57 protein-coding genes and 1 pseudogene (1 of these 58 only partly in view) are annotated in these 56,765 nt (G+C 59.3%); 6 read left to right on the forward strand and 52 right to left on the reverse strand.

Annotation, left to right across the window (positions count from 1 at the left end):
- Window positions 1-60: 60 nt before the first annotated feature.
- Complete coding sequence (locus tag KW839_RS18820) at window positions 61-1,266, forward strand: MFS transporter (RefSeq protein ID WP_218425154.1); 1,206 nt, start codon at window positions 61-63, stop codon at window positions 1,264-1,266.
- 155 nt (window positions 1,267-1,421) lie between these two features.
- Here KW839_RS18820 and phnP read toward each other — a convergent pair whose 3' ends face one another.
- The 23 genes from phnP to ccmA form a co-directional block, all read right to left on the reverse strand.
- Window positions 1,422-2,171 (reverse strand): phosphonate metabolism protein PhnP, encoded by a 750-nt coding sequence (phnP, locus tag KW839_RS18825; RefSeq protein ID WP_218425155.1) that lies wholly within the window; start codon window positions 2,169-2,171, stop codon window positions 1,422-1,424.
- A complete protein-coding gene (phnN, locus tag KW839_RS18830; RefSeq protein WP_218425156.1) occupies window positions 2,162-2,731 on the reverse strand; it encodes a phosphonate metabolism protein/1,5-bisphosphokinase (PRPP-forming) PhnN in 570 nt (189 codons plus the stop codon). The genes phnP and phnN overlap by 10 nt, the downstream gene beginning before the upstream one ends.
- Window positions 2,731-3,876 carry an alpha-D-ribose 1-methylphosphonate 5-triphosphate diphosphatase gene (locus tag KW839_RS18835; protein WP_218425157.1) on the reverse strand — a complete coding sequence of 382 codons (1,146 nt, stop codon included), beginning with the start codon at window positions 3,874-3,876 and terminating at the stop codon, window positions 2,731-2,733. The genes phnN and KW839_RS18835 overlap by 1 nt, the downstream gene beginning before the upstream one ends.
- On the reverse strand, window positions 3,866-4,585 hold the full coding sequence (phnL, locus tag KW839_RS18840) for a phosphonate C-P lyase system protein PhnL (RefSeq protein WP_218425158.1): 720 nt from the start codon (window positions 4,583-4,585) through the stop codon (window positions 3,866-3,868). The genes KW839_RS18835 and phnL overlap by 11 nt, the downstream gene beginning before the upstream one ends.
- 28 nt (window positions 4,586-4,613) lie before the next feature.
- A complete protein-coding gene (gene phnK, locus KW839_RS18845; protein WP_060541453.1) occupies window positions 4,614-5,420 on the reverse strand; it encodes a phosphonate C-P lyase system protein PhnK in 807 nt (268 codons plus the stop codon).
- Complete coding sequence (locus KW839_RS18850; RefSeq protein WP_060541452.1) at window positions 5,417-6,289, reverse strand: alpha-D-ribose 1-methylphosphonate 5-phosphate C-P-lyase PhnJ; 873 nt, start codon at window positions 6,287-6,289, stop codon at window positions 5,417-5,419. The genes phnK and KW839_RS18850 overlap by 4 nt, the downstream gene beginning before the upstream one ends.
- Window positions 6,282-7,358, reverse strand: a complete 1,077-nt coding sequence (locus KW839_RS18855) for a carbon-phosphorus lyase complex subunit PhnI (protein ID WP_218425159.1) — start codon at window positions 7,356-7,358, stop codon at window positions 6,282-6,284. The genes KW839_RS18850 and KW839_RS18855 overlap by 8 nt, the downstream gene beginning before the upstream one ends.
- A complete protein-coding gene (gene phnH, locus KW839_RS18860) occupies window positions 7,358-7,948 on the reverse strand; it encodes a phosphonate C-P lyase system protein PhnH (RefSeq protein WP_218425160.1) in 591 nt (196 codons plus the stop codon). The genes KW839_RS18855 and phnH overlap by 1 nt, the downstream gene beginning before the upstream one ends.
- A complete protein-coding gene (gene phnG / locus KW839_RS18865) occupies window positions 7,948-8,397 on the reverse strand; it encodes a phosphonate C-P lyase system protein PhnG (protein WP_256352724.1) in 450 nt (149 codons plus the stop codon). Before phnG ends, phnH begins: the two co-directional genes overlap by 1 nt.
- 11 nt (window positions 8,398-8,408) lie before the next feature.
- Window positions 8,409-9,113: a phosphonate metabolism transcriptional regulator PhnF gene (gene phnF / locus KW839_RS18870; RefSeq protein WP_218425162.1), complete on the reverse strand. Its 705-nt coding sequence runs from the start codon at window positions 9,111-9,113 to the stop codon at window positions 8,409-8,411.
- A gap of 39 nt (window positions 9,114-9,152) precedes the next feature.
- Window positions 9,153-9,935, reverse strand: a complete 783-nt coding sequence (phnE, locus tag KW839_RS18875; RefSeq protein ID WP_060541447.1) for a phosphonate ABC transporter, permease protein PhnE — start codon at window positions 9,933-9,935, stop codon at window positions 9,153-9,155.
- A 149-nt stretch (window positions 9,936-10,084) separates the two neighbouring features.
- Window positions 10,085-11,098 carry a phosphonate ABC transporter substrate-binding protein gene (gene phnD, locus KW839_RS18880; protein ID WP_060541446.1) on the reverse strand — a complete coding sequence of 338 codons (1,014 nt, stop codon included), beginning with the start codon at window positions 11,096-11,098 and terminating at the stop codon, window positions 10,085-10,087.
- Between the two features lie 43 nt (window positions 11,099-11,141).
- Window positions 11,142-11,975 (reverse strand): phosphonate ABC transporter ATP-binding protein, encoded by an 834-nt coding sequence (gene phnC, locus KW839_RS18885; RefSeq protein WP_095061677.1) that lies wholly within the window; start codon window positions 11,973-11,975, stop codon window positions 11,142-11,144.
- Window positions 11,976-12,561: 586 nt separating this feature from the next.
- Window positions 12,562-12,969: a hypothetical protein gene (locus KW839_RS18890; protein WP_060541444.1), complete on the reverse strand. Its 408-nt coding sequence runs from the start codon at window positions 12,967-12,969 to the stop codon at window positions 12,562-12,564.
- A 14-nt stretch (window positions 12,970-12,983) separates the two neighbouring features.
- The gene (ccmI, locus tag KW839_RS18895) at window positions 12,984-14,186 is read right to left on the reverse strand and encodes a c-type cytochrome biogenesis protein CcmI (protein WP_218425163.1); all 1,203 of its coding nucleotides are present in this window, start codon (window positions 14,184-14,186) and stop codon (window positions 12,984-12,986) included.
- The gene (locus KW839_RS18900) at window positions 14,183-14,653 is read right to left on the reverse strand and encodes a cytochrome c-type biogenesis protein (protein ID WP_060541442.1); all 471 of its coding nucleotides are present in this window, start codon (window positions 14,651-14,653) and stop codon (window positions 14,183-14,185) included. The genes ccmI and KW839_RS18900 overlap by 4 nt, the downstream gene beginning before the upstream one ends.
- Entirely contained in the window at window positions 14,650-15,186 is a 537-nt protein-coding gene (locus KW839_RS18905; protein WP_060541441.1) for a DsbE family thiol:disulfide interchange protein, read from the reverse strand. The genes KW839_RS18900 and KW839_RS18905 overlap by 4 nt, the downstream gene beginning before the upstream one ends.
- Window positions 15,183-17,171 (reverse strand): heme lyase CcmF/NrfE family subunit, encoded by a 1,989-nt coding sequence (locus KW839_RS18910; RefSeq protein WP_060541440.1) that lies wholly within the window; start codon window positions 17,169-17,171, stop codon window positions 15,183-15,185. Before KW839_RS18910 ends, KW839_RS18905 begins: the two co-directional genes overlap by 4 nt.
- A gap of 3 nt (window positions 17,172-17,174) precedes the next feature.
- Complete coding sequence (gene ccmE / locus KW839_RS18915) at window positions 17,175-17,630, reverse strand: cytochrome c maturation protein CcmE (protein ID WP_060541439.1); 456 nt, start codon at window positions 17,628-17,630, stop codon at window positions 17,175-17,177.
- Window positions 17,627-17,803: a heme exporter protein CcmD gene (ccmD, locus tag KW839_RS18920; protein WP_218425164.1), complete on the reverse strand. Its 177-nt coding sequence runs from the start codon at window positions 17,801-17,803 to the stop codon at window positions 17,627-17,629. The genes ccmE and ccmD overlap by 4 nt, the downstream gene beginning before the upstream one ends.
- Window positions 17,800-18,555, reverse strand: a complete 756-nt coding sequence (locus KW839_RS18925; protein WP_060541437.1) for a heme ABC transporter permease — start codon at window positions 18,553-18,555, stop codon at window positions 17,800-17,802. The genes ccmD and KW839_RS18925 overlap by 4 nt, the downstream gene beginning before the upstream one ends.
- A 94-nt stretch (window positions 18,556-18,649) precedes the next feature.
- Window positions 18,650-19,318 carry a heme exporter protein CcmB gene (ccmB, locus tag KW839_RS18930; RefSeq protein ID WP_060541436.1) on the reverse strand — a complete coding sequence of 223 codons (669 nt, stop codon included), beginning with the start codon at window positions 19,316-19,318 and terminating at the stop codon, window positions 18,650-18,652.
- A complete protein-coding gene (gene ccmA / locus KW839_RS18935; RefSeq protein WP_060541435.1) occupies window positions 19,315-19,950 on the reverse strand; it encodes a cytochrome c biogenesis heme-transporting ATPase CcmA in 636 nt (211 codons plus the stop codon). Before ccmA ends, ccmB begins: the two co-directional genes overlap by 4 nt.
- A 199-nt stretch (window positions 19,951-20,149) precedes the next feature.
- Between ccmA and KW839_RS18940 the strand changes: the two genes are divergently transcribed.
- Together KW839_RS18940 and KW839_RS18945 are read left to right on the forward strand one after the other, a co-directional pair.
- Window positions 20,150-21,724: a flagellar hook-length control protein FliK gene (locus KW839_RS18940; protein ID WP_218425165.1), complete on the forward strand. Its 1,575-nt coding sequence runs from the start codon at window positions 20,150-20,152 to the stop codon at window positions 21,722-21,724.
- Window positions 21,721-22,050 carry an EscU/YscU/HrcU family type III secretion system export apparatus switch protein gene (locus tag KW839_RS18945; RefSeq protein ID WP_218425166.1) on the forward strand — a complete coding sequence of 110 codons (330 nt, stop codon included), beginning with the start codon at window positions 21,721-21,723 and terminating at the stop codon, window positions 22,048-22,050. The genes KW839_RS18940 and KW839_RS18945 overlap by 4 nt, the downstream gene beginning before the upstream one ends.
- A gap of 1,256 nt (window positions 22,051-23,306) precedes the next feature.
- Here the strand turns inward: KW839_RS18945 and KW839_RS18950 are convergent.
- From KW839_RS18950 to KW839_RS18980, 7 genes are all read right to left on the reverse strand, one after another.
- Window positions 23,307-24,371: a DUF6396 domain-containing protein gene (locus tag KW839_RS18950; RefSeq protein WP_218425167.1), complete on the reverse strand. Its 1,065-nt coding sequence runs from the start codon at window positions 24,369-24,371 to the stop codon at window positions 23,307-23,309.
- Window positions 24,372-24,452: 81 nt separating this feature from the next.
- Window positions 24,453-25,517 carry a DUF6396 domain-containing protein gene (locus KW839_RS18955; protein ID WP_218425168.1) on the reverse strand — a complete coding sequence of 355 codons (1,065 nt, stop codon included), beginning with the start codon at window positions 25,515-25,517 and terminating at the stop codon, window positions 24,453-24,455.
- An 81-nt stretch (window positions 25,518-25,598) separates the two neighbouring features.
- Window positions 25,599-26,561 (reverse strand): DUF6396 domain-containing protein, encoded by a 963-nt coding sequence (locus tag KW839_RS18960; RefSeq protein WP_218425169.1) that lies wholly within the window; start codon window positions 26,559-26,561, stop codon window positions 25,599-25,601.
- Window positions 26,562-26,633: 72 nt separating this feature from the next.
- Complete coding sequence (locus KW839_RS18965; RefSeq protein WP_218425170.1) at window positions 26,634-28,595, reverse strand: phosphatidylserine/phosphatidylglycerophosphate/cardiolipin synthase family protein; 1,962 nt, start codon at window positions 28,593-28,595, stop codon at window positions 26,634-26,636.
- Between the two features lie 2 nt (window positions 28,596-28,597).
- Window positions 28,598-31,474, reverse strand: coding sequence for a type VI secretion system Vgr family protein (locus tag KW839_RS18970; RefSeq protein WP_218425171.1), 2,877 nt, complete (start codon window positions 31,472-31,474; stop codon window positions 28,598-28,600).
- 35 nt (window positions 31,475-31,509) lie between these two features.
- On the reverse strand, window positions 31,510-32,589 hold the full coding sequence (locus tag KW839_RS18975) for a hypothetical protein (protein ID WP_218425172.1): 1,080 nt from the start codon (window positions 32,587-32,589) through the stop codon (window positions 31,510-31,512).
- A 9-nt stretch (window positions 32,590-32,598) separates the two neighbouring features.
- Window positions 32,599-32,853 (reverse strand): PAAR domain-containing protein, encoded by a 255-nt coding sequence (locus KW839_RS18980; protein WP_218425173.1) that lies wholly within the window; start codon window positions 32,851-32,853, stop codon window positions 32,599-32,601.
- 252 nt (window positions 32,854-33,105) lie between these two features.
- Here KW839_RS18980 and KW839_RS28165 point away from each other — a divergent pair.
- A pseudogene (locus tag KW839_RS28165) lies at window positions 33,106-33,225 on the forward strand (flagellar biosynthesis protein FlhB); the annotation flags it as partial.
- A gap of 385 nt (window positions 33,226-33,610) precedes the next feature.
- On the opposite strand, the gene KW839_RS18985 reads toward KW839_RS28165, so the two are convergent.
- The 14 genes from KW839_RS18985 to flhA all read right to left on the reverse strand — a co-directional run bounded on the left by KW839_RS18985 (window position 33,611) and on the right by flhA (window position 48,111).
- Complete coding sequence (locus tag KW839_RS18985) at window positions 33,611-34,003, reverse strand: DUF2802 domain-containing protein (protein WP_060541432.1); 393 nt, start codon at window positions 34,001-34,003, stop codon at window positions 33,611-33,613.
- Window positions 34,004-34,489 (reverse strand): chemotaxis protein CheW, encoded by a 486-nt coding sequence (locus tag KW839_RS18990; RefSeq protein WP_060541431.1) that lies wholly within the window; start codon window positions 34,487-34,489, stop codon window positions 34,004-34,006. It abuts the gene before it with no gap.
- A gap of 82 nt (window positions 34,490-34,571) precedes the next feature.
- Window positions 34,572-35,522 carry a CheW domain-containing protein gene (locus KW839_RS18995; RefSeq protein WP_218425174.1) on the reverse strand — a complete coding sequence of 317 codons (951 nt, stop codon included), beginning with the start codon at window positions 35,520-35,522 and terminating at the stop codon, window positions 34,572-34,574.
- A gap of 141 nt (window positions 35,523-35,663) precedes the next feature.
- Complete coding sequence (locus KW839_RS19000) at window positions 35,664-36,452, reverse strand: ParA family protein (protein ID WP_060541429.1); 789 nt, start codon at window positions 36,450-36,452, stop codon at window positions 35,664-35,666.
- 43 nt (window positions 36,453-36,495) lie between these two features.
- Entirely contained in the window at window positions 36,496-37,386 is an 891-nt protein-coding gene (gene motD / locus KW839_RS19005; RefSeq protein ID WP_060541428.1) for a flagellar motor protein MotD, read from the reverse strand.
- An 11-nt stretch (window positions 37,387-37,397) separates the two neighbouring features.
- Window positions 37,398-38,138 carry a flagellar motor protein gene (locus KW839_RS19010; RefSeq protein WP_060541427.1) on the reverse strand — a complete coding sequence of 247 codons (741 nt, stop codon included), beginning with the start codon at window positions 38,136-38,138 and terminating at the stop codon, window positions 37,398-37,400.
- Window positions 38,138-39,268, reverse strand: coding sequence for a chemotaxis response regulator protein-glutamate methylesterase (locus tag KW839_RS19015; RefSeq protein WP_218425175.1), 1,131 nt, complete (start codon window positions 39,266-39,268; stop codon window positions 38,138-38,140). The genes KW839_RS19010 and KW839_RS19015 overlap by 1 nt, the downstream gene beginning before the upstream one ends.
- A gap of 49 nt (window positions 39,269-39,317) precedes the next feature.
- Window positions 39,318-41,564, reverse strand: a complete 2,247-nt coding sequence (locus KW839_RS19020; protein WP_218425176.1) for a chemotaxis protein CheA — start codon at window positions 41,562-41,564, stop codon at window positions 39,318-39,320.
- Between the two features lie 47 nt (window positions 41,565-41,611).
- Complete coding sequence (locus KW839_RS19025; protein WP_218425177.1) at window positions 41,612-42,400, reverse strand: protein phosphatase CheZ; 789 nt, start codon at window positions 42,398-42,400, stop codon at window positions 41,612-41,614.
- 21 nt (window positions 42,401-42,421) lie between these two features.
- The gene (locus tag KW839_RS19030) at window positions 42,422-42,793 is read right to left on the reverse strand and encodes a chemotaxis response regulator CheY (RefSeq protein WP_003183998.1); all 372 of its coding nucleotides are present in this window, start codon (window positions 42,791-42,793) and stop codon (window positions 42,422-42,424) included.
- Window positions 42,794-42,960: 167 nt separating this feature from the next.
- Window positions 42,961-43,701: an RNA polymerase sigma factor FliA gene (fliA, locus tag KW839_RS19035; RefSeq protein ID WP_007894214.1), complete on the reverse strand. Its 741-nt coding sequence runs from the start codon at window positions 43,699-43,701 to the stop codon at window positions 42,961-42,963.
- Complete coding sequence (gene fleN, locus KW839_RS19040; protein ID WP_060541423.1) at window positions 43,698-44,528, reverse strand: flagellar synthesis regulator FleN; 831 nt, start codon at window positions 44,526-44,528, stop codon at window positions 43,698-43,700. The genes fliA and fleN overlap by 4 nt, the downstream gene beginning before the upstream one ends.
- 116 nt (window positions 44,529-44,644) lie before the next feature.
- A complete protein-coding gene (flhF, locus tag KW839_RS19045) occupies window positions 44,645-45,970 on the reverse strand; it encodes a flagellar biosynthesis protein FlhF (protein ID WP_060541422.1) in 1,326 nt (441 codons plus the stop codon).
- Window positions 45,971-45,981: 11 nt separating this feature from the next.
- The gene (gene flhA / locus KW839_RS19050) at window positions 45,982-48,111 is read right to left on the reverse strand and encodes a flagellar biosynthesis protein FlhA (RefSeq protein WP_060541421.1); all 2,130 of its coding nucleotides are present in this window, start codon (window positions 48,109-48,111) and stop codon (window positions 45,982-45,984) included.
- Window positions 48,112-48,334: 223 nt separating this feature from the next.
- Between flhA and KW839_RS19055 the strand changes: the two genes are divergently transcribed.
- Window positions 48,335-49,381 carry an RHS repeat-associated core domain-containing protein gene (locus KW839_RS19055; RefSeq protein WP_218425178.1) on the forward strand — a complete coding sequence of 349 codons (1,047 nt, stop codon included), beginning with the start codon at window positions 48,335-48,337 and terminating at the stop codon, window positions 49,379-49,381.
- A gap of 82 nt (window positions 49,382-49,463) precedes the next feature.
- On the opposite strand, the gene KW839_RS19060 is transcribed toward KW839_RS19055, so the two are convergent.
- A complete protein-coding gene (locus KW839_RS19060) occupies window positions 49,464-50,534 on the reverse strand; it encodes an RHS repeat-associated core domain-containing protein (RefSeq protein WP_218425179.1) in 1,071 nt (356 codons plus the stop codon).
- A gap of 274 nt (window positions 50,535-50,808) precedes the next feature.
- Between KW839_RS19060 and KW839_RS19065 the strand changes: the two genes are divergently transcribed.
- Window positions 50,809-51,849 carry an RHS repeat-associated core domain-containing protein gene (locus KW839_RS19065; protein ID WP_218425180.1) on the forward strand — a complete coding sequence of 347 codons (1,041 nt, stop codon included), beginning with the start codon at window positions 50,809-50,811 and terminating at the stop codon, window positions 51,847-51,849.
- A gap of 192 nt (window positions 51,850-52,041) precedes the next feature.
- Here the strand turns inward: KW839_RS19065 and flhB are convergent, their stop codons facing one another.
- The 7 genes from flhB to fliM form a co-directional block, all read right to left on the reverse strand.
- Window positions 52,042-53,181 carry a flagellar biosynthesis protein FlhB gene (gene flhB, locus KW839_RS19070; RefSeq protein ID WP_060541419.1) on the reverse strand — a complete coding sequence of 380 codons (1,140 nt, stop codon included), beginning with the start codon at window positions 53,179-53,181 and terminating at the stop codon, window positions 52,042-52,044.
- A gap of 3 nt (window positions 53,182-53,184) precedes the next feature.
- A complete protein-coding gene (gene fliR / locus KW839_RS19075; protein ID WP_060541418.1) occupies window positions 53,185-53,967 on the reverse strand; it encodes a flagellar biosynthetic protein FliR in 783 nt (260 codons plus the stop codon).
- 3 nt (window positions 53,968-53,970) lie between these two features.
- Window positions 53,971-54,240: a flagellar biosynthesis protein FliQ gene (fliQ, locus tag KW839_RS19080; RefSeq protein ID WP_060541417.1), complete on the reverse strand. Its 270-nt coding sequence runs from the start codon at window positions 54,238-54,240 to the stop codon at window positions 53,971-53,973.
- On the reverse strand, window positions 54,237-54,995 hold the full coding sequence (gene fliP / locus KW839_RS19085; protein ID WP_060541416.1) for a flagellar type III secretion system pore protein FliP: 759 nt from the start codon (window positions 54,993-54,995) through the stop codon (window positions 54,237-54,239). The genes fliQ and fliP overlap by 4 nt, the downstream gene beginning before the upstream one ends.
- Window positions 54,995-55,444: a flagellar biosynthetic protein FliO gene (fliO, locus tag KW839_RS19090; RefSeq protein WP_060541415.1), complete on the reverse strand. Its 450-nt coding sequence runs from the start codon at window positions 55,442-55,444 to the stop codon at window positions 54,995-54,997. The genes fliP and fliO overlap by 1 nt, the downstream gene beginning before the upstream one ends.
- Complete coding sequence (gene fliN / locus KW839_RS19095; RefSeq protein ID WP_060541414.1) at window positions 55,445-55,900, reverse strand: flagellar motor switch protein FliN; 456 nt, start codon at window positions 55,898-55,900, stop codon at window positions 55,445-55,447.
- Window positions 55,901-55,966: 66 nt separating this feature from the next.
- A protein-coding gene (gene fliM / locus KW839_RS19100) for a flagellar motor switch protein FliM (RefSeq protein WP_060541413.1) crosses the window boundary here: on the reverse strand, window positions 55,967-56,765 show its 3' portion. The gene runs 170 nt beyond the window's last position; the window shows 799 of its 969 coding nt (coding positions 171-969); its start codon lies beyond the right edge, outside the window — the gene reads right to left on this strand; its stop codon occupies window positions 55,967-55,969.

Here is a 56,765-nt window from a genome sequence, read left to right on the forward strand (position 1 = left end):
TTCCGCCCTCTGCGTCTGCCGCTTAACCTGCGCACATTCCAATGTTCAGCGAGACACGTCATGACCCCTGCGACCCAGGCGCCCCACAGTGCCGCAACGATGACCCGAGGCATGGTGCTGCTGTTCGCCTTTTGCTGCGGCGCGATCGTCGCCAACATCTACTACGCCCAGCCGATAATCGGTCTTATCGCGCCCGACATCGGCCTGACCAACAGCATGGCCAGCCTGATCGTTTCGCTGACCCAGATCGGTTATGCACTGGGTCTGTTCTTTCTCGTGCCGCTGGGAGACCTGCTGGAAAATCGCCGGTTGATGATCATCACCACGCTGGTAGCGATTGCCAGCCTGCTGGGCGCGGCGTTCACCGATCAGCCCAATGTGTTTTTGCTGATCTCGCTGCTGGTGGGCTTCAGTTCGGTGTCGGTGCAGATCCTGATCCCGCTGGCCGCTCACCTCGCCCCGGAAGAATCTCGCGGCCGGGTAGTCGGCGGGATCATGGGCGGCTTGTTGCTGGGGATTCTGCTGGCGCGGCCGGTATCCAGCGTGGTGGCCGATCATTTCGGCTGGCGCGCGATGTTTGTTATCGCCGCGCTGTTGATGGCAGCGATCAGCATTGTGTTGGCGGTCACGATCCCCAAGCGCCAGCCTGATCACAGTGCGTCTTACGGTCAGCTGCTGGGCTCGCTGTGGACACTGTTGCGCAAGCAACCGGTGCTGCGCCAGCGTGCGTTCTACCAAGGCTGCATGTTCGCTACCTTCAGCCTGTTCTGGACCGCCGTGCCTCTGGAACTGACACGTAATCACGGCTTGTCGCAAAGCCAGATTGCGATCTTCGCCCTGGTCGGTGCCATCGGCGCCATCGCCGCGCCCATCGCCGGACGCCTGGCAGATGCCGGGCATACCCGCATCGCGTCCTTGCTGGCCCTGTTGTTCGCCAGCCTGAGCTTCCTGCCCGCATTCATCCATCCGGTCTACAGCGTCATCGGTCTGGCCGTGACGGGCGTGGTGCTCGATTTCTGCGTGCAGATGAACATGGTCCTCGGTCAACGCGCGGTTTACGCTCTCGACGCCAAAAGTCGCAGCCGTCTGAATGCGCTGTACATGACCAGCATCTTCATCGGTGGCGCGTTTGGCTCTTCGGTGGCCAGCCCGGTATACGAACACGGTGGCTGGTTGTGGATCGTGATTGTCGGCAGCGCATTTCCACTGTTGGCGTTGTTGCGGTTCTTGAGCATTTCGCAAAAGGGTTCGTTGGCGACGGCGTAAGCATTAAAGGCTTGCCCGCGAAGGCCACGTACGAGTACGACTCAGTTTCGAACCAGCTTCTCCATCGCAGCATCCGCCAGGAAGGAGGGGCTGCGCCAGCTCCTACAGGGCCATATGCACGATTAACGCAGGAACTGGCGCAGCCTGCGATCTTTTTACAGCTCACACCCATCAAACCCGACACTGACATTGCCCGGCAATTCATCGCGATGCTCAATCAACCACGCATCCAACGTATGCCCGACATGGGTCAACACCGCTGACGTTGGCTGCAGTTCGTCAATGCACTGCAAGGCCAGGTTCAGGTCGTTGTGATTGCGCGGCGCCTGAGGTTGCGGTGGCAGGGAGCAGTCCAGCACCAGCACGTCCAGCGGTTCGCGCAGCAGCCAGTTCAAGGTGTCCGATGGCAGGCCCACGGTGTCAGTCAAATAGGCGATCCGTCGCCCCTCGCCTTCCAACAAGTACCCCAGGGTCGGTTTGGAATGCAGCAACGGCAACGCTGTAACACCCAACGTGCCGAAAACACGTGTTTCAAAGGCCTCGAACGGCTGACTGAAATCGAGAATGCCGGGGTGTTTGTAGAGGTCGGCCAGGCCTTCCGGGTCCACCGGGCCGTGGACCGGGATCACCAGGCCCTGACCCCAGCGCAGATGCAACAAGCCCTGTGCGTGATCGGCGTGGTAGTGGGTCTGCAATATGCCGTTGAAGCTGCGCGGCGCAAAACGCTCGCACAGGTCTGGCAGGCCGCTGTCGATCAACCAGCGCTGATCGCCACACTCGATCAGCGCACAGCAGGGTCGACGTTGCTGACGCGGATCCTTACGCGCCCGGTCGCAAGCCACGCACTCGCAGCCGTAGACCGGAACTTGCCGGGCATCACCAGTACCGAGCAACGTCAAGCGCATATGGAGGGTTCGTCGATGCAGCCGAGCAAGCGTTCCACCGTATTTTCCAGTGCCCCGGAGTTATCGAGGACATGCACCATCGGGTCGTCGTCGGCCAGTACGCTTTGGTTGAATCGGGTGTTGCGCGCCAACCGTGCGTCTATTTCCACCACGGACTCCCGTCCTCGTGCCAGCAAGCGCTCGCGCAACACCGATTGATCCACGGTCAGCAGCACCACAAGCATGTGCGGGTAGCGCTCACGGGCATTGTGCAAATGCCCGCGCGAGCCATTGACCAGCACATCTTGTCCGGCCTTCAGCCAATCGTCGATTTCCCGCGGGATGCCGTAGGACAAACCGTTGGCGTGCCAGCTCAGGGCAAACGCGCCCTGAGCCTCCATCTCGGCGAACTGCTGCGGGCTGACACCCAAGGCCGCCTCGCCCACCGCCTCCGCCGAACGGGTGATGACCCGCCGCACGATGCGGCAGCCTCTTTCGGCCAACCGGCCTCGCGCCGCGTCCAACAGGCTGTCCTTGCCCGACCCGGAAGGTCCGATGAGATAGATCAACCTGCCCGACATCAGTACACCCTCTTCGCTTGCCGCCATACTTGTTGAACCGCCGTCAGACCGTCGTGACTGCGTGCTTGCACCAGATCGGCCCGCAGGCCCGCTGCAATTTCGCCACGATCATGCAAACCCGCAGCGCGGGCCGGGTTCAGGCTGACCATGCGCACTGCTTCGGCCAGGCCGATGCGATTGTTCTGCGCTGCCAGCGCGAACGTCGATTGCAACAGGCTCGCCGGGTAGTAATCGCTGGACAGGATATCCAGCAAGCCTTCGGCCGCCAGTTCCGCGGCGGCCACGTTACCCGAGTGCGATCCGCCGCGCACGATGTTCGGTGCGCCCATCAACACTTTCATGTCCCGTTCCCGGCATCCGCGCGCCGCCTCGACCGTGGTCGGGAACTCGGCGATGGTCATGCCGTAGCGCGCCGACTCCTCGACGTGGGCCAGGGTCGCGTCATCATGACTGGCCACCGACAGGCCAAGGGCCAGACAGTGCTCGACAATTGCCGCACGATACCTGTCGCTGTACTGCCGCGAGTTGGCCATTTGCAGGGTGATGAAGTCATCCATCTGCGTCGTGGTCAGGTGGTACTTGCCCATGTAGTACTCACGGTACTTGGATTCCAGCACAAACTGGCGCTGGCCCGGCGAGTGGTCCATCACTGACACCAGTTGCACCAGCGGGTTTTCCACAAGATCGCGGAACACACTCAAGGTGTCCGGGTGGCACAGCTCGCAGCGCAAGTGCAAACGGTGTTCGGCGCGGGTAAGGCCGGCATCGGACGCTTTGGTGATTGCCTCCAGCATCGCCGGCAATTTCTGCATGCGATTGCCCTTCGGGTTTACGTCGCCGATGGACACCGCATCGAACACCGTGGTGATGCCCGCCGCGATGATCTGTGCATCGTGGCTGAGCACCGCCGGTACCGACGGCCAGTCCACACCGGGGCGCGGGGTCATGTGACGCTCCAGGTTGTCGGTGTGCAACTCCACCAGACCCGGCAGCAGGTAATCACCATGCAGATTCTGCGCCTGAGGCAAGCGGCTCGGACCTTCGCAGACTTCAGCGATCAAGCCGTCGCGCAGCACCACGGTGCCGTAGAACACACGGTCAGCGGTGACCAGTTGGGCATTGCTGAGGATCTGTTCAACGGGCATCGGCGTATTCCTCTTGGCTGACTGCGGCTGGGGTCATGTCGAGATGGCGGTCGGCAACCGCTTCACGGGCGATGCTGTCGTGGAAGATGCCGATCAGTGCAGCCCCTGCCGCTTTTGCTTCATTCATCAGTTCCAGCACCACCTGGCGATTGTTGTCGTCGAGAGATGCTGTCGGCTCGTCGAGCAACATCACCGGCCACGCCACCATGAAACCCCGGGCAATGTTGACCCGTTGCTGCTCGCCCCCGGAGAACGTGCCGGGCGCCAGTTGCCAAAGACGTTGCGGAATGTTCAGACGGCTGAGTAGCGATTCGGCACGCGCTTGCGCCTGCTCTTTCGCCCAGCCCCGGGCCAGCGCCGGTTCCATGACCACGTCCAGGCAGGCCACGCGGGGGATCACCCGCAGGAACTGGCTGACATAACCCAACGTGCGCTGACGCACTTGCAGGATGTCCCGGGGTTCGGCGCCCACCAGCTCCAGCCATTGGCCATCGTGCTGCACGCGAATGCTGCCGCCTGCGGGCAGATAGTTGCCGTACAAGGTGCGCAGCAAGGTGCTTTTACCCGCACCGGACTGACCGTGCAGCACCAGGCATTCACCGGCCGCCACACTGAAATCGATCCCGCGCAACACATTGAGGACCACGCCGTGCTGCTGATGCAGGGTGAAAGTTTTCGAGAGGTCACGGACCTCGATCAAGGTATTCATCGCTCGGTTTCCACTATTGAACGGGGCTTCACGGCTGCAACACCGACGACACCAGCAGTTGCGAATAAGGGTGCTGCGGATCGTCGAGGATCTGATCGGTCAGTCCGGTTTCCACCACCCGCGAGCGGCGCATCACCATCAAACGGTCAGCCAGCAGACGCGCAACAGCGAGATCGTGGGTGACAATCACCACCGCCAGATCCAGTTCACGCACCAGTCCGCGCAACAAATCGAGCAAGCGCGCCTGCACCGAGACATCGAGGCCACCGGTTGGCTCGTCCATGAACACCAACCGTGGACTCGACACCAGATTGCGGGCGATTTGCAGGCGCTGCTGCATGCCGCCGGAGAAGGTCCGGGGCAAGTCATCGATGCGCTGCGGATCGATTTCCACCTGACTCAACCAGTCGAGACCGGCCCCGCGCAGCTGCTGATAATTGCGCACACCCTGGGCCATCAGGCGCTCACCGATGTTGGCGCCAGCGGACACGCCCATGCGCAAACCATCACGCGGGCTCTGTTCGACGAACCCCCATTCGGTGCGCAGCAAGGTGCGACGTTCGGCTTCGCTGGCGCTGTACAGGTCCAGCCATTGGTCCTGTTTGTCGCGGTAACCGATGCTGCCGCGCTGCGGCGGCAGGCGGCCGCTGAGCAGCGAGAGCAAGGTGGATTTGCCCGAGCCGGATTCGCCGACAATTCCCAATACTTCACCGGGGTACAGGTCGAAACTGACGTCTTGGCAGCCCTTTTCCGGCCCGTACAACAGCGACAGATCACGCACTCGCAGCAGCGGTTCAGTGGACACGGACAGATCGTTTTTCAGCGCCTGGTTCATTGGCCCTGCTCCTGCTGGCTGACGCGCTGGGCGCAGTAATAAGTGTCGGAACAGACGAAGCTCTGGGTGCCGGCGTCGTCGAGAATCAACTCATCGAGGAACGATTCACGGCTGCCACAAATCGCGCAGCACGCTTCCCACTTCTGCGCTTCGAAGGGATGATCCTCGAAGTCGAGGCTGGTTACCTTGGTGTAAGGCGGCACCGCGTACAGACGCTTCTCGCGGCCAGCGCCGAACAACATCAGCGCCGGGCTCATGTCGAGCTTCGGGTTGTCGAATTTGGGGATCGGCGACGGGTCCATCACGTAGCGCTCGTCGACCATCACCGGGTAGGCGTACGCCGTGGCGATATGGCCGAAGGTGGCGATGTCTTCGTAAAGCTTGACGTGCATGACCCCGTAATCGTTGAGGGCGTGCATGGTCCGGGTCTCGGTTTCCGACGGTTCGATGAAGCGCAGCGGCTCGGGAATCGGCACTTGATAGACCATGATCTGATCGGCGTGCAGCGGGGTTTCCGGGATGCGGTGACGGGTCTGGATCACCGTCGCGTCAGGCGTGCTTTCGGTGGTTTCGACGCCTGCGGTGCGGGCGAAGAAGCGGCGGATCGACACGGCGTTGGTGGTGTCGTCGGCGCCCTGATCGATGACCTTGAGCACGTCTTCGTCACCGAGAATCGCGGCGGTCAACTGCATGCCACCGGTGCCCCAACCGTAAGGCAGCGGCATCTCGCGACCACCGAACGGCACCTGATAACCGGGGATCGCCACGGCCTTGAGCAAGGCGCGGCGGATCATGCGTTTGGTCTGTTCATCGAGGTAGGCGAAGTTGTACGCCGCATCGCGCACGGGTGCCTGGCTCACGTCATTCATGGTTTTGGCCCTCGGCAGGCTTGCGCAGTTTGCGGATCAGTTCCAGTTCGGCCTGGAAGTCGACGTAGTGAGGCAGCTTGAGGTGCGAGACGAAGCCGGCGGCCTCGACGTTGTCGCAGTGCATGAGCACGAACTCTTCATGTTGTGCTGGCGAGACGATCTCTTCGTTGTACTCGTCGGCGCGCAACGCACGGTCCACCAGCGCCATGCCCATGGCCTTGCGCTCCGCGTGTCCGAAGGCCAGACCGTAGCCGCGGGTGAACTGCGCCAGCTCCGTGGCCGAGCCGACGAACTGGTTGACCATCTCGCACTCGGTGACTTCGATGCTGCCCAGGTTGATCGCAAAACCCAGCTCTTCAGGGTCGATCCAGACCTCGACTTCGCCGATGCGGATTTCACCCGCGAAGGGGTGGTTGCGGCCATAACCGCGTTGGGTCGAATAGCCCAGCGCCAACAGGAAACCTTCGTCGCCACGGGCCAGGGCTTGCAGGCGTTGAGCGCGACTGGCGGGCAACTCCAGCGGGTCGCGGGTGATGTCGGCCACGCTTTCGCCGCTGTCGGATTCGGTCTTGATCAGGCCTTCCTGCGCCAGCAAACCGAGGACTCGCGGGCACGCTTCGAGGCTGGCATTCGGCGTGGTTTGCGGCCCCGGATATTCGCCTTCGGCCAGCAAGGCAAAGTCCAGCAGACGGTGGGTGTAATCGAAGGTCGGCCCCAGCAGTTGCCCGCCCGGCACGTCCTTGAAGGTCGCGGACAAGCGTCGGCTGAGCTGCATGTTCTGGGTATCGATCGGCAGGCTCGGGTTGAAGCGCGGCAACGTGGTGCGGTAGGCGCGCAGCAGGAAGATTGCTTCCACCAGATCCCCCGCCGCTTGCTTGATCGCCAGCGCGGCGAGTTCTTCGTCGTACAGCGAGCCTTCGCTCATCACCCGCGCCACTGCCAGCGGCAGTTGCTGACGGATCTGCTCGACACTCAACTCAGTGACTGCGGTATCGCCCCGACGTTTTTTTGCCAGCAGGCGGTGGGCATTGTCGATGGCCTGTTCGCCACCCTTGACGGCTACGTACATCAGGCACGCTCCTCTGCGATGCGGGTACTGCGCGGCAAACCGATCAGGTCGTGGCCGGCAGTGAAAAACAGGTCGAGGCCACGGGGGAATTCGTTGCGACGTTCACGTTCGCGCCACAAGCCATCGGCTACCGGCAGCGCCACGTCGTGTTCGCTTTCAATCCCCGGTCCACGCCACTTCAGCCCTGCCCCGCCATCGAGACTGGTCAGCTGAATGAACAAAGTGCAGGACTGGTCGGGATAACGATCATTGCCGGTGTCGAAACCGCTCAGGTCGAGCAGATCCTCGGTGGCAAGCAAGGCGAATCGCGCGTCTTCACGCTGGGTCGTCAGCGGGCAACCACAGTGGAACGCCAGGTTGGCGCGGATCAGCGGTGTGTCGAAGGACGGCGCCAGCCACAGCGGTGTGTCGACATCGAACATTGCCAGGCACAGTGCATATGTCGCGGGTGCCAGGCCTTCAAGGGTCGGCGTGGGGTGCAACGTCTGGATCAGACCGGGACCGGCCAAGGCCTTGAGTGCAGCGCGAAATCCGCGCTGGGCATCCAGCACCGGGTCGCTGAAGGCCGGTTGCAACAGCTGTGCGCTCATCAGTTTTCTCCTCGCACGAGGGTGAAGAATTCGACTTTGGTGGCGGCGGTTTCCGCCTCTTTTTGTGCCCGGCGCTCAGCTTGAGCGCCAGCCAGAGGCGTGATCATGTCCGCCAGCCAATGGCGCTGTTGCACGCCCTGCAAATGCGCGTCGGCCAGGGCGGCCAGTTCGGCGTGAACCTTGTCGCGCCCCGCCAGATAGCTGTAGCCGGTGCGGCCATCGGCCAGGCGCACCACGCAGCGGGTCACGCTCATTTCGCCGACGTTGAACGGCGCGCCATTGCCACCCATGCGGCCACGGACCAGGGTCATGCCGATTTCCGGGGCGCGGATCAGTTGGTATTCAATGTCGCGCAGCGCATCCTCAAAGGGCTGCAATTCACTGCGACGGGCGCGGGCCAGTACGCCGATCCAGTGCTGCCGTTCGGCGTGAGGAACAGGGTTTTGCATGGCATTCTCCATCAGGTGACGACCTGGTACTGGAAGCGATCCGAACGGCTGGTGGACTGGGCCAGCTCCACCGCACGGCCGTCGCGGTCGCGGGAAAGGGTGAAGACACTCAGCGCCGGCAGATGCCGGGGCATCAGCAGCAGCGCGGCTTCTTCGCGGTTGGGCAATCGGGCGCCGATCAGGCTCTGGGTACGGGTCAGCGGCAGGTCCCGCTCGCTCAGGTATTTGCGCAAAGAGCCACCGGTGTAGTCGGCCAGCAGCGGCGCGTGAGTGGCGCAGTAGCGATGGCGGATCAGGCTGACCGGTTGATTGTCGAGCTTGCGCAAGGTCTGCAATTCGATCATCGGCGCCATCTCGGCGATGCCCAGATATTGGGCTTCTTCGCGGCTGGCAAAGCAGTAACGGCGCTTGAGCAACAATGCTTCGACGCCATGCCCCTGGGCCGACAGCGACTGGCTGTAGGCACTGTCGGCGGTCATCGAATAAATCAGCGGCCGCTCCAGCACTTGGGTACCTTTGCCCTGGCGGCGCAACAGGCTGCCTTCGAACACCAGTTCATCGATGGCACGGCGCAAGGTGTGGCGATTGACGCCGAAGCGCTCGGCCAGCATCACCTCGCCCGGCATGAAATCCCCGGCGCGGTACTCCGCCAGCTCCCGCCGCAGGATGTCGGCCAATTCGCGGTACACCGGCTCATCTTGTCTAGACAACTGCATGCTTTAAAAAAAGCGCCCGGGGGCACCCCTCCGAAAAAGTCAGATGAACTGCTTGCGCAGGCGTTGCGACAGGATGTCGATCAGGCTGACGATAACGATGATCACCAGCAGCACGGCGCAGGTCTGCGTGAACTGGAAGGCGCGGATGTTCTCCCACAGAATCACCCCGATCCCGCCTGCGCCGACCATTCCCACCACCGTCGCCGAACGTACGTTGGCCTCGAAGCGGTACAACGCGTAGGACACCCACAGCGGCATCACTTGCGGAATCACGCCGTAGATCACCTCTTGCAAGGCACTGGCACCAGTGGCGCGAACACCTTCGACCGGGCCCGGATCAATCGCTTCGACGGCTTCGGCGAACAGCTTGGCGAGTACGCCGGTGGTGCTGATCCACAGCGCCAATACCCCGGCAAACGGCCCCAGCCCGACGGCCACCACGAACAACATGGCGAAGACCATTTCGTTGATCGAGCGGAACGCATCCATCACCCGGCGCAGCGGTTGGTGGATCCACCACGGTGTGATGTTTTCCGAGCAGAGAATGCCCAGCGGCACCGAGCAGACAATCGCCAGCACCGTGCCCCACAGGGCGATTTGTACGGTGACGAGCATTTCCTTGAGGTACATGCGCCATTCATGGAAATCCGGCGGGAAGAAGTCCCCGGCGAACGTCGCCATGTTTCCCGAGTCGCGGTACAGCGCCATCGGATTCATTTCAGCGCCGTGCCAGGCCCAGGCCAGCAGGACCAGAAACAGGCCCCAAGCGGCGTATTGCGGCCAGGTACGCTTGCCAACAGCTTCAGCGTGCAGAGTGGTCATTAGGGTTCTCTAGATTGCGTAATGCAGAACCTGCAGGAGCGAGCCTGCTCGCGATGGTCGTCAACGATGACGCGGGAAACCGGGAGAAACGCGGTGTCCATACGTTCATCGACGGAACGCCGCCCGGAGCAGGCTCGCTCCTACCGGGGTTAGCCGTTGGCTGCGGATTTTTTGTCGGCGGTTTTGTCGAGCAAGGTGATGCGCTCTTGCAGCTTCGCCAGCTCGGCATCGATCTCGGCCAGTTTTTTGGTTTTATCGGCCGCATCAAGCTTGGTGTCCGCAGTGATCGTGGTGCGTTGCTTGAACAACTCGAGCTGACGAATCGGCAGCAACTGGTCGTCGCTGGACTTCAGGAACATGCCCAGTTGCATGCCCTTGAGCACCGCTTTCTCTTCGTCGGTGTCGCCGTAGCTGAAGATGAAATCGCGGATCTTGCTCTTCTCGCTGTCACTCAGCGCTTTGCTCCATACCAGTGGGTCGGCAGGGATCAGCGGCGACTTCCAGATCACTTTCAGCAGCGCAGCTTTGTCGGGCTGGGTGACTTCCAGGCGATCCCAGCTTTCGGTGTTGAACGTCGCCACATCCAGTTGCCCCTTGGCCACGCTCAAGGCGTTGACCTCATGGCTGGAATTGAGCGTGCGCTTGAACGCGGTGGCGGCATCGACGTTGTTCTTGGCGAACACGTAGTAGCCCGGCACCAGATAGCCCGAGGTGGAGTTCGGATCACCGTTGCCGAAGGTCAGGTTCTTGGCGTCTTTGAGCATGTCGTCGACCGAGTTGATCGGGCTGTCTTTGCGCGCGATCAACACGCTCCAGTAACCGGCAGCGCCACTGGCTGCAGCGGTCTGGGCGAAGATCTCGCCGTTGGAACGGTCCACGGCTTCGATGGCAGCCTTATTGCCCAGCCACGCTACATCGACCTTGTTGAAACGCATGCCCTGGATCAGGCCGGCATAGTCGGAAGCGAATGTGGCGTTGATCTTCAAGCCGGTTTGCTTCTGCATGTCATCGAGGAATGGCTGCCAGACGCTCTTGAGGTTTTGCGAAGACTCGGTGGACATGATGCCGAAGTTGATGGCTTTTTCTTCAGCCTGGGCGGTGCCCATCAAACAACCGGTGAGCAGTGCTGCACCAGCAAAAACGCGACCGATACGGTTCAACATGGAAAAGTTTCCTAAGGGTGAACGGTTGGGGAATCCGGAGTGATCAAACACGCGCCAGCACCAGCCGGGGTGCAGCTTCGTTGTGACGGGAAGGCTCGGAGCACATGAGGCTGGTGTCGATGTCGGCACCGTACAGATCGTTGAGGAACGCGCCACTGAGCTCAGTACCCGGGCCATCGAAATGAATCCGACCGGCCTTCAGCGCCACGGCGCGCGGGCAATAGCGGGTGGCGTAGTCGACCTGATGCAGGGTCACCACCACGGTCTTGCCGTCGCGGCGATTGATGTCGGCGAGGATTTCCATAACCTTGCGCGCCGATTCCGGATCCAGGGAGGCGATCGGCTCGTCCGCAAGGATGACTTCGGCACGCTGGGTCAGCGCACGGGCAATCGCCACGCGTTGCTGCTGCCCACCTGACAGGGTCGAGGCGCGCTGTGCGGCGAGGTCAGCCAGGCCGACGCGGGCCAGGGACTCCATGGCGAACTGTTTTTCCTCGGCATTGAACAGGCCCAGGTTGCCACGCCAGCGCGGCATGCGGCCCAGGCAACCGAGCAGCACGTTGTCGAGCACGCTCAGGCGATTGACCAGGTTGAACTGCTGGAAGATGTAGCCGATGTCGGCGCGCAAGCGGCGCACCTTGCCATTGAGCCGTCCGCTCGCCTGTACTTCCCGCCCCAGCACTTTGACGCTGCCACCGTTGTTTTTATCGCAACAGGCCAGGCCCGCGAGATGGCGCAACAAGGTGGATTTGCCGGAGCCGGACGCGCCGATCAGCGCGACCATCTCACCGGCCGCGATGGTCAGTTCGAGGTCGACCAGTGCGGTCTTACGCGCAAAGGTCTTGTTCAGATGATCGACATGGATAGCTGCGTTCATGGGCTTCTCTGTCTGGTTGAACAGCCGTCCGTGGCCGTATTTGAGTTCAACAGACTTTAGGCACGTCGCATGTCAGCCCTATGACTTGCACATGTCACTGGGTGAATCATTTGATGAAGGTTTTGTGAAAGGTTGAGCTGGGGGGCTGCCGCGTTTGATCTTGATCCACCCGCCCCCTCGGGAGGCTGAGTGGAGGTGTTTATCCGGGGATTGGCGCGCAGCGCCGTTCGACGCAGTCGAACTCATTGCATGTAGGTCGAAGCGAAGCCGACCGGAGGGCAATGCCCCCGGATGAATACCGGAGCGAAGGAACGCCGAGCCTCAGCGAGGGGCCGTACGTAAGGGGCGAGACCTTTTGGTTCCTTTTGGCTGGGCCGGCACTCCGGGCGTTTGCCAAAAGTGACCCGCTGTAAGAGCGGAACCATAAGTCGCCATTACCGCAGAAACGGATATGTATCCGGTCAACAAAAGACAGGCCGGCTATCAGGCCGCCTTCGCGAACAAACTCATTCCCAAAGAGTTCACACGCCGCCCGAAAAACACTCAACGCCCACAAAAAAGGCGACCCGAAGATCGCCTCTCTGCGTTACTGCTCGAACTGCCGTCCCAACCCGCCCGGCACCCCGTGGATATCCGTTTCCTCCCAAGGCCCTTTCGGGCTGATCGAACGGCTCCAGCCATTATCCCAACGGTAGTAAGTCCGCTGGCGATAGAAGGTATTGGGTTGGTCATCAAGCACATAAACCCCCAGCTTCTGATCCCAATGACTGTTCCCGCCCGGCGGCGGCGCGAAGCTGGCCGAGGTACGCGGCATCGGCTTGGCCGGTTTGGCCGGGACGCTCGGTTTGCTCGGGGTGGGCGACGTCGATGGCGTAGGTTTGGGCTGCGACGGCGGCATCGGTGTCGGGGTCGGCTGTTCCGGTGGACGCTGGACCGCACAAGCGCTTAACCCCAAAACAGCGCTGAGCAGGGCAATACGAGCAATGGCGGTCATGGTGGCGTTTCCTGTTATTTATCCGGGCTGTCGATGGTCAGTTGTTGTAGCGCGGTAGTGCTGCTGGCCAGGGGCTGGCTGCGACCGATCCACTCGCCTGCCGTTGGTTTGCCGGCACGGGAAATGCGCGCAACCAGTTGGACTTCAGGAAAGTTCGACAGTTTCAATTGCGGCATCATTGCATCGGCATCGCCCAGTTCGACGGTGACCGGCAGGTCTGCCACGGTCAGGCGCTTGACCGCCAGCGGAGCCGGTGGACCGGATACCGCACGGGCGAAAATGAATACGCTGTCGCCGGGCTGGACCTTGGTTTTGAGCTCCGCTGCCAGATCGACGCTGACCTTGAGCAGTGCCGCAGCCTTCGCCACAGGTGCTGTTGCAACCTTGCCGCCACTGGCCACCAGTTTCTCCGTGGCCCGGGTAATGCCGCCTTGCAACGCCTCGCGAGACTTGTCCTCAGGTGCCAGTTGCGCCAGAAGCCGGTTCCAATAATCGATGGCGTCCTGATAACGCTCGCTTTCAAACGCGGCGATACCGAGCAGGCCGAGACTGGTGACTTCTTTCGGATCGGCCTTGAGCGCTTCATCCGTCAGGGCCTGGACTTTGTCCGACCACTTCTTGCCATCGGCGAAATACTGCGCTTGGGCCCACTGGCCGAGCAGTTCCGGCTCGCGACCGGCGAGGCTCACCGTGCGCTCGAACATCTTCGCCGCATCCGCTGGACGATCCTGCGCCATGTAGGTACGAGCGAGGAAATACACGCCTTCTGCGGAATCCGGTTGAGCGGCGACGGTGCGCTCCAGGCGACGGGTCATTTCTTCCATCGTTTGCGGTGCATGGGCGAATTCGCGGGTCAGTTCGACCTTGTCGCTGGCACCGTAATGCAAGTACAAGCCCAGACCGAGAACCGGCACCAGAACTGCCGCCAGCAATGGCAAGGGCTTGCCCAAACGAGACACCCGCGGCGCTTCGACCCCCTCGGTGTCCGCCAGCAACTCCCGGGCTGCCTCGGCGCGCCCGGTATCCATCTGCGCCGCATCAAGCACGCCCTCTTCCTGCTGAGTCTGCAACTCAGCCACGCGCTCCTGATACAAGGCGACGTTCAGGGCGGTACGATCCTCTTCGAGTTGTGCACGACGACTGCGCAGGATCGGGATCAACAGAAAACTCAGGGCAACCAGTAGCAGCAGACCTGCAGCAAGCCAGAAATCAATCATTCTTGGTTTTTATCCAACAGGTGGTCGAGGCGCGAGCGCTCCTCGGCGGAAAGCTCATCCTTGGTGTCAGAGCGTTGCACACGACGGCGGCGCACGATCACCGCGATGATCACCACACCGCCAAGCAGCAGGCCGGCCGGGCCGAACCAGAGCAGCGCGGTCTTGGCGTTCAGGGCTGGTTTGTAGCGCACGAAGTCACCGTAGCGATCGACCATGAAGTCGATGATCTGCTGGTTGTCCTTGCCCTCGCCGAGCATGCGGAAAATTTCCTTGCGCAGGTCGGCGGCGATCGGTGCGTTGGAGTCGGCAATATCCTGGTTCTGACACTTGGGGCAACGCAGCTCCTTGGTCAGCTCGCGAAAGCGCTCGCGATCGCCTTCCTTGGCGAACTCGTAGGTGTCGATGGCTGCATGTGCGACGCCGGCCATGCTCAAGCCCAGAACAGCGGCGGCAATCCAGCGCTTCATGGCTTGGCCTCGTCGACCAGCGCCTGATATTTGGCCGCCAGTTTTTCGCGCCAGACCTGCTCGTCGATCACGCCGACAAACTTGTCACGGATGATGCCCTTGGCGTCGATGAAGAAGGTTTCCGGCGCGCCATACACGCCGAGGTTCAGGCCCAGCGAGCCTTCATCGTCACGAATGTCCAGCACATAGGGGTTGTGGAATTCGCTCAGCCACTTCAAGGCATCGGCATTGACGTCCTTGTAGTTGATGCCGTAGATCACCACGCCCTGCCCGGCCAGCTTGTTCAGCACCGGGTGCTCGACCCGGCAGGAAATGCACCAGGTACCCCAGACATTGACCAACGCCGGTTTGCCGAGGATGTCGGCACGGGTCAGGGTCTTGTCGCCCTGCACCGCCGGCAGGGAAAATTCCGGGAACGGCTTGCCGATCATCGCCGAAGGTAACTCGGCCGGGTTCAGGTACAGCCCACGGTACAGAAATACGGCAACCACCAGAAAAATCGCCAGTGGCAACAACATCAACCAACGTCTCATGCAGTGGCTCCCGACATGCCCAGTGCTTCACGCACACGGCTTTTCACCTTGACCCGATAACGCCGATCCAGCGCCGCCAGCAATCCGCCCAAACCGGTCAGCAGACCGCCGAACCAGATCCAGCGCACGAACGGTTTGACGTGAACGCGCACGGCCCAGGCGCCATCGCCCAGGGGTTCGCCGAGGGCAACGTAGATGTCACGGGTAAAACCGGCGTCGATCCCGGCTTCGGTCATCACCGAGTTCTGCACGGTGTAGAGACGCTTCTCCGGGTGCAGCACGCTGACTTCCTTGCCGTTGCGGATGACGCGAACAGTGCCCTTGTCGGAGGTGAAGTTGGGGCCTTCGTAGTGCTTGGCCCCTTCGAACACGAAGTGATAACCGGCCAGGTCCATGGACTCGCCCGGTTCCAGGCGCAGGTCACGCTCGGCGCTGTTCTGGCTCGACAACACGACACCCAGGGCGCATACGGCGATGCCCAGGTGCGCGACCTGCATGCCCCAGTAGCTGCGGGTCAGGGTCGGCAAGCCCTTGATCAGGCCTTTGTGCCGGGTCTTGTCGAAGATGTCACGCACACCGGCCAGCAACACCCAGGCCGCGAGCATGAAGGTCGCCAGGACCGCCCAGTTGAAATCGCCATACGCAATACCGGCCACAACGGCCAGGGCGGCGCTGCCGAGCAGTACCGGCGTGAGCATGCTCAACAGCCATTTCACCGGCGTGTCTTTCCAGCGCACGATCATACCGACTGCCATCACCACCATCAGCAACGCCATCAACGGAATGAACAGCGCGTTGAAGTACGGCGGGCCGACCGACAGTTTGGCGCCCGTCATGGCATCGAGAATCAGCGGATACAAAGTGCCCAGCAGGATCATCGAAGCCGCTACCACCAGCACCAGGTTATTGCCCAGCAACAGCGTTTCCCGCGACCACAGGTTGAAGCCGACCTGGCTCTTGACCACCGGCGCGCGCAGGGCGAACAGGGTCAACGAACCACCGACCACAAACAGCAGGAAAATCAGGATGAACACGCCACGCTCCGGGTCGGAGGCAAAGGCGTGCACCGAAGTCAGTACGCCGGAACGCACGAGAAAGGTGCCCAGCAGGCTCAAGGAGAACGCGGCGATGGCCAGCAGCACCGTCCAGCTCTTGAACACGCCACGTTTTTCCGTGACCGCCAGGGAGTGAATCAGCGCGGTGCCGACCAGCCATGGCATGAACGAGGCGTTTTCCACCGGGTCCCAGAACCACCAGCCGCCCCAGCCGAGTTCATAGTAGGCCCACCACGAACCGAGGGTGATGCCGATACCGAGGAAGGCCCAGGCCACGATGGTCCATGGACGCGACCAGCGTGCCCACGCGGCATCCAGGCGACCGCCCATCAGCGCCGCAATGGCAAAGGCGAAGGCCACGGAGAACCCGACGTAGCCCATGTACAGCATCGGCGGGTGAACGATCAGGCCGATGTCCTGCAACAACGGATTAAGGTCGGCGCCATCGGTGGGCACTTGCGGCAGGATGCGCTTGAACGGGTTGGAGGTCATGATCAGGAACAGCAGGAAACCGGTGCTGATCATGCCCATCACCGCCAGCACGCGGGCCAGCATGACTTGCGGCAACTGCCGGGAGAACACCGATACCGCGAAGGTCCAGCCACCCAGAATCAACGCCCACAACAGCAAGGAACCTTCGTGGGCACCCCACACGGCACTGAACTTGTAGTACCAGGGCAAGGCGCTGTTGGAGTTATTGGCCACATAGGCGACGGAAAAATCATCCACCATGAAGGCATAAGTCAGACAGCCGAAGGCAAACGCCAGAAAGGTGAACTGCCCCCAGGCGGCCGGCTGGGCCAGGCTCATCCACAGGCGGTCACCGCGCCAGGCACCGAGCAACGGCACCACGGCTTGGGCGAGGGCGAAGCACAGGGCCAGGATCATGGCCAGGTGCCCAAGTTCGGGAATAAAGATACCGGACGTCATGGATCAACCCTCCTTCGCGGGCGTTGGAGCTGATTGACCGCTGTCTTTCAAAGCCTTGGTCACTTCCGGCGGCATGTACTTCTCATCGTGCTTGGCCAGCACTTCGTCTGCCACTACCACGCCATCGGCGTTGATCTTGCCCAAGGCGACAATGCCCTGCCCTTCGCGGAACAGGTCCGGCAGGATGCCGCGGTAGGTGATGGTCACGGATTTGTTGAAGTCGGTGACGACAAACTTCACATCCAGGGAATCGCCGGAGCGCTGCAGCGAGCCCGCCTCGACCATGCCGCCGGCACGGATGCGCGTGTCCTGCGGGGCTTCACCGTTGGCGATCTGGGTCGGTGTGTAAAACAGATTGATGTTCTGCTGCAGGGCGCTCAGGGCCAGGCCAACGGCAGCGCCGACCCCGACCAGGATCGCGAGAATGATGATAAGACGCTTTTTGCGCAGCGGATTCACTTGCCGTTCTCCCGGCGCAGACGACGCGCCTCTTGTTGCAGATACCGCTTGCGGGCCAGGATCGGCGCCGCCACGTTGAGGGTCAGCACCACCAGGCAGATGCCATAGGCTGACCAGACATACAGGCCATGATGACCCATGGCGATGAAGTCGCCGAATGAAGCGAAACTCATCGAGCGGCCTCCAGGCTGTTTTCCACTTCGGCTTTGACCCAACTGGCCCGGGCTTCGCGCTTGAGCACTTCAAGGCGCATGCGCAGCAGCAGGACCGCGCCGAAGAAACAGTAGAAACCCAACGCCGTCAACAGCAGTGGCAGCCACATCTCGGCGGGCATCGCCGGTTTTTCCGTGAGGGTGAAGGTCGCGCCCTGGTGCAGGGTGTTCCACCACTCTACCGAGTACTTGATGATCGGGATGTTGATCACACCAACAATCGCCAGCACCGCACAGGCCTTGGCCGCGCTGTCACGATTGCTGATGGCGTTGCCCAGCGCAATGAGACCGAAGTACAGGAACAGCAGGATCAGCATGGACGTCAGGCGTGCATCCCAGACCCACCACGAGCCCCAGGTCGGTTTGCCCCAGATCGCCCCGGTGACCAGCGCCACGGCGGTCATCCAGGCACCGATGGGCGCGGCGCATTGCAGGGCGACGTCGGCCAGTTTCATTTTCCAGACCAGGCCGACGATGCCGCACACGGCCAGCATCACGTAGATGGACTGCGCCAGCATGGCAGCCGGGACGTGGATGTAGATGATGCGAAAGCTGTTGCCCTGCTGGTAATCCGGCGGCGCGAAGGCCAGGCCCCAGACCACGCCAATGCCGATCAGCAGCAACGCCGCGACGCTCAGCCAGGGCAGCAGTTTGCCGCTGATGCCGTAAAACCATTTGGGCGAGCCAAGCTTGTGAAACCACGTCCAGTTCATACTCTGTTTCCGTCACGGTTGCTCTTTACTGTGAAGAGCCAGGGCCTGCTTTTTTTTTCAAAAAGAGTGGTTAATTTTTAACCAGGCCTCATTATTATTCGCCGACGCTGATCTTCAGGCCAGCAGCTATTGCAAAAGGTGTCAGAGTTATCGCCAGGGCGGTCAGGCTGCCAAGCCACAGGAGATAACCGGTCGCCGGCATGCCCTGCAAGGCTGCCTGCAAGGCGCCACTGCCAAGGATCAATACCGGGATGTACAGCGGCAGAATCAGCAACGCCAGCAACAGGCCGCCGCGTTTCAATCCCACCGTCAATGCCGCGCCCACTGCACCGAGCAGGCTCAGCACCGGTGTACCGAGCAGCAACGAAAGCAGCAACACCGGCAGACAGGCGGCAGGCAAACCGAGCATCAACGCCAGCAAAGGCGCGAGCAACACCAGTGCCAGGCCGGAAAACGCCCAGTGTGCCAGCACCTTGGCCAAAACCAGAAGAGCCAGGGGGTGCGGCGAAAGGACCCACTGTTCGAGCGATCCATCCTCGAAATCACTGCGGAAAAGCCCATCCAGCGAGAGCAAGACCGATAAAAGTGCCGCCACCCAGACCAGTCCCGGAGACAAGGTTTGCAACAATTGAGACTCGGGTCCGACCGCCAGCGGGAACAGCGCAACCACGATGGCGAAAAATACCAGCGGATTGGCCAGTTCCGCGGGACGACGAAACAGCAGGCGAGCCTCGCGGGCGACCAACAGGCCGAAAACACTCATACGGCCCAGTTCCCCAGATCAATGTTGCGATAACCGGCCGGCATCCGGCTCAGGGTGTGGTGAGTCGTCAACACCACCATGCCGCCACGTTCACAGTGGCCGGCCAAGTGTTCTTCAAGCTGCGCCACGCCTTGTTTATCGAGGGCGGTAAACGGCTCGTCGAGTATCCACAACGGCGGACTGTCCAGGTACAAGCGCGCCAGCGCGACGCGACGCTGCTGGCCGGCGGACAGGGTGTGGCACGGAACGTCTTCGAACCCACGCAGCCCGACCGCCGCCAAAGCCTGCCATATCGCCTCATGGTCAGCCGGATGATGCAAGGCACACAGCCAGCTCAGGTTCTCCTCCGGCGTCAGCAAATCCTTGATCCCCGCCGCGTGACCGATCCACAGCAGATTGCGCGCCAGCTCGCTGCGTTGCGCGTTCAACGGCTGGCCATTGAGCAACACCCGGCCCGCGGTCGGCTGCATCAGCCCGCTCAGCAGGCGTAAAAGACTGGTCTTGCCACTGCCGTTGGGGCCGCTGATCTGTACCATTTCGCCACTGGCCAGTCGCAACTCGAGGTTTTCGAAGAGCAGCCGAAGGTCTCGCTCGCAGGCAAGGTCAACGGTTTGCAGGACGGGACTGGTCAAGGGATCACGGGCCTTATACGGTTCAAGTCGGCACTGGCGCGGCCGTTAAAGAGATGCAGCATAAATGCAATGACAGCTTGTTCCAGAGAGCTGCGTCAAATAATTGCAAAGTTTTCGCCATTTTTGGATACAACGGCGCCGCATTATACATGCCATGCCTTACTCTAAAGAGTGCATTTTCCTCAGGTTGTGACCGCGTATGACAGGCGAAATGAACATCCTGACGCTACCGCAAATCCTCCCGGCGACTTCGCGCCCGCAGGTGCTCAGCGGTGAGTTGCTCAAGTTGCAGACGCCGATGGACGGGCTGATCAGCGTCGGTCAAACCGCCCAGGCCGAAGTGTTGTCGCTTAAGCAGACAGACCAGACTTTCCAGATGCTGCTCAAGGTCACACTCGACAGCGGCCGCCAGACCACGGTCCAGACTACCGGTAATCAACCGTTGGCCCTGGGCACCACACTGGTCGTCAGCCAACCCTCGGCCGGCAGCCTGGCCGTGACGGTACAACAGGCCATTGCTTCCAGCATCGCCACCCTCACCCGCCTCGACACCGCGCAACTGCCCGTTGGCACCTTGCTGCAGGGTAAAGTACTGACCTCGCAAGTGCTGCCCCGGTTGCCCGGCCAGCCCCTGGTATTTCGCTCGATGGTGAGCCTGCTCAACACCGCACTGAGCGGCAGCACCCTGAGCATCGACAGCCCGCAGCCCTTGCGCATCGGCACCTTGTTGAGCGCGCAGGTGCAGGACGCCCAGACCGTGAAATTCGTGCCTCTGAGCAGTCGACAGGAACAACTGGCGGTGACCCGGCAACTGGTCGACCAGCAAAGTCGCCAGGGATCGCTGGATGGCTTGCTCAAGCTCCTGCAGAGCCTTCCACCCTCAGACCAGACATCCGCTGAGTTGCGCAGCGCCGCTACCCTTTTGCTCGCCGGCCTGCCGGATGTTCAACAGTTGAGTACGGCCAAAGGCCTTGCCCAGGCCCTTGCCGGCAGCGGTGTGTTTCTCGAAAGCAAACTGCTCACCGGGCAAAACCCGACGCTGGCGCCCGACATGAAGGGCGATCTGCTCAAACTGGTGGCGCAATTGAGTCAGGGCCTGCCGACCAACACCAGCCTCGGCGCGATCGTTGCGGCCAACACCCTCGCCCAGACCATGCCGAGTTTCGTGCGCAACGCCCTGGGCATGCTCGGCCAGGTCAGCGCCAAACCGTCGCCGACCGGCTTTCCGCTTGCCGAGCGCCAACTGCCAGGCGCCGAGGGTGAGGATGACCTCGAACACCTGCTGCGCCTGGCCGCCGCCGCGGTTTCACGCCTGCAGAGCCACCAGTTGGCAAGCCTGGAACAAACTGGCGTCACCGCCGACGGACGGCTGATGAGCACCTGGCAGCTGGAAATCCCGATGCGCAATCTGCAAGACATCGTGCCCTTGCAGGTCAAGTTCCAGCGTGAAGAGGCCCCTGAGCACGACCACCCCAATGAGCGCCGCGAAGAACGCGAAACGAAACAACAACTGTGGCGTGTAGAGCTGGCCTTCGACATGGAACCCTTGGGCCCCTTGCAGATTCAGGCACAGTTGATCAAAGGCAGCCTGTCCAGCCAGCTGTGGGCCGAACGGCCTTATACCGCCAGCCTGATTGAAAGCAACCTCGCCGGCCTGCGCGAACGCCTGCTGTCCTGCGGCCTGAACGTCGGCGACCTCGACTGTCACCACGGCTCGCCGCCCCAAGGCCCCCAAACCCGCCTCGATCAACGCTGGGTCGACGAAACCGCATGAAAAACCCCAACGCCCCACGCCAGGCCATCGCCCTCAAGTACGACGGCAGCCACGCCCCTACCCTCACCGCCAAGGGCGACGAAGAACTGGCCGAAGAAATCTTGCGCATTGCCCGCGACTGCGAAGTGCCAATCTATGAAAACGCCGAGCTGGTGAGAATGCTGGCGCGCATGGAGCTGGGGGACAGTATTCCTGAGGAGCTGTATCGGACGATTGCCGAGATCATTGCGTTTGCCTGGAACTTGAAGGGGAAGTTTCCGCCGGGGCAGGATCCGGATGCGCCGAGGGTGGAGAAGGACATCAGCGAACGCGGGGATGACTATTGAGGTTTAGAGGACGTCTTCGCGGGCAAGCCCGCTCCCACAGCTAATCTGCGGTGAACGCATGTTCTATGCCGGACATAAAACCACTGTAGGAGCGAGCCTGCTCGCGATGGAGGTATGAGCGCCGCGTTTCTCCAGAAGGCCCGCGTCATCGTTAACGTCCATCGCGAGCATGCTCGCTCCTACAGATTTCTATCAGTGCTTGTGCAACTTGCTCATCAACTGCGCCTCCCACAGCTAATCTGCGGTGAACACATGTTCTGTGCCGGACATAGAACCACTATAGGGGCGAGCATGCTCGCGATGGAGGTATGAGCGCCGCGTTTCTCCAGAAGGCCCGCGTCATCGTTAACGTCCATCGCGAGCATGCTCGCTCCTACAGATTTCTATCAGTGCTTGTGCAACTTGCTCATCAACTGCGCCTCCCACAGCTAATCTACGGTGAACGCTTGTTCTGTGCCGGACATAGAACCACTGTAGGAGCGAGCATGCTCGCGATGGCGGTATGAGCGCCGTGTTTCTCCAGGAAGCCCGCGTCATCGTTAACGTCCATCGCGAGCATGCCAAATAGAGACAATCAACTAATTAATCACTTAAGAGCGCCACTCTTCACTCCAACTCAATTTCTTCGGCGACTAGTCCCTGTTGCCCTCGGGTTCTCGAGAAGCGAATACGTTTACCGACAAGCGGCAGATGGTCCAGCAACCACATATTTTGTCTAATATTCACCTTGTAAATTTCATTTTCAAGGTCATCATCCCGGACCGTGCAAGTCGAACGATCGCCATAACCCGGAGCCCCCGGTGTAAAGGAGTCAATAACTCCTGCTGTGCGATTCGAGTTACTTTCCATATAAACCTCACGCTTATCAAAAATTAATGTTTTACATCGCCTCATCCCCACATCGAATGAGAAGCCCCATTAAACACACAATGCAGCAGCGAGAATACTGTCAGATATACCAGCTAACACCTCTAAAGCGCCAACTTGATTACTCGGCAAAAAAATCACACACCCGAAATAGATTCAAATATTTAACGCAACAAAATAAACAATGCACAACACTGAATAACAAAATAATTCCAACAAAAAAAATCGCAGCTCAGGCTGGGATTTTTTCTTTTTTTGACTTGCCAATTTAAATACTAACTGCGCCTATGCAACTTGCTCATCAACTCCGCCCCCCGCCCCGGTCAATCTGCAGCACCGGGGCAGTTGATGCCCACCATCACGTGCAGTTAGTGCCGGGACAACATTGATTAGAGGCTTCCGATGGATTTTGTTAGCGGCAAACCGGTGGCGGGATCAAGTCCCTTCTCGGCGCTGAGTTTCTCGATCAGTTCTGCTGATGGGATGATGGGAACAGCCGAGTCACGCTCTCGTTTCCATTGGAAGGTACCGTCCCAATCGGGGAGGGTCGCAGGTGGGAGTGGGACGATGTCATCCAGATCGGGCATTTTTGCCCCGAGATGTTCGTGTCGCGTCAGGAAGTCGCTGATTTTATTGTATCGAACGACGCGCTCGTCATCCTGCTGTAAAGCCAGATAGTTAAGTTCGTTAGAAGCAGGTGGGCCTTTGAATGCATTGGCGAGACTATACGCACTCAGATCATCGCCATTTCGTGTCGCTGTATGGTATCCCTTCAGAGCCTCTTGATAAAGTCCCGAATCTTGCAAGTAGCTTGAGTAGTCTCTCGCTGCCAATCGATTACCTTGCTCCATTGCACACTTATACATCGCCAATAGGATATCGGCCGTATTTGGTACATAGGATAGAAGCCTCCCTACGTAATACTGAGCGTCTGGGCTACCTAAGTCGGCCGCCCGCCGAAAGTACGCCCTGGAGGCCGCGACATCCTGTTTAACGCCATACCCCAATTCCAAGTAATGCGCCAAATCGTAATAAGCTCCCGGGATATCTTGAGCAACATAATATTCAGCCAGGTCGATGACCTCTTTACTGGCGTCAGGAGAGTGGGCTTGTCCGGTTGACAACAGAAATTGTAGATTGGTTGCAGCCTTGTAATGGTCGTGTGCAGCCGCGATACGATAATAGCGGGCAATATCGTCGTAATTTTTCTGCCCTTTACGCTTTTCCAGATAAAGGCCATACCGATAGAAAACGTCCGCGTCCTGGTTCAACACAGGCAAGGAATCGCGCTCATATACGCACTTGAACTCCAGCCCACTGTAGGCAAAGTCCACCGACGCGGCATCAGGCATCTGCTCTTCTTTTTTTGAGCAGGCCATGATCATCAAGAAGCTGAACAATGCCAGTAGCGGCTTACTCGCCCCCGCCCGATTATTTATTAAATTGCCCGGCATAGATTCACTCGACAATTAATGAATTACGCATCATCTACTCAATTCCTCTGAACTGCCCAACTCGCGCCCCGACGGTAACGGTCAGGTATTCCCGGTGGGTTTTGGCAGTGGCAACCCCGTGGCGGGATCAAGTCTCTTTTCGGCGCTGAGTTTCTCGATCAGCTCTGCTGAAGGAATGTTTGGAACAGCCGAGTCACGCTCTCGTTTCCATTGGAAGGTACCGTCCCACTCGGGGAGAGTCGCAGGTGGGAGTGGGACGATGTCATCCAGATCAGGCATTTTTGCGCCTAGGTGCTCGTGTCGGGTCAGAAAATCGCTAATTTTATTGTATCGATCGACTCGCTCGTCATCTTGCTCAACAGCCAGATAGTACAGTGCATCGGACGCTGGCGGCCCTTCGAAGGCACTCGCCAGTTGACTAGCACTACTGTCATCGCCATTGCGAATTGCTATTTGGAAGCCCTGTAGAGCTTCTTGGTACAGCTCTGATCCTTGCGAATAAATTGCGTATTTTCTTCCCGCCGCGCGATGACCTTGTTCCATCGCACACTGGTACATCGCCAGCATGGTTTCTGCCGTATTGGGTACGTAGGATAGAAGCCTGCCTATATAGTATTGGGCGTCCGGATTCCCCAAATCGGCCGCTCGCCGAAAATAGGATCTTGAGGCTGCGACATCCTGTTTGACGCCATAACCCAGTTCCAGATAATGCGCCATGTCGTAATAAGCCCCCGGGATATGTTGAGCAACATAATATTCAGCCAGGTCGATGACCTCTTTACTGGCGTCAGGAGAGCGGGCTTGTCCGGTTGACAGCATGAACTGCAGATTAGTCGCGGCCTTATAATGATCGTGTGCAGCCGCGATACGATAGTAACGAGCGATCTCGTCGTAATCCTTCTGCCCTTTACGCTTTTCCAAGTAAAGACCATACCGATAGAAAACGTCCGCGTCCTGGTTCAACACAGGCAAGGAATCGCGCTCATATACGCACTTGAATTCCGGCCCACTGTAGGCAAAGTCCACCGACGCGGCATCAGGCACCTGCTCTTCTTTTTTTGAGCAGGCCATGATCATCAAGAAGCTGAACAATGCCACTAGCAGCTTACTCGCCCCCGCCCGATTATTTATTAAATTGCCCGGCATAGATTCACTCGACAATTAATGAATTACGCATCATCTTCTCACTTCCTCCGAACTGCCCAACTCGCGCCCCGACGGTAACGGTCAGGTATTCCCGGTGGGTTTTGGCAGTGGCAACCCCGTGGCGGGATCAAGTCCCTTTTCGGCGCTGAGTTTCTCGATCAGCTCTGCTGAAGGAATGTTTGGAACAGCCGAGTCACGCTCTCGTTTCCATTGGAAGGTACCGTCCCACTCGGGGAGGGTCGCAGGTGGGAGTGGGACGATGTCATCCAGATCGGGAATCTTTGCACCGAGATGCTCGTGGCGCCTTAGGAAATACTGAATTTTTTTATATCGATCGACGCGCCCGTCATCTTGTTGCAGAGCCAAGTAGTAAAGCTCATCAGACCTCTGGGGGCCTGCGAAAGCACTTACAAGATTGCCAGCACTGTTTGCGTCGCCGTTTCGAATTGCAGATTGGTAACCTTCGAGCGACTCTTGGAAAGCCCCTAAGACTTTCGAGTAACTTGCGTAACTTCTACCCGCCAAACGATTACCCTGTTCCATTGCGCACTTGTACATTGCCAGCATGATATCGGCCGTATTAGGCACGTAGGAAAGCAGCCTACCTATGTAATACTGCGCTTCCGGACTTCCCATATCGGCCGCTCGCCGAAAGTAGGCTTTGGACGTGGAAACATCCTGCTTAACTCCATAACCTAATTCAAGGTAATGCGCCATATCGTAGTAAGCGCCAGGAATGCCCAATGCAATATAGTATTCGACCAAATCAATCGTCTCCTTGCTGGGATCAGGAGAGCTAGCTTGCCCAGTTGACAGCAAAAATTGCAGATTAGCCGCTGCCTTGTAGTGGTCGTATGCCGCCGCGATGCGATAAAAACGGGTAATCTCGTCGTTATCTCTCTGCCCCTGACGCTTCTCCAAGTAAAGTCCGTACCGATAAAGCACGTCTGCGTCTTGGTTCAAAACCGGTAACGAGTCGCGCTCGTGCACACACTCAAATTCCAATCTACTGTAGGCAAAATCCATCTGCGTAACATCGGGCATCTTTTCTTCCTTTTTTGAACAAGCCGACATGGAGATACACAAAAATAAAACAGCTACAACTCTATTCATCGCTCAGTCCCAATCCTTCCTGATCGGGCTTTCCTGCATAAATTCAATTAATGATGCGATCGGACCCTCCCATATTTTTGTTTTTTGTTTCTGCGCCCCATTAGTTTTGCGATCTCTATTCTGATTAATTATGTCCTGCCATTTATCGTATACCTCATACATATCATCCCCCGTCGCCCTCCCCCCCGTATGCACCCCAAACAAATGCTCCCTCAACGGCCTCGTCACCGCAGGATCCTCAATACAAATATTCAATTCGCTATCCACCTGCATACTGCGGGTATTGATGTTCGCGGAACCCAGCGTGGTAAACACGTCATCGACAATCATCAACTTGCTGTGCACATACACATCCATCCAGTTTTCGGGAGGGGAATCAGGTGCCACCAAGGTACAAATGTGCACTTTCAGTCCGGGAATTTCCGTAGGCGAAATGACGGCCTGATCCTTCTCGGGAAACTCCTTTTCAAGCTGTGCGACCCTGGCGCGTGCCTGCTCCAGCTTGCCTTTCAAGGTTTCGTAGTACCGAGCCGCCGTCTGGTCGTGATCGGTATCGCGTTGATCCTTGAAAATGCCTGCGTTGATGGAAGCCAGGCGCTCGGCCAGCCTGGCTTGGGCAAGGTCGGCCAGTAGATCGTCACGCCGCTCGGCCCTGGCGACACCCGGCATCAACTGCGGGCGGCCCAAGCGCTTCAACATGCGGAAGGTATTGACGGAGCCATCGCCCATGGCCTCGCTGGAGGAGTTGGTCACGACGAACAGATACACCGGCCCGTCCTTTTCAAGATCACGGCCCCCGTTGAGAAGGTTTTGCACGACGCTCTTGATCTTGTCCGCCAGCGGTGGCCAGCGAAAGTACTGGTTCTCGATGTAGATGAATCGGGTCGTGTTATTGACGGCCTTCAGGTAGACCTTCTCGATGTCCCGGATGTTTTCCTGGCTTTGGGTCCTGAGTATCTGCGCCATGACCGCAGGGCCATAGCCTGGGCGCACGCGCAGTTGTTCAGCGATGTGCTGGCGAGGGCCCAACAGGTCGACGCGGGTTTCTTTTTTCCAGGCGGCGCAGAAGTTGTCGTTCAAGAACTCAAGCACCGGACCGCTCACTCGGCTGGAAATATCCTGCCGGGGCGTTTCGCCGTTGCGTCCGAACTGCGCATGGTGTCGCACATGGCTGTGATCATCATTGTCCCAATAGGCATCCAGCGTGTTGTGCCCCATCACGAACCCGACAGCGATCTGCGGTTGCTCGTAGTCCACCAGCACCATTTTCTGGTGGTGGCTCGGCTCGGCAACCATCGCCACCGAGCTCATGACTTTGTTGGTCGTGTCGCGATCCTTGTCCAACGCCTTAAAGGTCAGGCGCCAGGCAATCTCTGCACGCTCCAGCAAGCTGAAGTCGCGCGTGACGAATTCAATGTTCTTGGTGCCAGGGGAGAGATCGTTGCCCCATCGCATCAAGCGAAAGAAACGCTGGCCCAGCTCGACGGGGCCGGTTTCGGCGCCCGTGTAGGCCAGCCGGATCTGGCGATACCACAGCTTGTCATACTCGACTTGCGCGTCGTTGCGGTTCTGCCGGTAAGTGCCGAACCAGTTGGATACGTTGTCGCCGGGCGTCGGGTTTTCAGAAGTCTGGGCGAGGCGCAACGTGTCGTACCAGCACAGGATTCGGACTTGAACACCTTCATGGGCTTTCTTGATCAGCAGATCGCCAATGCACAGGGAGCTGGTTTTGCCGCGTTTGAAGTGCATCGACGGCTGAAAGCCCCAGCAGATGATTTCCACGCTGCTTTTGGCGGCCTCGATGGCGTCATATACCGAGCCGAAGGCGCGCTCGCCGTTCACCAGCGGCTCGAAGGTGGCGGGCGCCGGGTCGTACTCGGTGCACTGCACGAACCACGGCAGGTTGAGCTGGCATGAAGTGGTCTTGCTCGTGGCGATCGGCACTTTGATCGTGGGTAGGGTCATCTTCAAGCCTTCGATTCTGGAGTGTTCAATCGGGTGTAGGCCTGGCGGAACCGGCTGGAACTGTCCAGCGGCGTATCGCCCGGCTGAGGTTGGCGCTCATGACGGTGGTAACCCTGGTTGGCCCGTTCGGCATTGCCCGGCTCTCCCAGGTAGTCGCCGCCCACCGGCACCTCGTAGCTGACACCGTTGGCCAGTTCGATGTGATAACGGGCGGTGGTGACGTGGTGGTCGACAGCAATGCGGCCAGTGGCGTCCATGACACCGCTTGCGGTCTGTACCCCATCGGCAAAGAGTGTGTAAGGCATGCCCGCCCACGGCTGAAAACCTGCTGCACTGCTGTTGCCAACCGCCAACATCAGCGACTGCCTGACCGACCCTGCCGGCCACGCCGGGTTGTCGCGATTGAGTTGTGCCGGGCCCTTGAAGGACTTCTTCACGCCCCTTACATCCACCGTGCCGGGGGCATGAATGTCGATGTTGCCGTCCTTGATGCGGATGTAGGCGCCGCCGCTGGTGAGCAGGATTTCATCCTGAGCGGCAATCTCGACGGAGCGTGCGGTCGAAGTGATACGCACGCTACTCTGGGCCGTGAGCTCGATGGCATCGCTCTGCGCCTGTATTTCAATCTTGCCTTTGGCCGCGAACAATTTGGCGCCTGCTGCCTTGGCGAACAGGCTGATGCTTTGGGCAACACTGGCCAGCAATGACTGGCCGCTGGCCAGGTTGATGTCCTCTGCGCTCGAGAGGGTCAATTGCTTGCCACTATGTACATGGGTATTTTGCGGCGTCGCGGTGACGATGTCGGCGGGCGCGGAAGCGATCAACAGCGGCTTGTGCAAGCCGGCCGTGCTACCACGGCCACCACTGCTGATCGCGGCATCGGTGTCGCCGCCATTGCGTGGTTGTCGGCGAGGATCGACGATGTACTGGCCTTCGTTGCCATAGTCCAGCCGAGTATCGAGGTTAAGTTGATCGAGGCTGTCGACACCTCCCTGCATGGGCAGGGCATTGTGCTGGCGAGCGGCCTCGGACAATGCCTTGACCCGCTCCTGTGCGTTCGTCAGTTGCGTGCGGACTTCCTGGACATCGACCTGGCCGCCCTGTGCATTGTTGCGAGGCCAGGTGCTGAGATACAGACCTTGCTGTGCGCGCAAGGCACCGTAGGCATCAGTGCGCAATTCAAAACCTGTGCCGCGCAGGGCGCCACGCTGATTGCCCTGCTGGTCGATCAGATAACCGAGGTTCAACTGGCTGTGGCCATGACTGCTGTGGATCTGGGTGCGTACCTGGTCGGTGGAGTCATCCATCACCCATTGGTTGTAGCCCGATCCTTTGATCTCCCGGCTCTTGTACCCACTCATCAAGCCGCTGGTGTGCCAGGCCGGCTTGTGTCCACCATAGACCTGGCCCATCACCACGGGACGGTCGATGTCGTTGTCGAGGAACGTCACCACAACCTCTTCCCCTGAGCGCGGCACGTTCACACTTCCCCAACCTTCGCCGCTGCTGGCCTGCATCATGCGCAGCCAACACGAGCCCAGTTCGCCATCCTTAATAAGACGGTCCCAATGAAAACGTACGCAGATACGGTTGAGATTGTCGGTAAATACCTCGCGATCGCTCGGGGTCACGACGACGGCGGTCTGCGGGCCGGGATTGGCCGGTTTGGCATGGGCAAAAGGACTGCGATAAGCGATGTCCAGGCGCTGGGTCTCAAAGCGGTTCTGGTAGAAACCTTCGTTACCCGCTGCAAGCGTCGCCGCCCCCTGCCCGGACTCGAAAAGCGCTTTCAGGCTACCGGGCGGGCTGACTCGCTGCGTGCCAACCGGCAGGTTGCTCTGGGCGAAGAACTCGACCGCGATGATCAGGAACTCACGCTCCTTGACCGGCTTGCGTTCATACAACGGATGTTGGGTCAGTTCGAAACCATAACCGGGCTGCATCTGGCGCACGCCACCTCGCCCATGGATTCGCCTGGCAGCCGATTCGTCCTGCTCAATCTGCACACGGCTCAGCCAATCGCCATGGTCCATGTTTTGCCAGGCGTATTGCCCACGGTACTGATAACGCTCCAGGGCCGGCGGCGCCAAAGATGCAGACAGCGCTGGGGTCTGGGTGATTAATGAGCGGGCATGGCAGCGGTAGTCGTTGCTGCTTGCTTGCACCACGCCATTGTGCAATCGGGTACCTGGGCTCCATTGGGTAATGCTGTCTTGGTCGTCAGCGGCCTGTTGCGTATGAAAACGCAAGGCGGGCGGGTCCAAGGTCGGCAAAAAAATGCCATGGTCGGTGAAGACGATGCAGTGGCTATCGAGCGCATGCTCCACGTACCAGTACAAACCCTCCTGTTCACACCAGCGCTGCACGAAATGGGCGTCCGTCTCGTTGAACTGGGTGACGTAGGACAGCAGCGGATATTCCCGAAACAGTTCGAAGCGGTACCCGCCCCGTGCCTGGCTGTAGTGCTGGAACACTTGGGCGAGGATGTCGGGAAGACTCACGTCCTGCCAGATCCGGCAATCCACGCGGTACTCCAGCAGGCTGAACCAGGGCGCGAAGACCAGTTGCCAGTCGTCCAGGCCGCCGTCACTTCCCAGGTATCGCACGCTTTCCACCCAACCATGCCTGGGGCTCAAGCTACCGTCGTCCAGCATGATGCTCAGTTGCACCGCCTGACCTATGAGTTGTTCCGGGTCGAACTCCGTGGCCTGGTTGATCACGTCAACCGTGTAGCGAGGCACCCGGCCCACCCGCTCCTGGGCATGGGCTCGCAGCGCGAACAGGTCCTGCCCTTGGGGCGTCGTCAGTTGCAACAGTCGTCCAGCCTGGCTCAACGGCTGGGCAAAGGAGCCCCATGCTATGTCTGTAATTGAATTCACTGTTCAAACTCCCTGTTTCGTAAATCCATGAGGTTTCAGCCGATCAGCCAGCCCCTGGTCTGGTCGGACAACCTGCGTTCCAGTACCCACACGGCGCAGCCAGGTTCAGCGCTTGCGATCAGCCAGGCGAGGCCGATTTGCACCCATTGCTCGGTGACAGGTCCGAACCGGCCACCCATTGTGTCGAGGCGAACCTGTTGCTCGAAGTTAAGGCCAGGCAAGGAATTACGGGCATATTCGCTGAGCTGAGAGAGGCGGTTGCCATCCAGTGCGCCCTCTGCGATCAACACGCTGACCCGCGCCGGATCGATGGTCGTGAGCTCACATAGCTCTGCCATCAAGCGCTCGAGGGTTTGTGTATCGGTACGCGCCTGCGCAGTGCGCGCCGGGTGATCCAGCTGGATCGGCGCAAACAGTTTCAAAGCGCTGTCGGTCCGAGGGTCCGCAAGTTTCGGCTGGCGACGCAGTAACACCGCGCTGACCGCTTCGCCGGCTATCTCATCCGCTGCGTGACACGGCGCCTGTTCCTTGCAGACCCAAGTGTCCAGACTCAGGCATAACAGGTATTGCGGCCCGGCAGTGTGACCAAGGACCTCGGGCAACCACTGCGCGGGGGCTTGGGTCTGCAGGTCGAAACCACGTAGCGGCATCAGCTCACGGGGCCACAGGTTCACGACTCGTTCTATCCAGTCCATCGCATCGACCGCACCGGGTGCGAACAACACAACCTGGGTGTTCGACCAGTCGATTGATTCGCGCAATGCCGGCGCCCATTTTTTCATGGCGCCCTGCAGAATTTCGCTGCAACGAGCAAGCACCTCGACTGCCGGCAAACCTTCGGCGGGAGTGGCGAGACGGCGAATGGGCCGGCGCATTGCGCGGGCATCTAGCAGACGTGGGTCGTGAGAGAAGTCGATACGCTTGCCTGCCAGTTCGCTCACCGGCAAAGGTGCGTCATAGGCGCCGCAAGGTAGCCAGACCCAGGCTTGTGCAATGCTGACGCAGTTGGAGGCAAAATCCCCCCTGGGAAATGCCGCGTCCGCCAGGCGTTGCGCCTCCTGCGCTGCCAACCGTCGTTCGGAGATCCGATCGTAGATACTTGTTCGTTTTTTCATCTCTGTTCCTTAGAGAAGGCCAGTGTCCTTTTGCGTCGCTATCAGCCTTGCACCGCAGGAGGTCAGATCCCCGTCACGAGCAACCGCCCGGTCATCGACCAGCAGTGTTTCATCACCACTTGCGATCATGCATTCCCCGTGCGGACACAAGACGCGATCTCCGACTCTGGCAACCGCGAGACCGTTGATATCTGTCCAGGGCGAGCCTTCACACACCCGCCCTCCAGCAGAGGTCGGATCGTCGATAACAATGATTGGGCGCATGGTGAGCTTCCGCGTTTGAACATGGGCAGGACATCAGCCCAGAAACAAGTGCACATACATGCACCGCACGGTAATGACGGAGGCCGATTGCCTCAAGTCGGCACATTCCTCAAATCAAGTAGTCCGATTCCTAGGACCACGTGGTCCTTTTCTCGTGTGCGAAACTGCACGAGATCATTAAGTGCCTGTTCAGGAAAGTGGAGGGTTGAGGTTGCAGACGCGCAGAGGGGGGGTATTGCGCAGGAGCCTGATCTTTCGATTGCCGAGATCAATGCGTCTGCCTGGAGTTTGAAGGGGAAGTTTCCGGTGGGGCAGGATCCGGATGCGCTGATGGTCGGCAAGGACATTACCGAGCGCGGGAAAGACTTCTGAGGATTCGAGGACGCCATCGCGAGCAGGCTCGCTCCCACAGGTAATCTGCGGTGAACGCATGTTCTGTGCCGGACATAGAACCACTGTAGGAGCGAGCATGCTCGCGATGGAGGTATGAGCGCCGCGTTTCTCCAGGAGACCCGCGTCATCGTTAACGTCCATCGCGAGCAGGCTCGCTCCTACAGATTTCTATCAGTGTTTGTGCAACTTGCTCATCAACTGCGCCTCCACAGCTAATCTGCGGTGAACACATGTTCTGTGCCGGACATAGAACCACTGTAGGAGCGAGCATGCTCGCGATGGAGGTATGAGCGCCGCGTTTCTCCAGGAGACCCGCGTCATCGTTAACGTCCATCGCGAGCAGGCTCGCTCCTACAGATTTCTATCAGTGTTTGTGCAACTTGCTCATCAACTCCGCCTCAGCCTGGGTCAAGCCACAGGACTGAGTCAGTTCATCAACGCTGGCGCCCATGCCGACCAGCCGCGCCGCCTGGGCGAACGACAGGCTGGTTGGGTCGCGCTGTTCCAGCTGGGCCAGTTTGTCCGGCAGCGGCGCGACGATCGAGCGCAGTTCGTGCAGGTCTTCGCCCATGCGCACATTGCCGTTCTGATAATCGTCAACGCGCTTGGCCAGGTCCTTGATGCGCTGTTCGCGCAGCACATCGCCCTTGGCCTGTTGTGCGGCAATCAGTTTCTGGGCACGAATGTACGCCAGGAACATTGCCAGGGTGCCTGCCCAGAACAGGAACAGGACAATGACCGCAACCTCGAGAATCAATCAGATGTTCTCCAGTTCCGACCATTCTTCTTCGCTCATCATTTTGTCGAGTTCGACCAGGATGAGCAGTTCGTTGTTCTTGTTGCACACGCCTTGAATGAACTTGGCGGACTCTTCGTTACCGACGTTCGGCGCGGTCTCGATTTCCGACTGCCGCAGGTAAACCACCTCGGCCACGCTGTCGACCATGATCCCGACCACTTGCTTGTCGGCTTCGATGATGACGATACGGGTGTTGTCGCTGATCTCGGCATTCATCAGGCCGAAGCGCTGGCGGGTGTCGATCACGGTGACGACGTTGCCGCGCAGGTTGATGATGCCCAGCACGTAGCTGGGGGCACCGGGAACCGGGGCGATTTCGGTGTAACGCAGCACTTCCTGGACGCGCATCACGTTGATGCCGTAGGTCTCGTTGTCCAGCTTGAAGGTGACCCATTGCAGGATCGGATCTTCGGAACCCTTTGCCGCCGTTGCCTTGTCGTTCATACCCTGCCCCCTCAAAAAACCGCCCTGGCGGTGTGTGTTCCGTGCGACGCCATCGAGTGGCGTCGCTAGTCTGTTATTCGGCTTATGTGTGCTTGTGGATCGGCTTGACGCCGGCCATTTGCTTTGCCCCGCCACTGGCGATCAATTCGGCCAGCGAGGCGACATCAAGCAAAGCGCACATGTGTTCGATCACCGTGCCGGCCAGCCATGGCCGCTGACCTCGATGACTTCTCCATTTGATTTCGTTCGGGTCCAGGCGCAATGAGCGGCTGACCTGATGCACCGCCAGACCCCACTCGTAGCCCTGGACCGAAATGACATATTGCAGGCCCTGCCTGAAATCGTCGCGGTATCGATCCGGCATGACCCAACGCGCGGTATCCAGCACCTTCAGGTTGCCGGCCTGACTGGGCAGGATGCCCAGGAACCACTCCGGCTGGCCGAACAACGGCGTGAGCTCTTGGCCGGCCAGGGAATAGATCGATCCCAGGCACACCAACGGCACCGCCAGGGTCAACCCGGCAACATCGAACAGCAGGCATTCGAAAGGCTCTGCCGCCCAGGCCGGACGACCGTCGGTTTGCACAGGTGGCGGCGTGTTGCCCGGTGGCAGATGCACTTCGACCACCGGTGGTACCAGGGCCTGGGGCACCTCGACCGAAGATTCCACGAGGGCTTGCGGCACTTCGACCACCGGCGCCACTAGCGCTTGCAGCAGCGGCGCGATGGTCGAAACCGGTGCCAGAACGGGAGATGCAGTTTCGGTCACTACCGGCTTGGCCACAGGAACTGCAGAAGCAACGTGCGGTACGGCGACTGCAACTTTCTGTGCGTCACGTGCCTGTTCTTCGAGTACGGCGGCCTGGAATTCATCCAGTACGCCCTGCTCTTCGATAGCCTTGACCGCTTCGACGACTTCCTCCACCACGGGGAGCGCTTCGAACGCCTCCAGGGTTGCGTCTTGCAGCAGATTGTCCAGATAAGACTGCAACGCCAGTTGCGGGCGCGATGTCGTGTTGACCAGTCGACTCATGAGCGCTCACCTGCAGAAGCGACGGAGCGACGATTCCACTTGCTTGCGAAACACTCCCGGAAAACGCGATCATTCAGACAGCCCGCGCTATCGTTGTCGTCCATCGCGAGCAAGCTTGCTCCTACAAAAGCCGAGGTCATCTCAGGCCACCTGCGGGACAAGTTGTGCGGTCAGCAGATGCTTGAGAAGCGCACGGTATGCGAGGACGCCACGGCTCTTGCCGTCGAACTGTGAAGGCGTGAGCCCGGCCCGGCTGGCGTCGCGCAGCCGCGTGTCCACGGGGATGTAGCCCTGCCAGATTTCTTCCGGGAACTTGTCGCGCAACACCCGCAGCGTCCCGAGGGAGGCTTGCGTGCGGCGGTCGAACAAGGTTGGAATGATGGTGAACGGCAACGCCTGTTTGCGTGACCGGTTGATCATCGCCAGGGTGTTGACCATGCGCTCCAGGCCTTTGACCGCCAGGTGTTCGGTCTGCACCGGGATCACCAGTTGCTGGCTCGCCGCCAGGGCATTGACCATCAACACACCGAGCAAGGGCGGGCTGTCGATCACCGCGTAATCGAAGTCCTGCCACAGCTGCGCCAGACTCTTGGCAATCACCAGCCCCAGACCACTCTGGCCCGGCGACTGACGTTCAAGGGTGGCCAGGGCGGTACTGGACGGCAACAGGGAGATGCGCTTGTCGCTGGTCGACAGCAGCAACTGGCCGGGCAAGCCTTGGGGCACGCTGCCCTTATGCAAAAACAGATCGTAGTTACTGTGTTCCAGACTGTCCGGATCGTAACCGAAATAGCTGGTCATGGAGCCGTGGGGGTCGAGGTCGACGACGACCACGCGCTTGCCCGCTTCGGCCAGCAAACCGGCTAAGGCGATAGAGGAAGTGGTTTTACCAACACCACCCTTTTGATTGGCGACTGCCCAGACTCTCATTCGGATTGTTCCTCCCGGCCCAATGAACCAACCGAGAAATAGCTCAACGTGTTAATGCGGGTGACGGAGAATTGACGGCACTCTCTCGTACCGGCGCCTTGGCCGGGGTCGGTGCAGTTTGTGTGCCAGCACGCTTCAATGCCGCATCCGGTTGCGCATGAGCGGTGCCGGTGCCCGTCAGGCTGCGGCGCACATCAAGGTTGCGCGACACCACCAACACCACCCGGCGGTTGCGTGCGCGACCTTCGGCGGTCGCGTTATTGGCCACCGGCTGGAATTGACCGTAACCCACCGAGGCCAGGCGACCGGGGTTCACCCCCTGCATCGCGAGCATGCGCACGATGCTTGCAGAACGGGCCGACGACAGCTCCCAGTTGGTCGGGTATTGCGCGGTGCGGATCGGTTGATCGTCAGTAAAGCCTTCGACGTGAATCGGGTTGTCGAAGGGTTTCAGGATCGCCGCCACCTTGTCGATGATATTGAATGCAATGTCGCTGGGCATGGCGTCGCCGCTGCCGAACAACAGGCTGGAATTGAGCTCGATCTCGACCCACAACTCATTGCCGCGCACGGTCATCTGATTGGAACTGATCAGGTCACCGAAGGCCGCACTGATGTCGTCGGCGATGCTTTTGAGCGGATCGCTGGCACCGGCGACGCCGGCATCGACCTGCTCACTGTCCTTGACCAGGGGCTTGGCCGGGGTCACGGTCTTGGGCCGCTCTTCGCCGATCGGGATCGGCTTGAGGGCGCTGTCGTTATCGGCGAAGACCCCGATCAACGCCTCGGAGATGATCTTGTACTTGCCTTCGTTGATCGACGAGATGGAGTACATCACCACGAAAAAGGCGAACAGCAAGGTGATGAAGTCGGCATAGGAAACCAGCCAACGTTCATGGTTTACATGTTCTTCATGCTGGCGACGACGGGCCATGAGGTTATCCCTTAATCCATGAAGCCCTGGAGCTTCAACTCAATGGAGCGAGGGTTTTCACCTTCGGCGATCGACAGGATCCCTTCCAGCAACATTTCGCGATAACGTGACTGGCGCAAAGCGATGGATTTGAGCTTGGCGGCGATGGGCAGCAGCACCAGGTTGGCACTGGCTACACCGTAGATGGTAGCGACGAAGGCCACGGCAATGCCGTTACCCAATTGTGACGGATCGCCCAGGTTGCCCATGACGTGAATCAGGCCCATCACCGCGCCGATAATACCGATGGTCGGCGCGTAGCCGCCCATACTCTCGAAGACTTTGGCAGCTTCGATATCGCGGCTTTCCTGGGTGTAGAAATCAACCTCCAGAATACTGCGGATCGCTTCCGGCTCGGCACCGTCAACCAGCAGTTGCAGGCCTTTGCGCGCGTAGCTGTCGGGCTCGGCATCCGCTACACCTTCAAGGCCGAGCAAGCCTTCCTTACGGGCGGTCAGGCTCCAGTTCACCACGCGATCGATGCCACCGGCCAGATCGACACGGGGCGGGAACAGAATCCACGCCAGAATCTGCATGGCGCGCTTGAACGCGCTCATCGGCGATTGCAGCAATGCCGCACCAATGGTCCCGCCGAGCACGATCAGCGCAGCCGGGCCGTTGGCCAGTGCGCCGAGGTGGCCGCCTTCGAGATAGTTACCGCCGATGATGGCGACGAACGCCATGATGATGCCAATCAGGCTTAGAACATCCATTAGATACACGCCTCGGCCAAATGCCTGCCAATGTCGTCCAGGCTGTACACCGCGTCGGCGAGTTCAGCTTTGACGATGGCCATCGGCATGCCATAGATCACACAACTTGCTTCGTCCTGGGCCCATACAGCACTGCCAGCCTGCTTGAGCAGGCGAGCGCCTTCGCGACCGTCGGCGCCCATGCCGGTCAGCACCACCGCCAGAACTTTGTCGCCGTACGACTTGGCCGCGGAACCGAAGGTGATGTCCACGCACGGCTTGTAGTTGAGTCGGTCGTCGCCCGGGAGGATTTTCACCGCGCCCCGGCCGTCGATCATCAATTGCTTGCCGCCCGGTGCCAACAGCGCCAGGCCCGGACGCAGAATGTCGCCGTCTTCGGCTTCCTTGACGCTGATATGGCAGAGTTTGTCCAGACGCTCGGCAAACGCCTTGGTGAAGGCCGCCGGCATGTGCTGAACCAGCACGATCGGCGCCGGGAAGCTGGCCGGCAACTGGGTCAGGACGCGCTGCAGGGCAACCGGGCCGCCGGTGGAGGTACCGATGGCAACCAGTTTGTAGGCTTTACGCTTGGGTGCCGGTGATGAATGACTGGCGGCTGGCACACGGGCCGGGATCGGAGCCGGGGCCGGTCGCACGGGCGCGTTGCTGGCATAGCTGCCGATGCTCGAAGACGCAGTTGTCGGGGCAGGTGCAGCGACAGGAGCCGGGGCGCTGTAGGAGCGGACAGGACGGTTACTGCGCGAGATGCTGAGAATCTTCTCGCACAACAGTTGCTTGACCTTCTCGGGGTTGCGCGAAATGTCTTCGAAATTCTTCGGCAGGAAGTCCACCGCACCGGCGTCCAGAGCATCAAGGGTGACGCGAGCACCTTCGTGGGTCAGCGAGGAAAACATCAGGACCGGCGTCGGGCAGCGCTGCATGATATGCCGCACTGCCGTGATGCCGTCCATCATTGGCATTTCGTAGTCCATGGTGATCACGTCGGGCTTGAGCGCCAGCGCCTGGTCGATCGCATCTTTGCCGTTGGTCGCCGTGCCGACGACCTGGATGTTCGAATCCGCCGAAAGAATTTCCGAGACGCGGCGGCGGAAAAACCCCGAATCGTCCACCACCAGGACCTTGACTGCCATAAACACTCCGTTAGACAGAGCGAGGCTCAGTCGCCCCGCTCCACCAGAATCAAATACGCCGTGTGGCGTAACGCTTGAGCATGCTCGGTACGTCGAGAATCAGCGCGATGCGGCCGTCACCGGTAATGGTGGCGCCAGACATGCCCGGGGTTCCCTGGAGCATCTTGCCCAAAGGCTTGATGACCACCTCTTCCTGGCCCACCAGCTGATCGACGACAAAGCCGATCCGCTGGGTGCCCACCGAAAGGATCACCACATGGCCTTCACGCTGCTCTTCGTGAGCGGCGGATCTGACCAGCCAGCGCTTGAGGTAGAACAATGGCAGTGCCTTGTCCCGCACGATCACCACTTCCTGGCCGTCCACCACGTTGGTGGTCGACAGGTCGAGGTGAAAAATCTCGTTGACGTTCACCAGCGGGAACGCAAACGCCTGGTTGCCTAGCATGACCATCAGCGTCGGCATGATCGCCAGGGTCAACGGCACCTTGATGACGATCTTCGAACCCTGGCCCTTGGCCGAGTAGATGTTGATCGAACCGTTGAGCTGGGAGATCTTGGTTTTCACCACGTCCATGCCCACGCCACGCCCGGACACGTCGGAGATCTCGGTCTTGGTCGAAAAGCCCGGGGCGAAAATCAGGTTGTAGCACTCGGTGTCGCTCAGTCGGTCGGCGGCATCCTTGTCCATCACTCCGCGCTTGACTGCGATGGAGCGCAGGACGTTCGGGTCCATGCCCTTGCCGTCATCGGAGATCGACAACAGGATGTGATCGCCTTCCTGTTCTGCCGCCAGGATCACCTTGCCACCCCGGGATTTGCCCGAGGCTTCGCGTTCTTCCGGTGACTCGATGCCGTGGTCGACCGCGTTGCGCACCAAGTGCACCAGCGGGTCGGCCAGGGCCTCGACGAGGTTCTTGTCGAGGTCGGTTTCTTCGCCCACCAGCTCCAGGTTGATCTCTTTCTTGAGCTGGCGAGCCAGGTCGCGAACCAGCCGCGGGAAGCGCCCGAAAACCTTCTTGATCGGTTGCATCCGGGTCTTCATCACCGCGGTCTGCAGGTCGGCCGTGACCACGTCGAGGTTCGATACGGCCTTGGACATGGCCTCATCGGCACTGTTGGCACCCAGGCGAACCAGACGGTTACGCACCAGCACCAACTCGCCGACCATGTTCATGATTTCGTCGAGTCGCGCGGTATCCACGCGTACGGTGGTCTCGGCTTCGCTGGCTGGCTTTTCCACTGGCGCCGCAGCGGCGGCACGAGCTGGAGCCGGTGCAGCGGCAGGCGCTGGCACTTTTGCTTCGGGCGCCTTGGCAACCGGTTTGGCTGCCACGGCCTTAACGACGGAAGTCGCAACGGCGGCATTGCCGCCATCCACCGCCGTGGCGGTACCGACTTCGCTGAATTTGCCTTTGCCGTGCAATTCGTCGAGCAGCGCTTCGAACTCGTGATCGGAAATCAGATCGCTGCCGGCCGCCGCTGCAGTCGGCGCCGCGGGTGCAGGCACCGCAGCAATGGCCGACTCCAGGGCCTCGACAGCAAAATTACCCTTGCCATGCAACTGGTCCAGCAGTGCTTCAAATTCGTCGTCAGTAATATCGGAACTGTCGCCCGCCGCTTTCGGCGCCTCTGGCGATGCCGCAGTCGGGACCAGCGCATCAACGGCAAACTGGCCCTTGCCGTGCAGTTGATCGAGCAACGACTCGAACTCGGCATCGGTGATTTCATCGCTGCCGGCAGCGGCGCTGACCGGCGCAGGAACAGGTGCCGGCGCCTCGGCCTGAGCCTTGACGGCGTTCAGCGAGTCCAGCAGTTGTTCGAATTCATTGTCGGTGATATCGCCCGTTTCGGCTTCAGCCAAAGGCGTTTCAACAACTGCAGTGACAGCAGCCACTTCGTCAGCCGATTGCGGCTCGGCCAGGCGGGCCAGTGCCGCAAGCAATTGTGGTGTGGCAGCGGTGATCGGACTGCGCTCGCGGACTTCGCTGAACATGCCGTTGACCGCGTCCAGCGCTTCGAGAACCACATCCATCAGTTCCGAGTCGACGCGACGCTCACCCTTGCGCAGGATGTCGAACACGTTCTCGGCGATGTGGCAGCACTCCACCAGTTCGTTGAGCTGGAGGAACCCGGCGCCCCCCTTTACAGTGTGGAAACCGCGAAAAATTGCATTGAGCAAGTCAGCATCATCAGGTCGGCTTTCCAGCTCGACCAGCTGTTCGGACAGCTGCTCCAGAATCTCGCCAGCCTCCACCAGGAAATCCTGAAGGATCTCTTCATCGGCGCCGAAGCTCATGTATGGGGTGCTCCTAACAGGTCTAAAAACCTAAAAAACCTAAAATTTCAAAACCCTAGGCTGGATAGCAAATCGTCCACATCGTCCTGACCGGACACAACGTCTTCTCTTTTATCGGCATGAATCTGCGGACCTTCACCCTGAGAGAGATGTTTTTGTGGATCTTTTTCGGCAAGCATCGCTTCACGGTCATGCTCGATGCCCGCAAAGCGGTCCACCTGGCTGGCCATGAGCACGAGCTTGAGCAGGTTGCTTTCAACTTCGGTGACCAGTGCGGTCACACGTTTGATCACCTGACCGGTGAGGTCCTGATAGTCCTGAGCAAGCAGGATGTCATTCAGGTTGCTCGACACCGCACGATTGTCCGTGCAGCTGCGCGCCAGGAAGCCATCGACTCGCCGCGCCAATGCACGGAACTCCTCAGCCCCGACTTCACGGCGCATGAAGCGTCCCCAGTCGGTGCTCAAGGCCTGGGCTTCATCAGCCAGGCTGTTGACCAGTGGCGTGGCGCTTTCCACCAGATCCATGGTGCGGTTGGCTGCGGCCTCGGTCAGCTTGACCACATAACCCAGACGCTCGGTGGCGTCGGTGATCTGCGAGACCTCCTTGGCCTGCGGCATGTTCGGGTCAATCTGGAAATTGACGATGGCGCTATGCAGTTCGCGGGTGAGCTTGCCCACTTCCTGATACAGGCCGCGGTCACGGGTCTGGTTGAGCTCATGGATCAATTGCACCGCTTCGCCGAACTTGCCTTTCTCAAGGCTCGCGACCAGTTCGACGGCGTGTTTTTTCAGGGTCGATTCAAAATCGCCCAATGAAGACTCGTTATTGCCCATAGCTCCCCCGTGGCGCGCTCATCAACCGATGCGTTCGAAAATCTTCTCGATTTTTTCTTTCAACGCTTGGGCCGTGAAGGGTTTGACCACATAGCCGTTGACGCCGGCCTGGGCCGCTTCGATGATCTGCTCGCGCTTGGCTTCAGCGGTCACCATCAGCACCGGCAAGTGCTTGAGCTTTTCATCGGCGCGCACGTGACGCAACAGATCGATACCGGTCATGCCAGGCATGTTCCAGTCCGTTACCAGAAAGTCGATACTTCCGCTGTTGAGCACCGGAATGGCAGTGGTGCCATCGTCGGCCTCGACGGTGTTGGTGAACCCAAGGTCACGCAGCAGGTTCTTGATGATCCGCCGCATCGTTGAGAAGTCATCAACGATGAGGATTTTCATGTTCTTGTCCAATTCGACCTCCAAGCAGTCTTAAACGCGCCCAGCACCTGGACGCGCCATTTCAATCAATCCGGCAAAGCACTCGATGACTGTCTGGAGCACAACAGATCGCGACCGGTGCCGTTCAAATCCGCACCAGTCTCGTTCGCAGTGTCCCCACACTGCCTTCAGCGCGCTCGCCACTCCCCCAAACGCCCCCGCAAACGGGCCGCGCACTGGCTGTGTAACTGGCTGACCCGAGATTCGCTGACCCCCAGGACCTCTCCGATTTCCTTGAGGTTCAGTTCTTCGTCGTAGTACAGCGCCAACACCAGTCGCTCACGCTCCGGCAAATTGGCAATCGCGTCCGCCAGCGCTGCCTGGAAGCGTTCATCTTCCAGATCGCGTGACGGCTCCAGATGAGCACTCGCGCCATCCTCGTGCAGCCCTTCGTGTTCGCCGTCCTGCAACAGATCGTCGAAACTGAATAACCGGCTGCCCAGGGTGTCGTTCAAAATCCCGTAATAATCGTCGAGACTCAATTGGAGTTCGGCCGCAACCTCGTGATCTTTAGCGTCACGGCCGGTTTTAGCTTCAATCGAGCGAATTGCGTCGCTGACCATGCGGGTATTGCGATGGACCGAACGTGGCGCCCAGTCCCCCTTGCGCACTTCATCGAGCATCGCGCCGCGGATTCGAATGCCCGCGTACGTTTCGAAGCTCGCGCCTTTGCTGGCGTCGTATTTGGTTGAAACTTCGAGCAGGCCGATCATCCCGGCCTGGATCAGGTCTTCGACCTGGACACTGGCCGGCAGACGCGCCAGCAAGTGGTAAGCAATGCGTTTGACCAGCGGCGCGTAACGCTCGATCAGCTCGTACTGCGCGTCACGCGCCGACTTCTTGTAAAGGTTGTAACCGCTGGCTGTCATAGAACCGGACCTGCGGTTTGCTGCACCAGACGCTCGACAAAAAACTCAAGATGCCCACGGGGGTTGGCAGGCAGCGGCCAGGCATCGACCTTCTGCGCGATCGCTTTGAACGCCAGCGAACACTTGGAACGCGGGAACGCTTCGTAGACCGCTCGCTGCTTCTGCACGGCCTTGCGCACGCTTTCGTCGTAGGGCACCGCGCCGACGTATTGCAAGGCAACGTCGAGGAAGCGATCGGTGACCTTGGTCAACTTGGCGAACAGGTTGCGCCCTTCCTGCGGACTTTGGGCCATGTTGGCCAGGACGCGGAAGCGGTTCATGCCGTAGTCGCGATTGAGCAACTTGATCAAGGCGTAGGCGTCGGTGATCGAGGTCGGTTCGTCGCAGACCACCAGCAACACTTCCTGGGCTGCGCGAACGAAACTGACCACCGACTCACCAATGCCCGCAGCGGTGTCGATCACCAGTACATCGAGGTTGTCGCCGATATCACTGAAGGCCTGAATCAGGCCGGCGTGTTGCGCGGGGCTCAGATGCACCATGCTCTGAGTGCCGGATGCGGCCGGGACGATACGGATGCCGCCGGGGCCCTGCAGCAGTACATCGCGCAGTTCGCAGCGGCCTTCGATCACGTCGGCCAGGGTACGTTTGGGTGTCAGCCCCAGCAGGACGTCAACGTTCGCCAGGCCCAGGTCGGCGTCCAGCAACATGACGCGCCGGCCAAGTTCAGCCAAAGCCAGGGACAAGTTCACTGACACGTTAGTTTTCCCGACGCCACCTTTGCCGCCGGTCACCGCGATCACCTGTACAGGATGCATGCTGCCCATGTTATTTCACTACCTTGTCTTGCATAGACGGAGGCCACATTACTGGCTGCGCGTTCGCAAACGGAACAATGCATGGCAGACCATCGATGTAGGTACAAAATCTATTCATTATTACCTCAGCCAACCTGCTTGGTCGGACTGTGGTAGATATCAGCGAACATGTCAGCCATGGCTTCTTCGCTGGGCTCTTCCTGCATTTGCACACTGACGGCGCGGCTGACCAACTGGTGACGACGGGGCAGATGCAAATCATCCGGGATCCGCGGTCCATCAGTCAGGTAAGCCACCGGCAGCTCATGGCCGATCGCCAGGCTCAACACCTCGCCCAGGCTCGCCGTCTCATCCAGTTTAGTCAGAATGCAGCCAGCAAGCCCACAGCGCTTGTAACTGTGATAAGCGGCAGTTAGAACCTGTTTCTGGCTGGTGGTTGCCAGAACCAGATAATTTTTTGAACGGATGCCGCGACCGGCCAGACTTTCGAGCTGCATGCGCAACGCCGGATCGCTGGCCTGCAGGCCGGCGGTATCGATCAACACCACCCGTTTGCGCAGCAACGGCTCCAGCGCCTGCACCAGGGATTGGCCCGGATCGACGTGGGTCACCGACACATTGAGGATGCGTCCGAGGGTCTTGAGCTGCTCCTGGGCACCGATGCGGAAACTGTCCATGCTGACCAGCGCGATGTTCTGCGCGCCGTACTTGAGCACATAACGCGCCGCCAGCTTGGCCAGGGTGGTGGTCTTGCCCATGCCGGCAGGACCCACCATGGCGATCACACCGCCCTCTTCCAGAGGTTCGACTTCCGGGGTAACGATCATCCGCGCCAGATGCGCCAGCAACATGCGCCAGGCCTGACGCGGCTCCTCGATATCCGTAATCAGCCCCAGCAGGTCGCGTGACAACGGGCCGGACAGGCCGATACGTTGCAGGCGACGCCAGAGGTTGGCCTGATCCGGACGGCTGCCTTGCAGTTGATTCCAGGCCAGGGAGCCGAGCTGGACTTCCATCAGTTCGCGCAGGCTGTTGAGTTCAAAACGCATGGAGTCGAGCGCACGAGGATCGACACCTGCCGCCGCAGCCGGGGCCGGAGCGGGACGCCGCGGCTCGGCCAGGGTCGGTTCGATCAGCGGCTCGGCGGCTGTCAGGGGCAGGCCGGCGAACAACTGGCGATTGGTTGCATTGTCGCTCTCGCCTTCGCCACGCAGGCTCAGTTCGGCCTGGGCGGTGACGATCCGCGACTGGGTCTTGCGCAGCTCGTCTTCGAGTTCCATGTTCGGAACACGAGGCGCCAGCGCCGACAATTTGTAGTCGAGCGCAGCCGTCAGCTCGACACCACCGGCGATCCGGCGGTTGCCAATGATGGCGGCATCAGCGCCCAGCTCATCACGAACCAGCTTCATGGCCTGACGCATATCGGCGGCGAAAAAACGCTTAACTTGCATAAACCACTACCTCAGCCGTTGGGGCCTACTGTCGCAACGATGGTCACTTGCTTGTTGTCAGGAATTTCCTGGTAAGCCAACACATGCAAACCCGGGACTGCCAGTCGGCCGAATCGCGAGAGCATCGCGCGAACCGGACCGGCTACCAGCAGAATCACCGGCTGACCTTGCATCTCCTGACGCTGTGCCGCATCGATCAACGAGCGCTGCAGCTTTTCAGCCATGCTCGGCTCCAGCAGAACACCCTCTTCTGAGCCCTGCCCTGCCTTCTGCAGACTATTGAGCAATATTTGTTCCAACCTTGGCTCCAGGGTGATCACAGGCAGCTCGGAGTCAGTGCCTACAATGCTTTGCACGATTGCACGGGACACGCCGACGCGCACGGCGGCCACCAAAGCGGCAGTATCTTGACTCTTGGCGGCGTTGTTAGCGATGGCTTCGGCAATGCTGCGAATGTCGCGCACCGGCACCTGCTCGGCCAGCAACGCCTGCAGAACCTTGAGCAGTTGCGACAGCGAAACCACACCCGGAACCAGCTCTTCGGCGAGTTTTGGCGAGCTTTTTGCCAGCAATTGCATGAGTTGCTGCACTTCTTCGTGACCGATCAGTTCACTGGAGTGCTTGTACAGAATCTGGTTCAAGTGGGTGGCCACGACCGTGCTGGCGTCGACCACGGTGTAACCGAGGGATTGCGCTTGGGCGCGCTGACTGATTTCGATCCAGACCGCCTCCAGGCCAAAAGCCGGATCTTTGGCGGTTATGCCATTGAGCGAACCGTAGACTTGCCCCGGGTTGATGGCCAATTCGCGGTCAGGGTAAATCTCTGCTTCAGCGAGAATCACCCCCATCAAAGTCAGGCGATAGGCGCTTGGCGCCAGGTCGAGGTTGTCACGGATGTGCACGGTCGGCATCAAAAAGCCCAGATCCTGGGACAGCTTCTTGCGCACCCCCTTGATCCGCGCCAGCAACTGGCCGCCCTGGTTGCGGTCCACCAGCGGAATCAGGCGGTAACCGACTTCCAGGCCAATCATGTCGATCGGCGTGACGTCGTCCCAGCCAAGCTCCTTGGTTTCCATGGCGCGGGCCGGTGATGGCAGCAGCTCCTGCTGGCGCTTGACCTCCTGCAGTGCCTGAACCTTCACCGCATTCTGCTTTTTCCAGAACAGGTAAGCGCCACCGGCTGCGAGGGCGGCCATGGTCAGGAAGGAGAAATGCGGCATGCCGGGCACCAGGCCCATGACGGCCATCAGGCCGGCCGCCACTGCCAGCGCCTTGGGCGAGGCGAACATCTGCCGATTGATCTGTTTGCCCATGTCTTCCGAGCCGGAAGCACGGGTCACCATGATCGCCGCCGCTGTCGATAACAACAGTGATGGCAATTGCGCCACCAAACCGTCACCGATGGTCAGCAGCGCGTACACCCGGCCGGCATCACCGAAGCTCATGCCGTGCTGGAAAATCCCGACCGCCATGCCACCAATCAGGTTGATGAACAGAATCAACAGGCCGGCGATGGCGTCACCGCGAACGAACTTGCTGGCACCGTCCATCGAACCGTAGAACTCGGCCTCCTGGGCGACTTCCGAGCGACGGGCCTTGGCCTGGGCCTGATCGATCAATCCGGCGTTGAGGTCGGCGTCGATCGCCATCTGCTTGCCGGGCATCGCATCGAGGGTAAAACGCGCGCTTACCTCGGAAATCCGCCCGGCACCCTTGGTCACCACGACGAAGTTGATGATCATCAGGATCGCGAAGACCACGATACCCACCACGTAGTTGCCGCCGATGACTACCTCACCGAAAGCCTGGATCACCTTGCCCGCGGCGGCGTGGCCGTCCTGCCCGTGGAGCATCACCACTCGCGTGGAGGCCACGTTCAACGCCAGCCGCAGCAACGTCGCCACCAGCAGAATGGTCGGGAACACGGCGAAATCCAGCGGACGCAAGGCGTACACGCAGACCAGCAGCACGACAATGGACAGGGCAATGTTGAACGTGAAGAACACGTCCAGCAGGAACGGCGGCACCGGCAACATCATCATCGCCAGCATGACCAGCAGCAACAACGGCACGCCCAGATTGCCACGACTCAAATCGGCAACGTTCGTGCGGGCTGTGTTGATTAACTGAGAGCGATCCACCGGTATTCCCCGTTCCTTTAAAGCAAACTTTTGACGCCTGAAGCGGGCGCAGGGCGGCTACTGCAAGAAGCCTTCCAACTTTGGCGGGAGGTTGAAATGGAGGTTTTTTGCAGAAAAAAAGATCGCAGCCTTCGGCGGCGAGACTATCAGTTCTGCTAGTACCCAACCCCAACTCAACGCTCAATACTGAACACCAGCACTTCGGCCCCTCGGAGCACTCACCATGCGATCACAACCTACCACCCTGATTTGCCGTTATGGCTACGACCCTCTTGATCGACTCACCAGTCACACGCTGGTGAACACCCTTGAGCGCCAGCGATTTTACTGCACAAGCCGACTGGCCACCGAGATACAGGGTGCGATGCGCTATTCGATCTTCCAGCATGGTGACCAGCTCCTGGCGCAACAGCAACGCGAAGGTAATGCCCTCGATACCACGCTACTGGCCACCGATCAGCAGCGTTCGGTGCTGCAGGTGGTCAAAACCAATCATCCACGACAACCCATTGCCTACTCGCCCTACGGATGCCGGCCCGGTGAAAACGGGTTACTCAGCCTGCTCGGTTTCAACGGCGAACGGCCGGATCCCGTGACGGGATGTTATTTGCTAGGGAATGGGTATCGGGCGTTTAATCCGGTGTTGATGCGATTTAATAGTCCGGACAGTTGGAGTCCGTTTGGGAGTGGGGAATTGAACTCATATGCATATTGTCTAGGGGATCCGATCAACCATCACGATCAAAATGGGCACGCCCCGCATCCATTCAGGACTGCCATCACGAACTATTCATATAAAGCCATTGTAAATAAAATACAAAAAAGACTATCAAAAATACCTAAAAAAATGTTCCATAAAAGAGAGACCGCCAAGACGCAAGCCCTCGATGAAATCGAGACATTAATAAATGAAAGCGGCCAATTGAATAAAGTCGGAAAAATTTCTGGCGATATCAAGCCGTTAAGATTTACAGCAGCGGAAAAACTTTCCACAGCCCGATATTTCGAGCATAAAAATGAGGGAATTCCATTCGACAAAAATGGTATCCCAAACCCAAAAGCTCCCATAACAATGACTAATGCGCAAGGTCAGGAAACATTACGCACCGATTTCTTCGACGATAGTTTAAGTTACTTTCATCATCAAGCCCAAGGTAACGGATCAGAACATCACAAAAAAATTATGAGTGAAGCAGCAGGCAAGACAATAATCAGAAGAGCACAATACATACGAGATCACGCGCTTCGAAATATTAAACCCCTTGGATAAATGGGGCTCGTTGATCCCCTTCCTGCTGCGCCCTTTCTGTTCTGCTGTCTTCGTTCTGACTTACGGCGCGCACACGCCCTCGCTACTTGCGGATAAATTTTACGTCGCCGCTGCTAAAACTATTGCTGCGTGAAGATGAAGCACTATTGATATTAGTGGCACTGAGACGAGCACTATTTAAATCTGTACCCCTAGGCGATAATGGTGGTATAGCGCTTTGACCAACAGTGGGACCATTGGAAAGCTTTACGGAACGGGGGTTCGCATTGATCGTAACTTGTGGACCTGCCTGAAGAGAAGTAGACACGACAGAGGAAACATTTAAGTGACTGTAATCAGGTTTTGGCATAAATAGAGCCACATCATACGGAGGGGGTGGACCGCTCCCTGCAAAACTGTTGGAACGAGATTCCCGGAGGGGACGGTTCCCGGCACTACTGATGCCAAGAGATCTGACTGGCCCACGAAACAGCCCTATCGTCGCCGCAGCGACACCAAACGCTGCGGCGATCCACCCAACCGTTTTGACAGTTGGATTGTCAATAACCGTCCCCACCACAGAAGTCACCACGCCAGCCGCAGCAACACTAACCCCACCCAGCAGCAGGACAAACAGGGCAGAGTGCCCAGTCGGGTCACTCCGATTGATTGGATCTGCGCCACAGTACGAATACGCGTTGAAGCCCCCCTTCCCAAACGGACTCATACTGTCCGGACTGTTAAACAGCATCAGCACCGGGTTGAACTGGCGATAGCCGTTACCCAAATGATAATGCCTGGTCACAGGGTCCGGCCGCTCACCATTGAAGCCAGGAATACTGGGCAAACTGACACCACCAAGTCGATGGCCGTAAGGTGTGTAAGCAAAGGGATACAGCCGATTTGCGTCGAGCGCGTGCAACACCGAACGTTGTTGGTCCGTCGCCAGCAGCGTGGCGACAACCTTCCCGCCCTCGTACTGCTGTTGCGCCAATAGCTGGTCGTCGAACTGCACAAGACTGCGTTGTACTGCGGATTGTATTTCGCTGCTCAGGCGCTTCTGGCAGTAATAGCTCTGTATGGCAGCCTGTTGAAAGGGTGTGCATTCGACCTGACGATCAAGCGCGTCGTACCGATATCTGCCCAATGGGGTACCACGAGTTGAGGTAGGCATTGACTGCTCCGTGCATGATCCAAATACGAGCCTTGAGCATCTTTCTTTTTTCAGTCGTTGCCTACTATCAGAACTGTTAGTATTTTGACCTGGAAATGTGCGGAAATGGAGACAGATTTATTTAAGAGAAAATAAATCGGCCCGCATTCTGGTCGTCGGTGAAGCAGATAATCGAACAAGTCTGCAACGGCAAGACTATTAGTTCTGCTAGTACCCAACTCCACCGCACCGATCAATACTGAGTGCCAGTATTTTGGCCCTCGGAGCACTCACCATGCCATCGCAACCGCCACCCCTGCTTTGTCGTTATGGCCATGACCCCCTTGATCGACTCATCAGCCAAACACTGCTGAACACCCCTGCACGCCATCGTTTCTACTGCAAAAGCAGGCTGGTGACCGAGATACAAGGTGCGATGCACTGTTCGATCGTCCAACACGGTGACCAGTTGTTAGCGCAGCAACAAAACGAGGCTGGCGCAATCGACACCTCACTACTGGCTACCGACCTGCAGCGTTCGGTGCTGCAAACGCTCAAGGGCAATCACCCACGACAATCCATTGCGTATTTGCCTTATGGCCATCGTCCCTTTGCGAGCGGAATACTCAGCCTGCTCGGCTTCAACGGCGAACGGCCGGACCCGGTGACCGGACATTATTTATTGGGAAATGGGTATCGGGCGTTTAATCCGTTTTTGATGCGATTTAATAGTCCGGACAGTTTGAGTCCGTTTGGCAAGGGAGGGCTAAATTCATATGCTTACTGCATGGGGGATCCAATCAATCGTAGCGACCCAAATGGCACGGACCCAATCACCGCACTAAAATCACTCCTATCCAGCCAAAGAAAGGCTAGAATTTACGTTGCAAGACTGCACAAGAAGGTTGACTCATCCCTATCCGACGAAAAAATATATTCCAAAATCATCGGAGACCCAACCCCGGAGAAAGCTGTCGAGGCATTCGAAGAATACAGAGTGCTACTCATGGAATCATCTCACGCCCCTCTACAAAATGAACAATACCTTAAAGATCTCAATGCTCTTCAAAGAACCAACCTCTCCGACAGTGAGGTTAAACAGCGAAATTTCCTTGAATATATAAAAGATGAACCGACCCTTAAGAATGGTTTCCTGGATTATTCTGAGAAAAAGCTGCGCGACTTGGCAGACAGAATTGAAGTAATACCAGATAAACCAAGCCCATCCGCTGACAAAATAAAAAGCTACAAACTCAAACTTATGAGCATTAGAAACCCAAATAGCAAGACAATACAAGATCAAGCCATTGCAATTAGAAAGAAGTACTTCGCTTAAATTAAGAAATAATATAAATAAGTGGTGGATTTGTTTGAAAATATGGTGACTCTGCAGATCATCATGCCTGGAGAACTGTCGATGAATCTCATCGCTCCACAGGGCCAGGGACAGCTTCAAGAGAGGAACTGAACCTGCGGGAGCGGGCCTGCTCGCTGGTTTCTGTGTGTTGCCTGACTAGCGGTGGGCCTATCAGGAATCGCGCCGCAGATCCGGTGGGATCGGCAAATCATCCTTCAACGGATCCGGACGCTTGCCCTTGCCCGCGCGGTACTGGCGAATCTGATAGACGTAAGCCAGCACCTGCGCCACCGCCAGATAGAGCCCGCCAGGGATTTCCTGCTCAAGCTCGGTCGAGTAATAAATCGACCGCGCCAGCGCCGGCGATTCCAGCAGCAGGATCTCGTTGGCCGCCGCAATCTCACGAATCTTCAGGGCCAGGAAGTCGCTGCCCTTGGCGATCAGCATGGGCGCCCCGCTCTTGTCCGGGTCGTACTTGAGGGCCACGGCGTAGTGGGTCGGGTTGGTGATGACCACGTCAGCCTCGGGAATCGCCGCCATCATCCGCCGCTGGGACATCTCGCGCTGCAACTGGCGGATCCGTTGCTTGACCTCCGGTCGCCCTTCCTGATCCTTGTGTTCGTCGCGCACTTCCTGCTTGGTCATCAGCAGTTTCTTGTGGCTTTCCCACAGCTGCACCGGCACATCCACGGCGGCGATGATGATCAGCCCGCAGGCCATCCACAAGGTGCTCCAGCCCACCAGCTGCAGGCTGTGAATGACCGCCAGCTCCAAAGGCTCATGGGCGATGCGCAGCAGGTCATCGATGTCTGAGGACAAGACTGCCAGGGCCACGAACAACACGATGAAAAACTTCGCCAATGCCTTGAGCAGTTCCACCAGCGCCTTGGCCGAAAACATCCGTTTCAGGCCGGGGCCGGGGTTCATACGGCTGAATTTGGGGGCCATGGTGCCCGCCGAGAACAGCCAGCCACCCAGTGCGATAGGCCCGATCAGCGCCGCCAGCAACAAGGGAATCATCACCGGCTGAATGGCCAGCAAGGCAATCTGCCCCGAATGCAGCAGGTAAGTGCCCATGGAGCGCTCATCCAGAATGACTTCGCGAGACAACGAGAAATTCAGGCGCATGAGCTCCATCATGTCCTGGGCCAGTGCGCCGCCGAACACCAGCAGCGCGCCCGCGCCGGCGAGCATGACCGCCAGGGTGTTGAGCTCCTTGGAACGGGCAATCTCACCCTTCTCACGGGCGTCCTTTTTCTTTTTGTCCGTGGGGTCTTCTGTTTTGTCCTGACCGCTCTCGCTCTCAGCCATGACTCAGCGCGCCTTTGCCAGTTCGCGTAAAAACTGCAGGGCCTCTGCGGCCAGCGGTTGATACTGATTGAGGATGTCCGCCAGGCCAACCCAGAAAATGAACAACCCCAATACCAGGGTCAGCGGAAAGCCGATGGAGAAAATATTGAGTTGAGGCGCCGCCCGGGTCATCACGCCAAAGGCAATGTTGACCACCAGCAACGCGGTCACCGCTGGCAGCACCAGCATCAGCGCGGCGCCAAGCACCCAGCCAAGCTTGCCGGCCAGCTCCCAGAAGTGATTGACCATCAAGCCGCTGCCGACCGGCAAGGTGGTGAAGCTTTCGGTGAGCACTTCGAACACCACCAGATGGCCATTCATCGACAGGAACAGCAGCGTCACCAGCATGGTGAGGAACTGCCCGATCACCGCCACCGACACACCGTTGGTAGGGTCGACCATGGAAGCGAAGCCCATGCCCATCTGAATCGCGACAATTTGCCCGGCGACCACGAAGGCCTGGAAGAGCAACTGCAAGGAAAACCCCAGGATCGCGCCGATGAGGATCTGCTCGGCAATCAGCATCAGCCCGCTCAGGTCCAGCGCATTCACCGGCGGCATGGGCGGCAGGCCAGGCGAGATCACCAGGGTAATGGCCAGCGCGAAATAGAGACGTACCCGCACGGGCACCAGGGTTGTGCCGAATACCGGCATGACCATCAGCAGGGAGCCGACGCGAAACAGTGGCAACATGAACGTCGCCACCCAGGTGCTGATCTGCGTATCGGTCAGCTGAAGCAGCGACATGGCTTAGCCGATGACCTGAGGAATGCTGCCGTACAGCTGCACGATGTATTCCATGAAAGTCTGTACCAGCCACGGGCCGGCAACGATCAGGGTCACCAGCATGACCAGCAGACGCGGCAGGAAGCTCAGGGTCTGTTCGTTGATCTGGGTGGCGGCCTGGAACATCGCCACCAGCAGGCCGATCAGCAGGCTCGGGATCACCAGCACCGCCACCATCATGGTGGTCAGCCACAGCGCTTCACGGAAGATGTCGACCGCGACTTCAGGGGTCATGGCGAGACACCACCGAAGCTACTGGCCAGCGTGCCGATGATCAACGCCCAGCCATCCACCAGCACGAACAGCATGATCTTGAACGGCAGGGAAATGATCAGCGGCGAGAGCATCATCATACCCATGGCCATCAACACACTGGCAACGACCAGGTCGATAATCAGGAAGGGGATGAAGATCATGAAACCGATCTGGAAGGCGGTTTTCAGCTCGGAGGTGACAAAGGCCGGCACCAGGATGGTCAATGGCGCCTGATCCGGCGTGGCAATGTCCGTGCGCTTGGACAGGCGCATGAACAACTCCAGGTCACTGGTACGCGTCTGGGCGAGCATGAAATCCTTGATCGGCACCTGAGCCTTGGCCACGGCGTCCTGGGCCGTGAGTTTCTCCGCCAGATACGGCTGCAAGGCATCCTGGTTCACCCGGTCGAACACCGGCGCCATGATGAACAGGGTCAGGAACAGCGCCATGCCGGTGAGGATCTGGTTCGAAGGGGTCTGCTGCAAGCCAAGGGCCTGGCGCAGGATTGAGAAGACGATGATGATCCGGGTGAAACTGGTCATCAACATGACGAAGGCTGGAATGAAGCTCAGCGCGGTCATGATCAGCAAAATCTGCAGGCTGACCGAGTATTCCTGCGCGCCCTGGGCATTGGTGCCCAGCGTAATCGCCGGGATCGACAGCGGGTCGGCTGCCAGCGCCAGCGGCGCGGCCAGCATCAGGACCAGTGTCAGGACGACACGTAACGCACCCATTACTTCTTATCCTTCTGATCTTTGCCCAGAATGTCCATCAGACGCTGGGCAAACTCCGGCGTCGCTTTCTCGCTGCTCGGCACCTGCACCGGCTCCTTGAGCACATGCAATGCGGTGATGGTGCCAGGGCTCAGGCCGAGCAGAATCTGCTCGTTGCCCACTTGCACCAGCATCAACCGGTCGCGGGGGCCCAGCGCACGCGAGCCGATCAATTCGATCACCTGGCCTTTACCGGCCGGTCCCGCCTGCTGAACCCTGCGCAGCAGCCAGGCGAGGAAAAAGATCAGCCCCAGCACCAACAGCAAACCGAACACCAGTTGCGTCAACTGTCCGGCCACGCCACTACTGGCCACCGGCGCAGCGGCGGTCGTGGCAACGGTCTCAGCCGCCAGCACACATACCGGCAACGCCAACACGGCCCCCAACAAGACTGCGAGAAGCTTTTTCACTCAGCGCAGCTTCTTGATGCGTTCGCTTGGGCTGATCACGTCGGTCAGGCGAATGCCGAACTTCTCGTTGACCACCACCACCTCGCCATGGGCGATGAGCGTGCCGTTGACCAGCACGTCCAGCGGCTCACCGGCCAGGCGATCGAGCTCGATCACCGAGCCCTGGTTCAGTTGCAGCAGGTTGCGGATGTTGATGTCGGTGCTGCCGACTTCCATGGAAATCGACACCGGGATATCAAGGATCACGTCCAGGTTCGGCCCTTGCAGGCTGACCGGCTCGTTGCTCTTCGGCACGCCGCCGAACTCTTCCATTGGCAGGCGGTTGTTCGCCGACGAGGCGGTATCGGCTGCCAGCAAAGCATCGATATCGACCTGGGCATCTCCGGTTTCTTCCAGGGCCGCAGCCCACTCATCGGCCAGCGCCTGGTCGTCCTGGGTATTCATGTCGTTAGCCATCACTTGTCCTCGGCGGGGCAACTGTTCAATTAGAAGCAGTCAATAAAATAGGATTGGGGCACTGCTTCAACGGCGCTCGATCGGCTCGATCACCTGCAACGCGAGGTTGCCTTTGTGCGAACCCATCTTGACCTTGAAGGCCGGCACGCCGTTGGCGCGCATGATCATTTCTTCGGGCATCTCAACCGGGATCACATCCCCCGGCTGCATGTGCAGAATGTCCCGCAGGCGCAACTGGCGACGGGCGACCGTGGCACCAATCGGTACGTCGACATCCAGAACGTCCTGGCGCAGCGCGTTGACCCAGCGCTCGTCCTGGTCATCGAGGTCCGACTGGAAGCCGGCATCGAGCATTTCGCGCACCGGCTCGATCATCGAGTACGGCATGGTCACGTGCAGGTCGCCGCCACCGCCATCGAGCTCGATGTGGAAGGTCGACACCACGACCGCTTCGCTCGGGCCGACGATGTTGGCCATGGCCGGGTTCACTTCCGAGTTGATGTACTCGAAGTTCACTTCCATGATCGCCTGCCAGGCCTCCTTCAAATCGATGAAAGCCTGCTCCAGCACCATGCGCACTACGCGCAGTTCGGTCGGCGTGAATTCACGCCCTTCGATTTTTGCGTGACGGCCATCGCCACCGAAGAAGTTGTCCACCAGCTTGAACACCAGCTTGGCGTCGAGGATGAACAGCGCGGTGCCGCGCAACGGCTTGATCTTGACCAGATTGAGGCTGGTCGGCACGTACAGCGAGTGCACGTATTCGCCAAACTTCATCACCTGAACGCCACCTACCGCCACATCTGCCGAACGGCGCAGCATGTTGAACATGCTGATGCGGGTATAGCGGGCGAAACGCTCGTTG

The sequence above is a fragment of the Pseudomonas sp. PDM31 genome (assembly GCF_019218965.1).
GTDB lineage: Bacteria > Pseudomonadota > Gammaproteobacteria > Pseudomonadales > Pseudomonadaceae > Aquipseudomonas.

Coding starts and splice junctions, on each gene's coding strand:
- KW839_RS18820 (WP_218425154.1), top strand. CDS start 61: ATGACCCCTGCGACCCAGGCGCCCCACAGTGCCGCAACGATGACCCGA.
- phnP (WP_218425155.1), bottom strand. CDS start 2,171: ATGCGCTTGACGTTGCTCGGTACTGGTGATGCCCGGCAAGTTCCGGTC.
- phnN (WP_218425156.1), bottom strand. CDS start 2,731: ATGTCGGGCAGGTTGATCTATCTCATCGGACCTTCCGGGTCGGGCAAG.
- KW839_RS18835 (WP_218425157.1), bottom strand. CDS start 3,876: ATGCCCGTTGAACAGATCCTCAGCAATGCCCAACTGGTCACCGCTGAC.
- phnL (WP_218425158.1), bottom strand. CDS start 4,585: ATGAATACCTTGATCGAGGTCCGTGACCTCTCGAAAACTTTCACCCTG.
- phnK (WP_060541453.1), bottom strand. CDS start 5,420: ATGAACCAGGCGCTGAAAAACGATCTGTCCGTGTCCACTGAACCGCTG.
- KW839_RS18850 (WP_060541452.1), bottom strand. CDS start 6,289: ATGAATGACGTGAGCCAGGCACCCGTGCGCGATGCGGCGTACAACTTC.
- KW839_RS18855 (WP_218425159.1), bottom strand. CDS start 7,358: ATGTACGTAGCCGTCAAGGGTGGCGAACAGGCCATCGACAATGCCCAC.
- phnH (WP_218425160.1), bottom strand. CDS start 7,948: ATGAGCGCACAGCTGTTGCAACCGGCCTTCAGCGACCCGGTGCTGGAT.
- phnG (WP_256352724.1), bottom strand. CDS start 8,397: ATGCAAAACCCTGTTCCTCACGCCGAACGGCAGCACTGGATCGGCGTA.
- phnF (WP_218425162.1), bottom strand. CDS start 9,113: ATGCAGTTGTCTAGACAAGATGAGCCGGTGTACCGCGAATTGGCCGAC.
- phnE (WP_060541447.1), bottom strand. CDS start 9,935: ATGACCACTCTGCACGCTGAAGCTGTTGGCAAGCGTACCTGGCCGCAA.
- phnD (WP_060541446.1), bottom strand. CDS start 11,098: ATGTTGAACCGTATCGGTCGCGTTTTTGCTGGTGCAGCACTGCTCACC.
- phnC (WP_095061677.1), bottom strand. CDS start 11,975: ATGAACGCAGCTATCCATGTCGATCATCTGAACAAGACCTTTGCGCGT.
- KW839_RS18890 (WP_060541444.1), bottom strand. CDS start 12,969: ATGACCGCCATTGCTCGTATTGCCCTGCTCAGCGCTGTTTTGGGGTTA.
- ccmI (WP_218425163.1), bottom strand. CDS start 14,186: ATGATTGATTTCTGGCTTGCTGCAGGTCTGCTGCTACTGGTTGCCCTG.
- KW839_RS18900 (WP_060541442.1), bottom strand. CDS start 14,653: ATGAAGCGCTGGATTGCCGCCGCTGTTCTGGGCTTGAGCATGGCCGGC.
- KW839_RS18905 (WP_060541441.1), bottom strand. CDS start 15,186: ATGAGACGTTGGTTGATGTTGTTGCCACTGGCGATTTTTCTGGTGGTT.
- KW839_RS18910 (WP_060541440.1), bottom strand. CDS start 17,171: ATGACGTCCGGTATCTTTATTCCCGAACTTGGGCACCTGGCCATGATC.
- ccmD (WP_218425164.1), bottom strand. CDS start 17,803: ATGAGTTTCGCTTCATTCGGCGACTTCATCGCCATGGGTCATCATGGC.
- KW839_RS18925 (WP_060541437.1), bottom strand. CDS start 18,555: ATGAACTGGACGTGGTTTCACAAGCTTGGCTCGCCCAAATGGTTTTAC.
- ccmB (WP_060541436.1), bottom strand. CDS start 19,318: ATGAGTGTTTTCGGCCTGTTGGTCGCCCGCGAGGCTCGCCTGCTGTTT.
- KW839_RS18940 (WP_218425165.1), top strand. CDS start 20,150: ATGACAGGCGAAATGAACATCCTGACGCTACCGCAAATCCTCCCGGCG.
- KW839_RS18945 (WP_218425166.1), top strand. CDS start 21,721: ATGAAAAACCCCAACGCCCCACGCCAGGCCATCGCCCTCAAGTACGAC.
- KW839_RS18950 (WP_218425167.1), bottom strand. CDS start 24,371: ATGCCGGGCAATTTAATAAATAATCGGGCGGGGGCGAGTAAGCCGCTA.
- KW839_RS18955 (WP_218425168.1), bottom strand. CDS start 25,517: ATGCCGGGCAATTTAATAAATAATCGGGCGGGGGCGAGTAAGCTGCTA.
- KW839_RS18960 (WP_218425169.1), bottom strand. CDS start 26,561: ATGCCCGATGTTACGCAGATGGATTTTGCCTACAGTAGATTGGAATTT.
- KW839_RS18965 (WP_218425170.1), bottom strand. CDS start 28,595: ATGACCCTACCCACGATCAAAGTGCCGATCGCCACGAGCAAGACCACT.
- KW839_RS18975 (WP_218425172.1), bottom strand. CDS start 32,589: ATGAAAAAACGAACAAGTATCTACGATCGGATCTCCGAACGACGGTTG.
- KW839_RS18980 (WP_218425173.1), bottom strand. CDS start 32,853: ATGCGCCCAATCATTGTTATCGACGATCCGACCTCTGCTGGAGGGCGG.
- KW839_RS18990 (WP_060541431.1), bottom strand. CDS start 34,489: ATGAACGACAAGGCAACGGCGGCAAAGGGTTCCGAAGATCCGATCCTG.
- KW839_RS18995 (WP_218425174.1), bottom strand. CDS start 35,522: ATGAGTCGACTGGTCAACACGACATCGCGCCCGCAACTGGCGTTGCAG.
- KW839_RS19000 (WP_060541429.1), bottom strand. CDS start 36,452: ATGAGAGTCTGGGCAGTCGCCAATCAAAAGGGTGGTGTTGGTAAAACC.
- motD (WP_060541428.1), bottom strand. CDS start 37,386: ATGGCCCGTCGTCGCCAGCATGAAGAACATGTAAACCATGAACGTTGG.
- KW839_RS19010 (WP_060541427.1), bottom strand. CDS start 38,138: ATGGATGTTCTAAGCCTGATTGGCATCATCATGGCGTTCGTCGCCATC.
- KW839_RS19015 (WP_218425175.1), bottom strand. CDS start 39,268: ATGGCAGTCAAGGTCCTGGTGGTGGACGATTCGGGGTTTTTCCGCCGC.
- KW839_RS19020 (WP_218425176.1), bottom strand. CDS start 41,564: ATGAGCTTCGGCGCCGATGAAGAGATCCTTCAGGATTTCCTGGTGGAG.
- KW839_RS19025 (WP_218425177.1), bottom strand. CDS start 42,400: ATGGGCAATAACGAGTCTTCATTGGGCGATTTTGAATCGACCCTGAAA.
- KW839_RS19030 (WP_003183998.1), bottom strand. CDS start 42,793: ATGAAAATCCTCATCGTTGATGACTTCTCAACGATGCGGCGGATCATC.
- fliA (WP_007894214.1), bottom strand. CDS start 43,701: ATGACAGCCAGCGGTTACAACCTTTACAAGAAGTCGGCGCGTGACGCG.
- fleN (WP_060541423.1), bottom strand. CDS start 44,528: ATGGGCAGCATGCATCCTGTACAGGTGATCGCGGTGACCGGCGGCAAA.
- flhF (WP_060541422.1), bottom strand. CDS start 45,970: ATGCAAGTTAAGCGTTTTTTCGCCGCCGATATGCGTCAGGCCATGAAG.
- KW839_RS19055 (WP_218425178.1), top strand. CDS start 48,335: ATGCGATCACAACCTACCACCCTGATTTGCCGTTATGGCTACGACCCT.
- KW839_RS19060 (WP_218425179.1), bottom strand. CDS start 50,534: ATGCCTACCTCAACTCGTGGTACCCCATTGGGCAGATATCGGTACGAC.
- KW839_RS19065 (WP_218425180.1), top strand. CDS start 50,809: ATGCCATCGCAACCGCCACCCCTGCTTTGTCGTTATGGCCATGACCCC.
- flhB (WP_060541419.1), bottom strand. CDS start 53,181: ATGGCTGAGAGCGAGAGCGGTCAGGACAAAACAGAAGACCCCACGGAC.
- fliR (WP_060541418.1), bottom strand. CDS start 53,967: ATGTCGCTGCTTCAGCTGACCGATACGCAGATCAGCACCTGGGTGGCG.
- fliQ (WP_060541417.1), bottom strand. CDS start 54,240: ATGACCCCTGAAGTCGCGGTCGACATCTTCCGTGAAGCGCTGTGGCTG.
- fliP (WP_060541416.1), bottom strand. CDS start 54,995: ATGGGTGCGTTACGTGTCGTCCTGACACTGGTCCTGATGCTGGCCGCG.
- fliN (WP_060541414.1), bottom strand. CDS start 55,900: ATGGCTAACGACATGAATACCCAGGACGACCAGGCGCTGGCCGATGAG.